Source organism: Mesobacillus harenae (assembly GCF_013343715.1).
GTDB lineage: Bacteria > Bacillota > Bacilli > Bacillales > Cytobacillaceae > Mesobacillus_A > Mesobacillus_A harenae.
In genome coordinates, this window is record NZ_JABUNR010000010.1 from 114,945 (window position 1) to 172,615 (window position 57,671).

Here is a 57,671-nt window from a genome sequence, read left to right on the forward strand (position 1 = left end):
GTTTCCCTTCCCACGCCAGCATCCCGCCTGTCATATTAATGACATCGAATCCTCTGCTTTCAAGGAATTTTGAGGCACGCCCGCTTCTTCCTCCAGAACGGCAAACCATTATATACTCTTTTGACTTATCCAGTTCATTCAGCCGAAATTCAACAAGCCCTAGTGGAATGTTGACAGCGCCAGATATCTTCCCTGCTGCTACTTCATCGGTTTCACGGACATCAATAATATTAAGGGTTTTTCCATCATTCAACAGTGTCTCCACTTCTTTTGGTGTGATCTCTTTCATGTGAATCCTCCTTAACGTGTAGTATTATGACCAGGCGCTCATACCGCCTTTTACATTCGTAATGTTTTTAAATCCTAATTTCTTTAATTGTTTTGCAGCTTTATTGCTTCTCATTCCGCTTTGGCAGATCACAACTACTTCTTTGTCTGTCGAAAGCCCGGTTGCTTTTTGAGAAAGCTGATTTAAAGGCATATTCCTGAACTCTTTTATATGCTTGCCAGCGAATTCTCCCGGAGTCCGAACGTCCACAAACTGAATGTTTTTGTCTTTTAACACATTTTTTAATTCGGCTGTTGTAATGTGGCGAACTCCTTTAGAAGGCAGGATACGCTGCAGTAAAAAGAATGCTAACAGTGCGGTTAAAATCCAGTTTAGATACTCCACTAAAATTCCTCCTTGAATAAGGACTATTGTTCAGTATTAGATAAATAGGTTAACATTACCGTCTTCGGCATCTGCCAGGTAAGCTGCAACACCTGCATATTCTATTTTCTCAAGAAGTTCCTCTTGTCTTAGTCCTAAAAGGTCCATTGTCATTGTACATGCAATTAACTTAACGTCCTGCTCCTGAGCCATATCAATCAGCTGTGGAAGTGTCATCGCATTATGTTTCTTCATAACATCCTTGATCATCTTAGGTCCCATACCCGCAAAGTGCATTTTGGAAAGACCCATTTTATCCGCGCCTCTTGGCATCATTTTTCCTAACATTTTTTCCATAAATGTTTTCTTTACCTCAATATTTTCATCTTTTCTTAAGGCATTTAATCCCCAAAATGTATGGAAGATAACTACCTCGTGATCATAAGCTGCTGCACCGTTTGCAATAATGTAAGCTGCCATTGCTTTATCATAATCTCCGCTAAACAGGATAATCGTCGTTTTTTTCTTTTCCAATTGTATTACCTCCATTTTTTCACTTTACCTCATAGGGTATATTTTAGTTTAAAAAAATTAACCTTTTTTAATCCAGAATTTTAAAACTCCATTTTCTTCTTCATGTTTAATTAGCTCATTACCTGTTGAAGCAGACCAAGCAATTAAATCGGCTTTTGCTCCTTTATCTGTTGCATGAATCTCAAGCACTTCGCCTGTTTCAAGTTCGTTTAAAGCTTTTTTTGTTTTAACGATCGGCATCGGGCAAGCTAAGCCTTTTGCATCGAGTACTTTATTTGAATTCATTAAAAATTCCCTCCCCGTTTATGTTTGATAATATTTTTATTACCATTACCCCTATGGGTATAATATTAACTAAAATAAAAATGGGTGTCAACCCTTTCTTTTCTTTATCACTATTACCCCCGCGGGTATGATGTTAACTGATATAAAAGTGAGTGTCAATCCTTTTCTTTTATCTGCTTTTTACTAATAAGTTTACTGCTTCTTTAATGAATTGGTCTGTCTCTTGTCCATCTTTGCCAGCTTCCAATACACACTCCACCAGATTGGAGCTCACTACCACCCCAATCGTGCGGTCAACAGCCGAGCGAACGGCAGAAAGCTGAGTGATGACTTCTTTACAATCCTTTTGTTCTTCCATCATACGCAATACCCCTCTTAATTGGCCTTCCATTCTTTTGATACGATTTTTCATTTGATCATCGTATTTCATGTTACCGCCTCCCATTCTTTTTTTAACATCCACAATCCGTTAACGTATAGCCCATTACTTTAAATCCCCGTTTACGCAGAAGCCGTATACCCATATTCTTTTCAAGATGATCGGAAGCAACGATGTAAATTTCCCTGCCTGGAATTTCTTTAAAGTATCTAGCCAGATAGGCTGTCGGTATGGTAAGTGCACCCTCTACAGGGGTTTTTGAAGAGATATTATAATCTCTGATATCCAATATTATATCTATATATTCTAGCTTTTCTTCGCGAATATCCTTACAAGGCACTCCTAAAACCGGGACATAACGCTTGTAAAGCAAAAAGACAATCCCCGTGATTAAAGCGATCAGTGTGTACATTTGTTTCGTTTCCCCCTAACCCACAAGTAAGGACCAAGTCCAACCTCACTTATGATATACCCTTATAGGTATAATGTCAACAATAAAAAAGATGGCATGGATCATTTTAACTCGCAAGTGCGATCAGTTGCTTTCTAGGGATGATCCGCGGAAGTTACACTCTCATTAGCGAAGTATGGACTAGAGCCAACACGAAGAGCTTAAGTGATTGGATGTGGACTTATCGCACGGAGAGGCAATTACACTAGTCGCTGGGTGCTGATGCTTGATGCAGATAATGGATAAAGATTTATCCACCTGTGCAAATCACCGATGTTGTTCTTAAACCACAAAAACAGGGGCAAAAAAAGCCCCTCTCCTGCTTTCTATTTTAGTAATAGCCCATAAATTTGTTCGTTTAAATTGTGACCCTCAGAAACAAAACCGTTCTTTTCAACTTGCTGTTTTAAATCTTCTAAAGGAATACGCTCATGTAGCGGCGGTCCCATTTCAGCTTCGACAGCCTGCCATTCGAGGATAAGTATTTTCCCTTCCGGCTTTTTCATTCGTTTAAGTTCATCCATTACCTTATCAATATCAGGGACTTCGTGGAGAACAAAAGCGATCAGAATTTTATCCGCGACACCATCCTCGATAGGAATCTGTTCCAATCCACTCTCAATAGACCTGATATTTTTAACATTCTTTTCTTCAGCGTGTTTTTTCAATAGTTTCAGCATTTCAGGCTGAATATCAACAGCAAGTATAGGCTCCTCTGTTTTCATAGCCATTGGAACGGTAAAGTATCCGTTTCCTGCTCCTAAGTCGGCAATAACATCCCTATTCTCAATTTGCAGCATGCTGATTACTTGCTCTGGTGTAATCACTTTTCTGCGGCTTGAATCAATCAGCTTTCCTGCCTTTTCAGGATTAAACCTGTGCCCTGCCATCAGTAAATTCCTCCTCTAGATAAATGTTTACCGAACTGCACAGCGGTTTGGTCCAATTTCCATTTCTCTTTGTTCTTCGATACCAGGATCCGCTTTTCCCATATTGGTTTTCCTGATATCCTCATAAGAATTAGGCTGTGGAGGGAGGTTTTCCGAGACCGTTTCTCTGAATTCATTTTCGCTTTTAATATTTAGTCCATGATTCTTAGAATACAGTACACCTAGCTTTTCGGAAACACTTCCATTTTCATTCATCTCTTCGATGCTCATAAAATGGGCTGGCAGGACAATTAGTTTATCGGCCAGTTCTTTATAACGCTGATACAATGTGTTTCGTAAATCCCCCACCCAATCCTGGGCTTTTCCTGCCAGATCGGGACGCCCAATTGAATCAATGAACAAAATATCCCCTGTCATGAGGTACTCATCATCAACAATGAAGGAAGTACTTCCTATTGTATGTCCTGGTGAATAAAACACCTTGATCACAGAACTACCAACGGTGATTTGATCGCCATCCTCTAATGGATTGTATTCAAATATAACCTCATCAGCATCCTTAGGCGGAAGATAATATTGAGCGCCCGCCTTATCGGCCAGCTTTTTCCCTCCAGAGATATGGTCCGCATGCAAATGTGTATCAAGAAGAATTTTAAGTGAGATGCTGCGCTCCTTGATAAAACTTTCATACTGGTCAATCATCCTGTTTGTATCAACGATCGCACCTTCGCCATTTGATTCAATCAGATAGGATAAACAGCCTTTTCCAATTCGAACAAATTGATAAATAGTTCCACCGTTTTTTAAATCGCCAATTTTAATTGGCTCAAGATGTTCACTCCATGCTTTCATTCCACCCTCTACCGAGTAGACATCCTTGAACCCCGCCTCTTCAATTTGTTCTGCGACAAATTCAGAGGAGGCGCCCTTTGCACAGATTACATAAATCGTTTTCTCCTTTGGAAGTTTTTCCTTAATCGGATCAATTCCTTCCAAGAGCTCAAAGTAAGGCGAATTAATAATCTCAATATTTCTGCCTTCGATCTTCCAATCATCAAAAGCGTCCGTATTTCTTGCATCGAGGATAAAAAGCTCTTCGTGATTGAACACCTTATTGGCCAGTTCCTTAACCGTTATGGTTTTTGCACTCATTTTAAAACCTCCTTACGTGGAAGTGTCCTTTTTTATTGTTAAGGACAATCTTTCATTGCTTAAGCATGGCTTGAAATATTCGAATAGTGAAGGAGACCATACGGAATCTTCTTATCCTAATGTCATGCATTAAATGACATTCTTAACAAAATAGAATGGGGTAGATAAGTAACGGTCTTGGTACCCTCTTTCCTGATACCTGATATCTTGTTTATTAAAGAAAAATAGTTTGGAAAGTGTACGTATCCTAGGACTGAGGTCTTCTTAACTTCAGGTTTTTTTATTTTCCCTTTAAACACTCTTATCCATGCATGTAATTAAGCGATCTTCTATATCTGCAGCCATTTCCTTTAATTGCAGATTATCGATCATGCTTATTAGTGCGGTCGGCTTTGGCATTCCAATTTTTGTTGCTCCATTTTCTTTGTAGACAACTATTTTACAAGGTAAAAAATACCCAACAAGCTTATTTTCTTTAATAACACGTTCTGCTTCCTTTGGATTGCACACTTCAAGTACGTAAAACTCTTCATCTAGACTAAAGCCCTTCTCCTCAAGCTTCTCTTTAATATTGAAGGTCCATAACACACCGAATGCTTCCTCTTTTAAATTAGCTTCCAGAATTTCAATAGCCTCATTGATTGTTTTGTTTGTTTCGACAGTATAATGAAAACTCATGTTCAACATCCTTTCTTTTTGAATTAGAATTACTCTCAGGGGTATAGTTCCCTTAATAAGCCTTCTCTAATCATGGAGATTATTTATTAAAGTGGACTGTTACGAAATTCGTCACAACCCTAATATTCCTATGTTGGAAACCGTGTTATTATACCCTTATAGGTATAAACAACATTCATATGGGGGTAATAATAATGAGCAAAAAAATCGTAATAATAGGCGGAGTGGCTGGCGGCGCTTCCGCTGCAGCAAGATTGCGCAGACTTGACGAAGCATCGACCATAGTTTTAATCGAACGCGGGGAACACATTTCGTTTGCAAATTGCGGTTTGCCTTATTATATTGGCGAAACCATCAAGGATCGAAATAAGCTTCTTGTCCAGACAGCTGAAGGCATGAGGAAAAAGTTCAATCTAGATGTAAGGCCGCTAAATGAAGTGGTCAAAATAAATCGCGAGGAAAAAACAGTAGCGATTCGAAATTTACAGTCAGATGAAATTTATGAAGAAGCCTATGATGTATTGATTATGTCACCGGGGGCTAAACCAATTGTTCCAAATATTCCAGGATTGTCCGAATCCCAAAATATATTTACCTTAAGAAACATTCCCGATACGGATAAAATCAAAGAATTCGTTGATGGTAAAAAACCTGAACGTGCCGTGGTAGTCGGTGGAGGCTTCATCGGACTGGAGATGGCGGAGAATCTGGCAGACAGGGGTATAGCTGTTACTCTCATTGAAGCAGCCAATCAGGTTATGGCTCCGTTGGATTATGAAATGGCGTCCGTCGTTCACAAGCACTTGAAAGAAAAAGGAATAATCCTTGTACTAAAAGATGGGGTCAAAGCTTTTAAAGAGCATGGGAATTTAGTCGAACTCACAAGCGGTAATGAAATTTCTACAGATATGGTCATTTTGTCAATCGGTGTAAGGCCTGAAAATCAGCTTGCCTTAGATGCAGGCTTGGCGGTTGGTGAACGTGGAGGAATCCAAGTAAATCAATACCTGCAAACTAATGACTGCAATATATTCGCTATCGGAGATGCGATAGAGGTAACAGATTATGTAAATAGAAATCCTGCAATGATTCCGCTTGCAGGTCCCGCAAATAAGCAAGGACGTATTGTCGCTAACAACATCTATGGGAAAAATGCTGCCTATAAAGGATCATTGGGTACATCTATTGCAAAGGTATTTGATTTAACTGTAGCTACGACAGGAAATAACGAAAAGCGTTTAAAACAGCTGAATATTGAATATCAGGCAATCCATGTTCATCCAGCCTCCCATGCCGGGTATTATCCAGGTGCGTCACCTATTGCCCTAAAGGTGCTGTTCAGTAAAGAGAACGGACAGATTCTTGGGGCCCAAGCCGTCGGGAAGGATGGAGTAGACAAACGAATCGATGTAATCGCTACAGCTATCCAAGCTAATCTTGATATGTATGATTTAGCTGAATTGGAATTAAGCTATGCACCTCCATTTTCATCAGCAAAGGATCCTGTTAATATGGCAGGATATGTGGCCTCCAACATCATGGAAGGAAAAGTTGAGACCGTTCAATGGCATGAAATCGATGAACTGGTCCAAAACGGAGCAATGCTCATCGATGTCCGGGAACCGGATGAAAGAGACAATGGGTATATTCCAGGTTCCGTTAATATCCCGCTGGGAGAACTGCGGAGTCGTGTCCACGAACTCCCACAGGACCAAACTATTTATGTTGCCTGCCAGGTGGGACTTAGAGGGTATCTGGGCTCTCGGATTCTAAAAGAAAATGGAATGGTTGTAAAGAACCTTGACGGCGGCTGGATGACTTATTCCAGCGTAAAATAAATTTCCCAATACAAAAGGTCACTCTTCTAGAAAGGGTGACCTTTTCATTTATGAACAAAACATTCTAGCTAGAGGGAACCATGGTATCTTGGCATCATCAGCGGGCCGCCATTAAGAAAGCTCATGATCGTTTGAAGTGAAAGGAGGGTTGGAAACACCATAGGCATCTCACCTTTTTGATAGGCAGCAAGCGCCTCATCAGGAGTAATCCAGATTGCTTCCGCTATTTCTCTGGAGTCTGGTTTTGGGTATTGTTCTTTTGGCAATTCCGCCAAGAAAAACCGGGTATCAAACCGAATTGGACTTTCTTTTGGTGTTATTTGATGCCCAAAATACTGTAAACATTTAAGATTTAAGTGGCAGCCCTCGTTTTTTAATAGCTCGATAAACGCCATTTCCCCTTTGACGAGCCGTTTACGATAGTCCATCTCTTTAGCCGGCTCAAATTGAACAGCAGAACCATCATCCTTCTCACCGAGAAATACTCCAGCTTCTTCAAATAGTTCCCTAGCAGCTGCTATATAATGACTAAGGCTGATTGGCTGATCGTTGTTTACATCTTTAATATACTCTGTGTCTGTAAGATCGTCTTCTCTTTCAACTGCACCACCTGGAAATACAAAGTATCCACCAAGAAATTTCATAGTCATCGGCCGCTTTGTCAAGTAGACTCTAGACATTTGATCCATTAAGATGACAGTGGATGCTGGTCTCGGGTTTACCATCACATCATCAACACCTTCTCTGTTATTTTCCATTGAGCAAATTATGAACTTACCAATAAGTATGTTGGTAAAGCATTAAAGTCATCTTACCAGCGAGAATAAATAGGGATTATTAAAGATCTGCAGTGTTGTTTTCACAACATGGTTAGAGAGGGTATTGTTGGTACTTGGAGTTTTAGCAATTTGTATTCATTCTGAGCCTTTAACTTATTCCCTGCTTTTCTATTCATATGTTTTACAATATAATAATAGTATTGGCCATCTTTCTAGTTGAGTGGATGTTAATCAATTTAACTAGCGAACAGAAAGAGTAAATAAGAAAGTCTTACTAAATATATAGTAAATGAGAAGTATTTTCCATATATAAGGAGTGTAATAATGAGCGTACGTAAGGAATTAGAACAGCATGCAGAAAAACAAAATAAAGTTTATCAACAGTTTTTAAAGCTTGATCAGCGTCGGGAGGATCTAATAAATGAAACTGTTGAGCTATGTAAACAGGGCAAACCTTTTTCAACAGATAGAATTAATGAAGTTACCAATAAGATCAACCAAATAAACCTAGGATTTACACCCGTTCGAAAAAACGTTACCACTGAAATGGTTAAGCAGTATGTAGATTCCCTGTAGATAAGCAAAGTCGTTGCGCCTTTTAAACAGCTATTTCGCTTTCCTTATGTGTACCAAAAAGCACTGGAGGAGAGTGTAGTAAATGACAAAATTGTTATATTATCTTAGAGCAAGAGAGCTAACGCCCATTCAGGGAGTAAACCGAGTGATATCTGGAAACAACGAGCGAAAGCGGTTTGATATTAACATGGTTCATGGGGCAAAATACCGGCTCATTCGGACAGCTCGAGCAGAATTTGGCTTCTTTCTGTCCGAATACTTAGCTCATTCGGACAGCTCGCACAGGTTTTGGCTCCTCTCTGTCCGAATACTTAGCTCATTCGGACAGCTCGAACAGGTTTTGGCTCCTCTCTGTCCGAATACTTGGCTCATTCGGACAGCTCGCACAGGTTTTTGCTCATCTCTGTCCGAATACTTGGCTCATTCGGACAGCTCGAGCAGGTTTTGGCTCCTCTCTGTCCGAATACTTGGCTCATTCGGACAGCTCGAGCAGAATTTGGCTTCTTTCTGTCCGAATACTTAGCTCATTCGGACAGCTCGCACAGGTTTTGGCTCCTCTCTGTCCGAATACTTGGCTCATTCGGACAGCTGGAGCAGAATTTGGCTCCTTTCTGTCCGAATACTTGGCTCATTCGGACAGCTGGAGCAGAATTTGGCTCCTCCGTTCGGAATATCATCGTATACATATTAACTAAGTATAGGTCATTATTTTTATAATGATTTATTTATCTGCTAATCTGAGCTTCCTCTGCAATTAATTGATAAGAACGAATTCTGTCCTCTGGAGAGTGAGTGATCGTCACAAGCATGAGTTCATCTGCATAATAATGTTTCTGAAGCTCCTCAAGCTTTCTCTTTACAGTTTGAGGGCAGCCAATTATCACTTTCTGTTTCATCTCTTCTAAAGCAATTTCTTCTTCATCATTTAACTTGTACGTCATGGCCTCCTGGATAGAAGGTACACCTTTCTCCCCTTCACCTTTTCCTCTTTGAAGTGCCCAAACCATCGAGCTTAATGCGATTTCCTCCGCTTTTTCAGTAGTTTCCGCACAAATAACTGATACGGTTAAAATAACCTTGGGCTCCTCGCCTCTTCTTCGCGGTTTATATTGTTCAAGATATTCGCGGATTATAGCAGCTCCGTCTCTGTCACTCATGAATTGGCCGAATGCATAAGCCATGCCATTTTCTGCCGCAAGCAATGCGCTTTTTTTGCTTGTCCCTAGCAGCCACGTTTCAGGCGGAGCATCCGGTAAAGGAGCAGCCGAGACCCTTGAAAATTCATGATCTTCTGGAAAGTCATTGTGGAGAAAATGAAGAAGACTGCCAACTAAGCTGGGCATATCCCATACCTTTTGTAAAAAATTCTCAGATAAAGCATTCGTTGCCTCAGCCGAACCCCCAGGTGCACGCCCGATACCTACATCAATTCTTCCCGGAAACAAAACTGCCAACATATTATATAATACCGCTACTTTATAAGGGCGATAATGAGGAAGTAATACAGCTCCACAGCCAATTCGAATGGTTTTTGTATTTGCTCCAATATAACTAAGCATTACTTCAGGAGCAGGGCATGCAAGCCCAGGCATGTCATGATGTTCTGCAATCCAGTAGCGCGAATATCCAAGCGTCTCCCCGGCTTGGGCTAGCTTCATGGATTCATTTAAGGCCTCCTGGGCCGATTGCCCAGCAGAAATTGGAGCTTGATCTAATATGCTTAGCTTCATATTTCATAGCCTGCCTTCCTAATTACTTACGCACTTCAACCAAACTAAGTGTAAAATCACCAACTTGCCCTTTTTTATATAAGTTGGTAAACGAAGTGGAGTATTGCTGAATCGTACCGGTAAATGTCAGGTCTTGATCGGGCACCTTCACTTCAAAAGTCCCTTTATAAAGCAGGGTCGTGATATCATGATACTCATCGCTTGAAACTTTAAACTCAACATTAATTTTATGTAGTCCATTATCTAATTCATCCGAGTACCTTGTTACTTTAATTACGGTTTGATCCAACAATATTTCTGTTACCAAAGGGCCCCCTCCTTTTCTATAAAAGACTAGTTTAGTTGGCCAATATGCATGTCCGCCCAAATCAAGCTTCAGCTTTTTTGTGCTTTTGTATGCACATGATAGCATTTGAAATCTTTCGGGGCAAATTTATTGTTCAGACAAAAAAACTCAAAAAAAAAAAGGATAAAAGTAGAATCTTTTATCCATTCATAACACTATTTTTCTCCTCAATATCAGCTAATTTCGTGTTTACTTCCTCGTCAGTTAACCCATGCTCATGCACATAACGGTTTCTCGGATGCACGCGGCATTCATGGCTGCAGCTGCGAAGGTAAAAGTGTTCGTTTTCCTCTGAGGAGAGGATTTTCTTATTGCATTCAGGATTCGCACAGTTCACATATCTTTCACAAGGCTCACCTGTGAAATGGTCTTTTCCTACCACAACATGCTCCTCAGCCCTGTTAACTGGAACACTGATTCTGTTGTCAAAAACATAACATTGCCCATTCCAATGACGTCCTTGGACTTCTGGATCTTGTCCGTATGTGACAATCCCGCCATGAAGCTGTGAAACATCTTCAAATCCCTCTTTTTTAAGCCACCCGGAAAACTTTTCACAGCGTACTCCGCCTGTACAGTATGTTAGGATCTTTTTGCCTTCAAGCAACGTCTTATTATTTCGGATCCATTCAGGCAGTTCACGGAACGTTTCAATTTCGGGTTTAATCGCACCTCTAAAATGCCCCAAATCGTATTCATAATCATTCCGTGCATCAATGACAACCGTATCCTCGGCTTGCATATGCTCGTAAAATTCCTTGGGGCTTAGGTAATCACCTGTAACTTCCAGTGGATTTATGTCATCCTCTAAGCGAAGTGTAACCAATTCAGACTTATGACGCACATGCATCTTTTTAAAAGCATGCTGATCGGCTTCATCAATTTTATAGATCATATCTGCAAAACGGGGGTCCTTCTTCATCTCTTCCATATACTGCTCTGTTTGCTCGTAAGTACCAGAAACAGTACCATTAATACCTTCTTGTGATATTAAAATACGACCCTTTAAACCTAATTCTTTACAAAAATTCAAATGTTCCGCGGTGAACTCTTCAGGGTTATCGATTGGAACATACTTATAGTAAAGTAAAACTCTATATGGTGCTGTTTCCATTTTTATATACCACCTAATCTATATGAATGTAATATTTATATTATGGACAACTATAATGACAATTACAATAAGACCATGAACGAATTTAGCTCAGGGCCCTGTTGCTGCAGGTTATGCAACCTATTGCATTATAATCCTGTTTGTATGTAACGTAAAGCAAAATGTTTTAGTATTAATGGAGCTGATTTCCATCCAAACAAAAATTATGAAATGGCTTTATATAAAAAACCCAAAAGATCGCTAAATCTCTTGGGTTCTTGATTCAGCTAGAGGCCTTTTACTGCCTATAGCCAAGGACTTCTCCTACGGCGGTCATCCCTGCGTTTGTCATCTCTATCGTCTCTTACATCTCTTACATCTCTGCGTTTGTGTTTTCTTCTGTCATCTCTGTCATCCTCTGCAGCAGCGACAAGATCATTGATTAAACAACGGCGAACTGCTTCGCAGAAATCTTCACTGTCAATAAAAGCTTCTAATTTCACTTTGAAATCATCATCATCTCTTCTGCGGTCAAACGCACCGGCAACATCATCATATTGTTTCATATAGCTCCCCTCCCTTCTGCTTGTTCACTATATTCTATGAAGAAAGGTACAAGCAGTAAGGGCGGTTGTCTTCATTAAGGTAAAAATGTGCGGTTTAAGCAAGGATATCCTGATATTTTTGATCTTCTTCCATTATCGTTCTGGCAAATGGACACTCAGGAACCACTTTAAGATTCTGTTCTCTGGCAAACTCAGCAACTTTTTCTATCAAAGCTTCTCCGAGGCCTTCCCCTCGTAAATCCTCCGAAACAAATGTATGATTGACAATAATTTGCTTCTCATTATCACCAGGAACAAACTCAATTATTGCCGCCATTTCTCCTGATTCTTCAATATAAAATTTGTTTTCTCCGCTTTTAATGGTTTCCATCATCATCCTCCTAAACGCTGGTCTGTTTTTTTGTTATTCCCTTAAAAGCGGCTAGTCAATCGTGTATGAAAACAACTATGGTTGAGGAATCTGAGAAGGCTTTTATGCTAAAATTTCAAGTATACCCCTATGTGAGTCTCGCTTCCTTTATAAAAGCAAAAAAACGGACTAGCTCTAGTCCGCTTTTCTTTAAAAGATTTTTTGCCGATCTCTCTCTTCTTTTAAAATTTCAACTGCTTCTCTAAAACGCTGGGAATGGACAACCTCCCTTTCTCTTAAAAAACGTAACCCGTCATTTAAGTCAGGGTCATCTGACATATCGATAATCCACTGGTACGTTGCCCTCGCTTTTTCTTCTGCTGCAATATCTTCGTACAGATCTGCAATAGGATCACCTTTTGCTTGTATATAGGCTGCAGTAAATGGCACTCCTGCAGCATTATGGTAAAACAATGCTCCATCATGGACAGCATAGTGCTCTCCAAGCCCTGCATCACGAAGTTGTTCGGGAGTGGCATCCTTCGTTAGCTTGTAGATCATTGTTGCAATCATTTCTAAATGGGCAAATTCTTCTGTTCCTATATCGGTTAGGAGGCCAATTACCTTTTCGGGGATCGTGTAACGCTGGTTTAAGTATCGTAAGGCTGCTGCTAATTCCCCGTCAGCACCTCCATATTGTTCCATTAAGTATTTGGCAAGTGTCGGGTTACAAGTACTCACTTTCACGGGGTACTGAAGTTTTTTTTCATATATCCACATGCATGTAACCTCCTTAGTTTAGACTTGCCATGGCCAGGGACTTTTTGCCCAGCTCCAATTTGCATCGGTGTAGCTGTTCCCATATTGCAGAAGCGGACCATACTTTGCTTCAAATTCCTGCTTAAGCTGTTTGCTGTATTGGGCATACTGATTAAACTGTTCCATCGCTTGAATATCATCCTGGTGAGTGTCGAGATACAAAGTCAGTTCAACAAGGACAAAATCAGCAGCTTGGATATTCGATAAGCATTGGTAATAGTCATCAGGCAGCTGTTTCACTCTGTTGTCCTCCTTTTCGACTCATAAGGGTTCTCATAATAATCATATAAAAATTCCCATAACGTTCCCCTTAGCAGTGCTTCTTGTGCTGGAAACTGCTTTAGTCCTGGTGGCTGAAACCCTAAATAAAGATGTGGAGGCGTTGAGTAATATTTTTTCCCAATAGGTCTGCAAGGATCGAATCGACTGTGGAACGGCTGGTATGTCTTCATAGGGGTAAAAGATTCGCCATGCTGTTTATACATGTTTTCCCACCTCACTTATGTTGATATGTCTGTTCATTATACTCACTGGCGGCTTGTCAGTATAACCAGAAATTCATCGAGAAATGGGATTACTCCGCACACGGTCCGGGAAGTAAATTCGTCCACGCTAAATTAGTTGAACCTTCCCTAATAGACCAGTCTCGTATCAAAAGTGCCTATTCTTAAATAACAAAGACAGTACCCCTTTATAAAAGGTACTGTCAGATAGTCGAAGGCAGCGAGAAGCTTTTCCTCTTTGCCTTTTGTCATTTTTTGTTGGAATGGTATGAAAAGAGCGATTTCCCCTCCAGAGTAATGATTTATGGATTAAGTGTTTAAAAGTGGATTGGAGCAAAGGGTGGCGATTCCTGGGGAAAAGCGGGACAGTCGATTCCCTGGACTGAGCGTAGCGAGGGAAGCGGCTCTGCCCCGCGAGCGCAAAGCGTCCACCCGAATCGGAAACTCTCCAGAATAGAAAGAACCCATCCATCAATCAGTCTTCTTCATCCATAACGTAAAAAAGTAGATAATCACGGTCGATCCAATGAATAGCCACCATTTCTCTTCGTGTTCAGCAATAAACGCAAGGTTCATTCCAAAAAAACCAGTTATAACGGTAATTGGCAGAAAAAGTGTCGTGATGTTTGTTATTTTGTTATTGAATTTTTCTGCCTGCTCACGCTTTGCCGTTTCTTCCAAATGATGCTGTCTCTGCTCAGCAACTTCAGTGATAGAAGAAATAGCGTCTAGTTCGTCGTGAAGTTCCCTGAAAAGGTCATTAATTTTTAAATTTTCGCGGATCACTTCGTATAGTTGTGAATAATGAGTATTGTTAGATACTTGTTTGTATGAACTTCTAAGCATAAACCTGATGATCTGCCCACGAAGCTGAATAATTAATTGGTTTTGCTCCGTGTAGTTATCTAGATTCACATCCAGTTCGTATGACAGTTTTGATGCTAAATTGGATAGTCTTAAAAGGGCATATCTTTGATGTAACGCTAAAATATATAAATAAAAGTACGAGTTTTCGATTTGGTGCAGGTACATAGAGTTAAAAAACTCCTCTGTCTTCTCATCATCCGTTTTGGTGACTATGTTAGCCAGGCCTTCAAGCGAAATGCCCCAATAGCTATTATGGAAAAGCGGCAGCAAACCCGGATTCCCCACCAAATCCTGCTCAATCATGCTAGGCTTATAGGTCGACTTAAAACTCCGGCGCAGCTGAAAAAGATAGGAGGAAAGCTGAGTATCCGCCTTAAAATCAGAATCTAATTTTGCTGAAGAGTAAACAAGTGCCTGGGTTGGAATCTCCTTCGTTCCTTCAAAAAATGAAGAAACTCGAAATCGAGCCGATAACTCCTTAATCATTTCGCCAATATGAACATTTTGCTTTATCGTTTCATCCTTAGAAATCTTTTTTGTGAAAAATAATTCATATTCATATTGTGTGATTTTCTTGGCATAATAGTTTGTTTCAATTAGTCTTTCGATGTTAATTCCTTTTGGATAACCAAGTTTTATAGACCAGAAGCCGACCTGAGTTTCAAATAGATACAGCTCAATTTTGGTTAAAGAGAATTGATATTGCTCAGTTTTCGTTTGGCACGTCAGCATCAAGTCATTCTTGTTTGGCAGGCCGTACTTTGATCGAGCTTTTTGTGTCATTACGAACTTTGCCCCAATGGTTTCAGGATTTTGGTCCCCAAGGGAAACTAATTTTTCAATATGGTCAAATAGCCTTTCAGATTTGCTGTCAATTTGCTCAAAATCCTGTCTGTCAAGCCAGCTGACCACATGTTTGTATTCCTTGTCATAGACAAACGGAATAATTAGGTATGTAATATGATTCACTGTATCTGGGTGGGTCATCTCATTCTCCTTTTTAAAAAAATAACGAAGGAAGCTGCATTAACAGCAGCTTCCTCCTGAATCTACAAACCGCACGATTGGATAATAAAACCTAGGATCACGATTCCAAGAATGAAACATCCTACACCACTGAGTATTTTTTTTATTTGCCGGGCTTTAAAATAATAAACGAAACCAGCGATAATACCCACGAATGGAGTTGCTGCGATAGATAGTATAATGCCAATAATGACTGACCAAAAGACAGATCCTTTATCTGATTCAGCATAAGCGGCTGCTGCCGTTTCCCGCTGGTGAACTGGAGCAGGGTTATAATTTCCTGATACAGGTGTGTCGTCACCATAATAATTCCGGTTAGGATCAAGCCGATCCTCTGCTGCTTCGACCCATTCGCTTACGTCCTGGTCACCGTCATTGAGATCATCAATAATGTAAACCAGTTCCCTGAACAGATAGTGATCTGTTTCAAGTGAGACAGCTAAATCAATCATCATATTTATTAATTTACTGTTCTCATCTGAATTTTTCGGCAGGGCTTTTATCCGGGAAACAATTCGCTCATGATAAGCATCATCTTCCATAACAATGGAAAGAAAGTATAATTCTGATAACAGTGGAAAATCATAAACGGTTTCCCGGCTTTTTCTAAGCTTTTTTTCGAGTACATCAGCTGCTTTTTGATGCTGCTCAAGATTAAAAAAGCAATTTGACAAGCGCAGATAATAATTATTTTCTAATGGATCTAACTCTATTAGCTTTTCAAAATGCCTGATTGCTTTTCCATAATGTTTATGAAAAGTATATAAAGAAGCAAGCTCGGAAATATATTGTTCTTCATTTGGATGCTCAACGATGAGCCTTTTAAGAATTTTTTCAGCCTCAAGATATTGATCAAGGTTGCTGTGGCAAAGCGCTTTTAAATATAAGATGGTTCGGTCCCTTGGATACTGCCCAAGATAATCATCCGCAGCATCAAGTGCTGCCTGATAAAGTTCCTGATTAACCAGTCTGTTAATGTGGTCAATTTGCTGCTGGTACATTCCATTATCCTGAATCGAATGATCATAACTTTTCCTGCTCTCAGCATCCATTAACGTGTTGTATGCCTTTGCAATCACTTTGAATTCTTCAGGATGATTTTCATTCGAATATTTACGGATCATCCGTACATACCCTCTTTTAATTTCGGTAGGGTTTGAATTCTGCTCAACCTGCAGAATTTCATAATAATTCCCTGTTATCACGTTCATTCCCCCGCTGCACTATAGCCCTATATTATTTTTTCAAGTCAGGCACAGATACCTGCTTTGCTGTAATAGGGCTATGGGTAATAGACCAATTTGTCAGTTCGTTAAGTTAGGTTGCGATTCTTGTCCAATTACTTTTTCTAAGCTTTTAGCCGCTTGAGATGTCCATTCATTAGGGAATTCCGTTTTAATGACTGAAACTACCTCAAGAGCCTTTTGATTATCCCCGGATTCTTTGTATGAATTCGCTCTAATTAGCAGTAAATCATCTTTATAGGGCGAACCCTTGAAATGTTCACTTGTTCCACCTGAAAACTGCCCGAACAGAGGATCTTCTGGATTAAGCGTGTTTAGCTCATATTTCGCCTTGGCTAAGTAATACAAAGCATCATCACTATAATATTGACTGCCGTTTAAGCTTAAGCTTAGTTCAAACTTTTCAATTGCTTTTTCAAGGTGTCCGCTTGTATATTCACTATAACCTTGGTTAAATGCTTGCCTGGCTTTCGTGATTTCAATGGTTTCAAGATTTATGTCGGCTTTACGATAGATCTCTTCTGTTTTTTCCTGTTCTCTGATTTTTTCACTTTCAGCGTCTAACTGCTCTGCTAAAAGCACTTTTTCTGATTCCAGTGAAGCAATTTTCGATTGTAGGCCTGAAATTTCATTTTTATGTTCAATCGTTAGTCTTTCTTCATTATTTGCTTCACCCGCCACTTCGCTGTTACGTTCGACCGCAGGTTCACTGTTGTCCTGGTAAAAGAAAAACAATCCTGCTGCAGCTAGTGCGACTGCTCCTGCCGCCAATGGACCCGTACGAAGTTTCCTTTTCGGTTCAGGAGGAACTCCCGCTGCGACCACACTTGTGGTCAAGGATGCCTTCTGCAATTGGTTGATTATCTTCAGAATACTAGGAGAACTTTGGATATACTTTGGTCCAGCCTCAATCAACTCCACAGCTTCCTCTAATTTTCCATTGGCAGCTTTCACGATCACAGTTAATTTATACAATTCTAGTGGCAGAGGGACAGGCAGATTTCGATCTAACAGTTGAGATAATACAAGATTCGCATCTTCGAAGTTTTTTTCCCTGGAAAGCATAAGGGCACGATTAAAAGCGGTCCGTATATCCTCATAAACATTCCTATTGGAAATAATGATCTCTCTCCTGCTCTCCAGTTGGGGAAAATCTTCCAGGTTAAGCCGCTCCCAGCGGCTTAATCCTGTAATTGGATCACCGAGCTGGGTTTCGACTAATCCCAATGCCCAGCTCGTTTGCGGATGCAAAGGTGCTGCAGCAAGAATCGATTCCAGCAGATGCTTTGCTTCTTCCAATTTCCCCTCTCTAATTAATGCAATGGCCTGATTATATTTTATGGTTAGCTGTTTCATGGTTTACTCACTACACCAATTCAATAAGCAAGTCGGTAAGTTCTTCTTCATACTTCTTCACCATTGCTTTATCGTTTCTGCTAAGAGCGATTTTTATATTTTGCAGCAGGGAAAACAATTTTTCTTGCTCAAGGCCAGTTGTTTCACCTAACATCCGTTCTCCCCTCGTAATAACACTCTTTACTTCATTGTAAAGCTCTGATTGATTCCACTCTTTGTCCAGTCTGTCCTTAGCAAAATTTACTTCTTCATCGCTCATAACTCCTGCTTGAGCTTTAATAACTGATGATGCTTTTTTGCCAGTACTTACGATTGTTGCCTCAACTTGTAACGTGCCATTAATGTCATACGAAAACTTTACCTCAATGGCCTCTTCTCCTTTAGGTGCAGCAGGAATGCCATCAAGCAAAAATTCTCCAAGGAAAATGTTTTGGTCGATATATTGGTTGTCGCCCTGGAAGACGTTTACATTCACTCTTGTTTGATTGTCATTGGCTGTATAGTAAACTTTGCTTTCACTAATCGGAATAGAACTGTTTCTTGGAATAATCGGATCAAAGAATCCAGGAACCACCTGTCCGCCAATGTTTTTGACAACTTCCGTACCTAATGTATAAGGACACACATCGATAACCATAATGCTTTGGGATGTATCGATCTCCCCGCTTTTAATTCCTCCCTGAATCGCCGCGCCAAGTGCAACTGCCTCGTCTGGGTTAATATCTTTTTTAGCCTTCTTGCCAAACTTTTCTTCTACGAGCTGCTGAATAAGTGGAATTCGTGTTGATCCCCCAACTAAAAGAACTTCATCTATCTCATCTACAGACAGCTTGGAATCGGATAATGCTTTTTCCACTTCTGTAATGGTTTTACGAGCCATATCCCCAATCATGGCTTCGAATTCTTCTCTTGTGATACTCGTATTAATACTAATTGGAGCATTATTGTGCATCGCAATAAACGGAAGATTAATAGCAACTGTTTTTTGAGAGGAAAGGCTTTTTTTAATATTTTCCGCCTCGAGTTTAATTCTTGCTTTTCGTTCGTTAATTTCCTTTTGTGAACCTATACTGAACAGGTCAATTCCTTCTTGTTTTTGAAAATTGGTACTAATCCATTCCGTTAAGGCATTATCAAAATCAACTCCGCCAAGGTGGTTGTCCCCAGCACTTGCTTTTACCTCGACAACGCCTTCAAAAATTTCAACCACTGAGACGTCAAATGTTCCGCCGCCCAGGTCATATACAAGGATATTCTGGTCCTTTTCAAGGTTTTCCATTCCGTAAGCAATCGCAGCAGCAGTCGGCTCATTAATGATCCGCTCTACTTTTAAACCAGCCAATTCTCCGGCTTTTTGCGTTGCTTTTCTCTGGGAGTCAGAGAAGTATGCGGGGACCGTTACAACTGCTTCAGTTACCGCTTCTCCGAGGAAATCCTCTGCGCTTTTTTTCAAATAACGCAGAATTTGTGCGGAAACTTCTTCGGGACGGTATTCCTGGTTTCCTGCCGTAACTGTTACATCTGTACCCATTGAGCGCTTAACTTCAGTAATTGTTCGGTCAGGGGCACCAGGCATTGAAGATTTTGCATCCTGGCCAATAATGATTTCATCGCCAATTGTTAATTGAAAAACAGACGGGGTTGTTCTCGCTCCATCAAGGTTAGGGATAATTTCCGGCTTGCCATTTTTCAAAAATGCTACTGCTGAATTCGTTGTTCCTAAATCGATTCCGATAATTGCCATATGTATTTCCTCCAATTATGTATTAATAGACTGTTGTTACTTTTGCTTTGCGAATAATCTTTCCAGTATCTTTCTCCATAAAACCACGCTGATGGACAGCATATACTTGATACTTTTGATAATTAGGCTGAATATCTTGTTCAGAAACAGTGCCGATCACTTCCATGATTTTGCCATCAAGCATCTTGTTCGCTACAGGAATTTCAATCATTCCGTTCTGATCCAGGATAGATAAAACCTTAAGGACCGCACCTTCGATTTCTTTGCTCCAAGTGGAATCATTAGTCTGCAAGGAAGCCTGGTAGACCAGATCAAGCATATCAAATATCTCAATTGAAACAGTTTTCAACTGACCCAATTTTTTAGCAGATTTCTCCACCACTTCAGCTATCTTGTCTTCCTGATCCGATTTAGCCTGCTGGCTGAACTCTTCCAGCTGATTTTGCAGCTCTTGAATTAGTTTAAACGTAACCCGATTACTATTTTTTAAGTCTCCTTGTATCTGAGATTGGAGTTCAGACAAGGAAGTTTGGATTCTGACTGGAACATTTTCCTCTGGATGATAATAGAATTCTTCTATTTCCTGAAGCTTGTTTAGTTCCTCTTCAAGCACAGGCATTAATTTTTCGTTCAAAATATGTGCTCCTTCCGATAGACACTCCATTACTTTAGTTTTGATTTGGTGTTCTATGTTCGTGAATTCTTTTTCCCATTTTGCTGTAATCGTTTCATCAAAGTTCTGCTTCCTTCCGAAGCTTGAGCGAAAATAATACAGAGATGCAATTGCAGTGTGATAATAAGCGAGAATATTGATTTTGTTAGCGACCTCTATAAATCCGGCCGCTTGATTGATAACCTGCTCAAAAGGAATCGCATTTGGTGCCTGAGGTAAACTGATTTTGTTTGGAATTAATTTCTTCTTTTGCTGAATCCAATCATGGTAACTATTTGAATGGACATGGCCCTTGCTGTCAATCACTATGACGGAGCGTGGTTCTGAAGATTCCAATAAACTTTCCATCTGCTGGACGAGTTTAGGGCTGTTGGAAGTCTCAACCAACTGCATAAGCTTTCCAATGTAGGCAAGTCCCTCATATTCATCACTCACTAAATCACTCCCTTCGGCTGCTGGACCTTATCTCTGATCTGGTCTTTTAATTCGTTTGAAGACAGCATATTAAAATCCACCATTCTCATAATGGTTTCATCAATGACATCCAGTTCTCCCTCGTGGATGCCCAGCTCCTGATTGGATACCACAAGGTTTGCTTTGCTTAAAATCGACTCTTCTATTAAATTTCGAACCAGTCTTGCGTTGCCATGATTATCAGGGTTCATTTGAACCCGGTCAGTCACTATCCTTCTAAAGATCTGCTCAGCACCGCCGGTTAGCCTAAATTGTCTCTGCTTAAGCATAAATTTGGCTATAGCCATTAGCTCGCCGATGGAATAATCTTCAAACAAGATTTGGTTTTTAAAGCGGGATTGAAGTCCAGGGTTAGAGAGGATAAAACGGTTCATCTCATTCGGATATCCTGCGAGAATAATAACCAGCTCTTCCCGCTTATCTTCCATTTCCTTGACTATGGTATCAATCGCCTCGATTCCAAAGTCGTTTCCTTCGCTCCGTACCAGAGAATAGGCTTCATCAATGAACAGCACCCCGTCTCTAGCTTCTTTAATTTTCCCCATCGTTTTAACAGCAGTTTGCCCCACGTATTCGGCGATCAAATCTGCTCTGCCTGCCTCGACCAAATGTCCTTTTTTTAGGACACCAAGTGCCTTAAGGACCCTAGCTACAATCCGGGCTATCGTTGTTTTCCCAGTGCCCGGATTTCCGGTAAAAATCATATGAAGGCTGAGAGGTTCTACTTTAAAGCCTTTTTCCTGGCGGAGTTTATTAAAAGCTACCAGATTGCAGATTTCTCTAACCTTCTGCTTTACTTTTACTAAACCTATGAATCCATCCAGCTCGAGAAGAATGTCATTAATATGGCCATCTGCCTCAGCAACGTCAACTAGTGTCAAATCTTCTCTCTCATCGATCGCTTTTTGGAGCTGATCAATCCAGCCAATCATGTAGTTAAGTGCATCTGTAAGTCCGTTATTGGCAGAAGCCGTTTTCAATGAAAACTTCGCTTTTCTTAACGAAAGCTGGACATCCCTTACGTTATGTTTCGATATATACGGCATAAGGTCCTTAATATCGCGGCTGACCTTTATATTTTGTGAAAGCAGTTCCGCATGAGCATACTGAATATGAGGTTCTGGATCTAAATCCTCTTTCAGAAATGAGATAGCCCCAAGCCACTCTCGTTTCGCCTCTTCATACTGCCCTGCTCCTTCATAATATTGGGCCGCCTGCTGGTGCCAGCTTTTCAGATATTGATAGAACTGGCTCTGAACATTCAGTTGATTATCACTTTGCTGATCGAGTTTTAATCCTGAAACCTTATTATTCAGCCGGTAAGCTCTCAAAAGATGGTAATGAAATAGCTCCATATCCTCAGCTAAAAGGGCCTCTCTGACTTCCTGGTCCAAAGCGCGCATTGATTCAAGCAGCCGTTCTTTTCGTTTATGATCCATGGTTAGTCACTCATTTCTATGACTGCATATCTTGAAAAAACTTCCTGTTAAGCTCAAATAAATCGGGATACTTTTTTTCAATCCTTTGTGAAGATTTTTTTAAAGAACCAGCACTTTCGTCAGAAAGCTCATCCCAAATCTCATCAAAGGCTGCCTCTTTTTCCTGTTCTGTTTCAAAATAAGTAAGGTAAAAAGCAACTAATTTAATGACAGGTAATGCAACGGACGAGTCCTTTAATACTAAATCAAATTGCTCGTCCCGCCTTAAGCTCACTTCACTCAAGCGGGAATAATTTTCAAACACTTCACTCCGGCATTCATAAAGCGCAGGATATTTATTTCTAAGCAACTTAATCGATTTAAGCGTAGCTTCTGGACTAAACTTGCTGTCATGATAAATGTCTTCAAACGCTCTTTCGCTGTATTGATCGAACTCTTCTTCGGTAAAGTCATCACCGAACAAGTAAACTAACAAAATATTTCTCACTGATTTTATAACCTGGCCCTCATCTGCCATCCTGTCATATTCACTATAAACCGCCGCTCTCTTTTCGGTTTCTGCTAACAGTTCTAGAAACTCTGCTTGTTTTTGTCGGTACGGTGCCAGGAACTTGAAAATAATTAGCGAAAACCTATAGAGCTTTTCTTTATAAAGCTGCAAGCCGACATCCATAAGCTCAGAATGGACTCGATCCTGCTCCTCTGGGTACCCTTTAGCATGCTGGGCTATTTGCTCGAGTGTTTTTTCGAGCTCCTGTTCATCCTTTAGTTTTATCGTTAAATCCATTCTTTTCATCAAGTAATAAAACAAAACAAATCCTGTTTCCTTCTGGCTTTTTATCGACTTATCCAGGAAGATCATTGCTTTTGGCAAATGCTGTTGGGAGACATATAAATCAATCAGTCCGAACAAAGCGTCCATATTAGCTGGATTTATCAAATACATTCTTTTATACTGGAGCATCGCTTCATCGAACTGATCATTTTCCTCTAATGCTTTTGCATAATTCATCTGGTAGGTAGAATTTTCAGGTTCAATGACCATCAAGCGCTTAAATTGATGAATGGCTTTATCTTCCTCGCCAATATACAAAAGAGAAAGGGCATAAAAGTTGCGTACTTCCGATAGACTTGGTTCAATAATTAATATTTTCTTAAAAAAATCGCATGCCTTTTCGTACTCTTCGTCTTCATAGGCTTCCATTCCTTGATCCTGAAGCTGCTTGATTTCGTCCCCATACAGGAGCATCGTATCGTATTCCCGTCTTGACTCTTTCACCTTCAGCGTGTTGTAAGCAGTCCTGATTTGATTAAATTTCTCAGGATGCTTTTCTACTGGGAATTTTCTTATTTGCAGGACATAAGCTCTTTTGACTTCTGTCTCAGTTGATGAGGAAGCGATGTTTAGTACTTCATAATAATTATCGGTCATCCCCTAACCTCCTTGCACCAGAAAATGTTATTTTTTTGAAAGGTCCTTCCACGGTGCTACTGGAGGCAGCTTGATTTCCTCCCCAGGCATTGACTCAGAGACCCGTTGAACACTTTCGCTTAGCCATGAGAAGAATTCGTTAAACTTTAACTCAGCAAGTACAAGAGGTGCCCGGTTAGGAGAAAAGCGTTTTAATACATCCATATCAGCATACTCGCCTACCGCGACGGGAAAAAAGTTAATTTTATTATTCTCGATAGCCCGGATCGTTTCCGCCACAGAGGATTCGATGCTGTCTGTCGGGGCCCCATCAGTCAATAGGACAACCCATGGCTTATGGTATTCAACGCCAGTCCCCTGGTATAAAGCTGTTCTTCTAGCGACAAGCTGATTCGCTAACCCGATCGCCTCGCCTAAAGGGGTCTTGCCACCTGCGGCAAATTCAATATCCAGACCTGGTTTTACATTTTGAAAGTCAGATAGCGTCAAAACCTTGCTGCCGAACGTAATCACAGCTAAATCCGTCGCAGCCTTCGAAACATCATTCTGAAGGATATCTGTTATAAAACTTTTCAAAGCTTTTCTTAATTTGACGATAGGTTCTCCTGACATTGAACCGCTGGTATCCAACACCAGGCATACAGGTATTCGCGTGGCAGGGTTAGCAATTAGTTCCCCGCTTGGAATGACAAGTTCCACCATGACTTCTCCTCCTGTCTCATATTTCATCCCGATAAGATGCAATCGCATTTAGAAAGGAAATATTCTCTTCCCATCCAGCTCGGCCAGGCTTTATTGCTGTCTTGCTGCCATCCTTCGTTCTGGGAACAGTCTCCTCTCGGATAAACTGCTTATAACAGCCTTCGCAAATGGTGTATTTGCTTAACTCTTTCAATCTTTCAAGCTCTCTTTTACGCATTAAGTGAAATGTTTTACAGGATTCGCACTTAACCTGAACATTTTTCTCATCGGAAAGAGCTAATCCATTTGGGAAAATTTCGCTTGGAAGCTCACCAGATTTCAGGCTATCTTTATAAAATCTTAGTGCTTTCTCCCATACTTCTAACGGGAATCGCTTTGAATTCGTAAAAGTTTCGTAGAATAGCTGCTGAAGATGATAAGGCAAGCCAGCCCACATACTGTTCCATGTACTTTTTTCATATCTTGGTATGTATCGAGGATTAAAGGTAAACTGAAACAGTTTTTCTGAAATGTGCTCTCCTCTTGACCCCGAACCTTGAAAGGCATATGGAAGCTTGCCTGGCAGCAAGATCTGGAATACTAATACCGCTATCCCATATAGATCATGTTGTATTGTGTGTAGTTGAGGCTCACTGTCCATCAGTTCAGGAGGAGTAAAATTGACTAAAAAGCGTTCTCCTTGAAAGGATCCAACCTGAAATCCATCGGTGTTAATAAAAGTTAGTTTCTTATCACTTTCAACTAAAATATTGTCCATATCTAAACTAGCAATAACAATTCCCTTGTCATGTAATTGTGCAACATGACGCACTATCGTGAGCGATAGTTCAATCAGGTTTTTACGTGTCCAATCAGGAAATCTTTTTAATAGATATAGTTTGGTTTTAATAATTCTCTGTAATGATTCTCCTCTTCCCTGCCTCATCATATAGCCAATAAATTCTTTCTGCTCATTAAAAACCAAATCCAGCGGCCAGCTAATCGCTTCGTCAGCGACTGGTGTCTTCAGCATTTCAGCGAGCTTCTGATAGGTCTGCTCGCTAATCTGCTCTGAGTTGAAAATCTTACAAGCATAGCCCTTGGCAGCTTTATAGACCGTCCCGTGTTCACCCTCTCCAATCCTATCCCCAAGATGAAAAATCCCGTGGTTCAAGGTAAAAACTTGGTCCAATGTTTTTTGTCCAAAAACTTTAGGAAGCTGTACTCTTTCAGGCAATTCAAATGAATTTTGTGCAAGAATAGCTTGTTTAGGTTTATTTTGATACTGAAAAATGACCTTTTTCTGTTGATCTTTCTCGTCAAATTCCCATTGGTAGGTACTTCCATCCGGCGCGACACCAAAAAGCAAAAAGTTTTTAAGACTGACAGCCTCTTGCTTTGAAAGATCATGAACACCATTTGCTAGTTTTCTATCACGTGTGAATAAACATAAATGATGCCTATCACTGTATTTCTGAAAAACATACAAAATAGTTTGATCTGTAAATGGATCATCGTCATCGCCAAGAACTTGTACAAGCCCAGACTTTATGTAAAGGCCAACCATTTTTGAAGCAAACTTGGCTCTTTTTCTTGTTTCTGTATCCGAATCTCCAAGTTTGCGGTTGATTTCCTCAATGACTCGATGCGGAAGTTTGACGGTTGCTTTCCTGACAAACAATGCTTCGGGAAGGATCTTTGTCAACAGCTCTTTAGACGGTGGATACATCCAGACACACGTATCAATGAAAATCAGATATTGATTCGTAATTTTCAGCAAATCGACTGGTTTGTTTCTCTTTTCGTTAGCTTGGTTCATAAGCTGTCCCAATCCCTTGCATTGGAATTTGGCCGTGTTTCGCTGCTTGCAGCTGTTTCTCTCCTGCTTCGGCTAGTAACTATACTCTTTTGTTTCTGGTTTAGCTTCTCTAAATAGGTAATTATTGAATTTAACAGTCCTTTGTTTTGAGCCAGCAGAATTCCTGTCAGTAGGAAAAGCCATAAGTAAGAAATGGCCTCCTTTATTCCATTTACAGTTAATACCGAGCTGAGTGCCTGATAAACACCCGCATCCGCAACCTTATAAATGGCGTAAATCTGGACCACCCAAAACGCCAAGAAAAATCCAACGAAGAATTGTGCACTAATTTTAAAATAATTAACGAGCAGCAGAACCAGCAACGGCACGATCAGTAAAAAATAAAAGTTTTCGATGGAATATTCCTGCCTTATAAAATAACAAGCGATAAAGGCTACAATTGCATAGGCGACAGAAGAAAGCAGGATCTTATCCTTTTTTAATGATGTATACGCAATCCATGTAAGTGCTAAATAAATAGCCGCACCTTGCAACTCAGCCAAATTGTCATTTTTATAGGCAATTATGAAAACTGGAATAGACATCCAAAACCAAGTACGTGCCAGTTTCATTGTTTTTGAAGCTGGACGGTACTGATTAGGCTTTGAAAATAAAAACAGCACCGCACCAATCATTAGTAAGAATTCGCTGTTTTCCATAATGTTTAGGAAGATAGGAAAACTAAAAGCATAGGTTAAATGGGGCATGCCAGAATTCATATTCTGGAAGGCCAAATAGAAGCACAGCATCCAGTAGCCAAGCAGGATACCGCTTAGAAAACTGCTTGGGAAATTCTTGAATAAAACGATAAAGAACAAGATAAACGGTGCGAAAAATAACAGCTTTGCCGGCCCGTCGAAACCTATGCTATAAAGCAGCAAAAAGAATGCTGTCAGGCTGTAGCCTAGAGCTGCAGCGAGTACATCGTTATACCGCTTAGACAAGTAATTCAGCAAGCTAATCGCGGCCATATACACGATTAAGTCAACAGGCATCATGAAACCGGTGTGATAATAAAAATAAATGAATCCAAAGCTTAGCAATAAAAGAATCCAGTCAAGGCGGATTAAAGCCTTCGGATCAATAAAGCGAATTTTTGTTAAACTTGCCATATATATACCCCCTTCATATAAAGGGAGTCCTTTCTTATTCGGAAGGAGCTCCATCTGCTATTTCTTGACCGAGTTCTGGATTTGACGGTTTCCTTTCATCAGGCAACCGTGAATGAGTGCCCATGAAGTCTCTCAGATACTCGTTATCTGCTGCCAATAAAACTTCAGGGTCTAAAGTAACAAGACTTGCAATAGCAATGCTGCAATCATCATGGGTTTGTTCCTTGATGACGGCATCCAGGTTATTGGCTAGCACGGCAGATATCTTTTGGCTGGGATGATCCCTAAGCCATTCAAACATTCTTGTAATTGCAGGAGCTAGCCGCTCTTCTTTTTTATTGAATAAAGATTCTGCCGTCCCGTCTGACATTAAAACGAACCCAGCTGCGGTACCTACTAACCCTTTGTAAAGGCGAAAGTGCTTCCAGGCATCCTCAGATGTGACAAAGAAAGTAGTATTGACAAACTGGCCATTTTCCGGAAACGAGAAGACCTTTAACTCACCGTCCTGCTCTTTTCCAATTAGGCCATCGCCAATATGGCCTGCAACATATTGATCTCCTTTTATAGCTATAAATAAGAGTGTCGAGGCATATTGCTTAATATCCCCTTCAAATCCCTCAATCATTTTAATCTCTTCATGAAGCTCACGGATTATCACTCTTTTAAGCTGATCGTCATCTTCTGCTGTAAAATACTCATCAAAGTGATCTGCAAGCAGGCTCGCGGTCTTTTTCACAACAGCTTCTGCCCCTTTATGGGAATGCTTTGCATACCCTGCACCGTCCGCAAGCAGCAGGATCGTCAAACCATTTTCCTGCATGGAATATGTATAGTCCTGGCAGGGTATATTGCTTTTCAAATGTCCCCGCCCGGCTGTTTGGGCGTTAGCGATTTTCCAATGTGTAATTGTCATTTCAAACTTCCTTTTTACTATAATTCTGCCCAGTCATCCACAGCTTCGGTCTTCACTTTTTCACCCGGTGTCGATTGTGATACAGCAGAAACACTTTTGCTTAACCATTCAAAGAATTCAACAAACCGCAAGCCCTTTAAGCGAAGTGGTCTCCGCTTTGGCGAAAACTGGTGCAGTGTCGTCATATCAGCATGAGGTCCGATTCCAATTGGGAATACGGTTAATTTTTTATTGCTGACTAATTCGCTAGTCCGCTGAGCCGCAATGGTAATATCATCCGTTGGCGCTCCATCTGTCATAATAACAATCCATGGCTGGAAATAGTCGACACCCGAATCTGAATACATAGATTTCCGTCTTTCAAGCAGATCTAAAGCATGATTAACAGCTGCTCCCATCGGGGTAACTCCCTCTACAGCCAAATGGGGAATCGTCTGGCGGTGGATGCTTCCAAAATCAAACAGCTGCTTAACCTCTCCTCCAAATGTAACTAATGAAAGCTCCGCTGAGGCACAGGCGATATCATCTCTGCGTATCGCTTCCATAAAAAGCTTTACACCATTATTTAACTCCTTAATAGGCTCCCCATTCATTGAATAACTAGTGTCTAGAACAAGGCATATGGGAACCCTTGATGAAGGATTCAGCTCTAGTTCTTGTTTTGAGATCATAAATTCTTCTGGCGAAAATGGTAGTGACATGGTCAATTCCTCCTGGTCTATTGAAACTTTTTCAATATATTGATAGCTCTGTCTAAAAAGGTTTTAGGCTGTGTTGATGCTCCAGGGTTTGTCCTTGCAGCAGGCTGCGGCCTCGCCTGGACAGGCCTTGGTTTTGTCGCTGTATTTGGCTTTGTTTGTGTACTGCCGGTATTTGAAGCCACAGGCTGCGGGCGGACCCATGTTGGTCTCGGATTATTCTGCCTTGGAGGCGGATATTGGCCTGAATTGCGTTGATTCGTTGTATGTGAAGTCCCAGGCATGCCCATTGTTCTCATTTGCTTTTCGTACTTTCTTCTGAGTTTGCAAGGATCGCAAACGAACCTTCCGCCTCGCTTCTCAACTTTTTCCTTAAAATCGATGTGGACGATTACAGTTGGACTCGTACAATTCCTGTCCGTACAAGTTACAATCGCTTCCTTATCTTTAGGAATTTTATGGCCGCTCGGGAATAATTCATCACCAAGCTTGCCGTTTGAAATTAACTGACGATACTCAACAAGCAGATCTCTCAGCTCCTCAGGGGTGGCTCTTTTTTCTCCTGTGAATGTATCGTATAAAGCTTCCTTCAATTTATAAGGCAGGTGACTCCATATGTACTTCCACGGCCCATCGGGTGCAGTGCCCTTCCCCTTCTCTCCACAAGGGTATGGGAACTCCATCTTTTTGATATTCTCTCCCGGTGATCCACCGCCAAGCTGGGAATAGGGTGGTTTTCCTGGGTGAAGGATCATAAAGACGAGTGTGCTGACTGCAAAATATTCATCCTCAAATGTTCGCAGAAAGGTTGAAAAATTCTTTCCCTGCAGGGTAGGAGCAGTGAAGTTTATTGTACCGACCGGACAAGGATAATTCTCAATTTGATAGCTGTCCGTATCAACAAAATAAACCTCTTTTTCATTTTTTATCAGAATATTTAACGGGTTAAGGTCTCCGATAATGATATTGCGTTCGTGTAAATAAGCTATTTTCCCAAGAATGCTAATGGCTAATTGAACGAGATCCTTCCGAGTCCATTTTGGGAAGTTCTTTTCCAGCACAGGTTTCTGGAACATGGCCGTCTGCATCGGTTTGCCGTCAGCTACCTCCATTATGTATCCAACGAACTCGCTGCTGCCGTTCGTAATGATATCTTTGGGCCAGCATATTCCGGGTTTATCAATCGGTACCTCTAGCATTCTTTTTAGCTTATGGTATCGTTCATGGGTAATCCGGTCTCGCTTGTATATCTTGCATACCATCCCGTTGTTGGAGACGAAAATTTTTCCCTCACCGCCGCTGCCCACTTCTTTTTGAAGATGAAGGGCCCCGTACACCTTGGAATAAACCGTTTCTCCAATATCAGGGACCTTCCCAATTTGCATAACTGTTTCTTTCTGAGTTATAACTCGAGTTCCTGGAGCAAACATTTCATTAGGCTTTGGTTTTTTGCCCGCTGTCGCAGGTCTCGTTCTCGTAACCTGGCTCCACGGTTTTGTCTCAGATTCAGGTTTATGTGAACCTGAAGTTCGTTTCTCATTTACAGGTGCCGTGGTGGCAATTGGCCTCGAAGGTGCATCATCTCTGCCTAACGAGACCTTAATGCGTTCAGGATTCCATTCTTCAATTGCCCCTGATTCATTGATTCTATATACGTAAATACGTTTTCCTTGCACAGCGTGCTGGTTGTTTAGGTTGAGCGTATCAAGCGCCAAGCCTCGATCCTGTGTAATCAATGCCAAATTGTATTTAACCCTGAACTGTTGAAATACATATAAGATCGTCTGATCAGCAAAGGGATCAGAACTGCTGCCAAACGCCCTGGCAATTTCGTGGTCAAAATAGGATTTCAAGAGGGCAGCTGCCTTTTTCGCTTTATGCCTGGTTTCCCGTTTTTCATGTGTCATCAACCGATTCACTTCTTCTATAATCCGAACTGGAACTTTAATCTGCTCCTTTGCTTCTAACAGAGCATGAGGGAGCTCGGTGGAAAGAAAGTTTTGTGAATCGGGAAACATCCAGGTACTTGTATCAATAAATAACTTGTAGTTTTTTACGAGGTTTTGAAGATTCATCTGTTTAAACCTCTTCTGCTTCCATAGAAGCCGAAATGCTTCTTTTTAGCTCACTCATATCTTCTTCAACATTTAAGATTAACCGGACTAATTTCTTAGAGCCTTGCTGCTTTGCTATTAATTGAATCGCTTCCTCGACACATTCCTCAATGTTTACTATGCTTTGATCTAATTGAGTTTCCAAAGTTTCGAGCAATTCATCCATCACTCGATAGCGGTCATCATCCTCAACTGAATGGCTGGTTTCAACAGTCCCTGCTGCAGCTGCTTGTTGGTGAAGCGTGTCGCTCTCTGGCCAACTATCATCCAAAGAATCGTCCTCTTGTTCATCAAATTCAGCCTGTGAGGCTTCTTCATAATCTTCGTCATCCTCGTAATCATCATCAAGATCTTCCCAACGCAGTTCTTTTATCCTCGCTTCATCTGAAGGCAGAAGCCCTACAGCATCAGAACCGAATGGGTATTCTACCTCTAACCCCCGGCTTTCCGGGAAAAGCGTATCCGCAAAGTCACTCACCCCTTTTTTACTCCACTTCCCACTAAAAGCAGTTAAGCGGCTTAAAGAAAACCCAGACCATAATTGCCCTTCCTGGTATAGGACTAGCAGCTCATCCCCTTCAAAATTCTCCGGATTAGGGATAGTAAAAATCTCAAGCTTCATATGCTGTGGAATCGTTTTGTTCTCCTGAGCATAGACGAACCATCTTTTTAACGCTTCTGGATCATTCGCATCAAGGTTTTCCGCTTTTTCCCAGACCGAAGAATTGTCATGCCTAATTTCTTCGTTCAACTCCAAACATAGCCAAGCTTCTGTTATAGCTGTCAATTGACCTGTCATTTTTATTCACCTCTGACGTTTAATAGGGTATTTTCTGAGATAAGTTGAATAATAGCTTGCTTTTCTCCTCATTCACTAGCTTGTCTATATTAGCTAGTTCAGCACTCCAGGCTTCGAAATAACCCCTCATTGCCTGGGGCATTTGTTCATTCATCCAATTTCTGTACATGTTTTCAGCATTCCTTACTGCGCTCTTGGCTTCCTTTTCCTCTTTTGCTCCCCCAGTCAAAAGCAGTGAAGCATATTCAAAAGCAATTCCAAGTCCGATTGACCGGATTGTAAGGCGGTTTTTATCGGAGTTGCATATCATAATCGCCTTTTGATAATATGGCTTCGCAGCATTAAAAGACTTTGAACAGGCTAAGTAAGTACCAATTTTCCAGTTAATAATCTGTTTTGGATGAAAAGATTCATCAGATAGTAAAAATTCGTGCTTATCAATTCCCCGTTTTATCAATGCTCGGAACATCGGATCTCCATAGGAACTATCTTTAGATAGGGCGGCCTGAGCCATCAAGCGGACGTAATGCATAATCCCGAACATAAAATCAGCTTTAGGCTCGGTCTCTATAGAGGCTAACAAAGTTTCAAAAGGTGCCTCTCCTCCAAGACTAAAGGAGCGGCTGAGCCAAAAATAAGATTCTTTAAAGTTCCCAGAATCACATTCAATTTGTGCCCGATATTGAAACTGCCTTCTTTGGTCATGCGAGTCTGTAAATTCCTTAATAGCTTGATTTGAATCTTCTCTGGCTTTTAAGTAGAAATCACGATCTTTTCTGGCAGCCATAAAAGACGCTTGCAATTTTGTCCCAAGAATTTTCCCCTTCAACTCTGAGCGCATTTCTTTTTCAAAATAATTGATGTCTCCTGCTAGAGGCAGAATCGACAATACCTCTCCCAGAAAGCCCTCTAATTTGTCCATATTATGTAAAACCTGATCATAATCATATTGGTTTAAATCGTGGATTGCTTCACGAATCATAAAATCAATAATAAAGTTAACGTTCTCCCAGGATTGTCCTGAATTTTCCAGCTCTTCTTTAATTCTGTTAACCTGCTGATCTGCCAAGTTCATATAGCCCTGATGGGTTGCGGTGGTAAATAAGCTTAGATAGGTTTCCAGGAAAAATTGGCTGGCATGGATTTTTCCACTTTTCATCCTGGGAATTAATACGTTTGTTACCTTTAGCAGTGTCTCCTGTGCATGTTTAAAATTACGGTCAACATGATTTAAGTTCTGAATATAAGTCGAAAAGATTAATAGCTGGGCTTTTAAAGCATATGAAGGCAGTTTTGCTAATCTTTTTAAAATCAATTCCAGAAATTCAGATTCATAAACCTCGTTACGCTTTTCATATGTTGTATACCGATCAGAAACTGCCCATTCAAATAGGGCTAATCCTGCCATCCCATCTGACAGGTGACGTTTAATCGAAACGGCTGTTTCATGTTCAAACACACTGTAAAGGAAATATGGAGAGAACAACTCTTGAAGTGTATCCTGCTGGTCTCCTGTAAATTTTCGGTCTTTTCTGAAATATGTATGGCATATGGCATCTGCAGCCTTTAAGGGATTATCCCGTCTGGCCGAACCAAGTGTAATCCTCCAGCGCCAATCCTTTGAAGCATGCGAAAGATTTTTCCGGGCAAGCCCAATTGTCAGCTTTTCCTGAAGCCTTGTCTTGTACTCAGCTGGCTCAATCTGTCTTAAATACTTTGAGCCTTCTTCAATTGGGGCCATTCTTAAGGCGGCTGTAATCTCAATCTCGAGGGTTTCATTTTCTGCAGCTAAGGTTTGAAAAAGCTGGATTAAACCCTCAGATAGAATATTCAAATAAGTTGTAGCGCCATCAACAATGCTCATCCGTTCCAGATTCTCGAACATGATAAGCTCCGCTCCCCGTCCCTTGAGAGTTTCTAATAAATCAATAGAAAATGAAGAAAATACCTCTTTACGCAGTTCTGTACTATGAAATTTTCCCGGATCAATTTCGTGCTTATTACACAAACCGACAAAGATTTCACCGATCTGTTTCTCGTCTAGCTTGTCAACAGAAAATAGCACTCCACCTACAACCGAAGGGACTTCTTTCCCAAGCGAATCCTTTAAGAAATCCCCGCTTTCGTCTAGCAACAACCCAAATTTCCCCATAAAATCACCTAAATGTTTAGTTTATAGAAATAATTTACCATATTTTCGACAACTTTTGGTTAAATATTAAGACTTTTGTCACATTTTTTACTATTTTTTAAAAAACCGCCTATGATTATTTGATTTTATTAATAGACCTCAGCTTCCCATTTAATCAACGGAACATATACAACTTATATAGTAAAGAAATAGACTAGAATGTCTATCTTATTAATATTTTATTGAATATTTAAATAATTAAAGATATGATTATCCTGGTTATCTTTAACTAGGAAGGGGATATTGATGAAAAATAGAATAAGAAAAATAGTTGCAGGCTTATTAACATTTTCAATCTTGGCCGCTCCTCCTGCCCAAGCAGGAATTCAACCTGCAGAGGTACAAAAGAAGTCTCTGCCCGCTGACTTTTATACACGCCTTCCCTCTCTTAATCAAAACCCTAATGCTCCTGAACTAGAAAATGTACGAGGATGGACCGCTCCACATCTCTTGGTGGGCGGCAGCGATGCCTACATAAACGGCGAATATTTATATCAAGACTTCCTTAATGATGACCATGGTGCCTCTAATGGTGCCTCGCTCCTTACTTCTCCTGCAAGATATCACTATTCAAGCGGCGGACTTACTTATCCGGCAGATGATGATAGATACGGTAACAACTCTGGGGATCTCTTCGAAATACGGGTGAGATCAGATAAAGAGTTCTTATATTATCGTGTTTCATTTACAACAATGCTCAAAGAAGATGCCAGTGTGGTCACAATCGGAATCGATACAGAAGAAAATAGATCCAATGATATTAACGAATGGCCATATCGAGCAAATTATAATCAGGATCTGGGAATTGATTCCTATATAACAGCCTGGGGATCCGGAGGGGCACTAACAACTGCTGATGGCAGCAAGGACCTGAACCAAACAGGTGGAAGTGTCAATGCGGACCTTACGCGAAATCAAATGGAAATTAAAATTCCTAAAACGCTGTTAAATCCTGAAAGAAAAGTATGGCGGCATTGGGTGGCTACTGGTGCATGGAATGGAACCAGCTGGGCGCAGGTTCTGCCCATTGCAACAAATACACAAATGGGGGGAGGAACCATTGAGACTCCTTCGATTATGAATCTTGCCTTCCGCTTTAATGAACCACTCATCAAAGGAGCAAATGGGACTGAGGCTGTTGGGTCAGGCTTTATGCGAGACCATAGCCAAGCGATGGCCCTGAACAATCGGGATATTGAACCTTTCCACCAAGATATTGATTTTGGCAAACTGAACGAAAGGGTCACTGAAATCATTAATAAACCGGAAAAAGGTGTGATAAACCGTATTTTCGCATCTCGTTACCGGCATGGTGAAGGTGTACAGGACTCGTTTCCAGAATACATGGGTGCTTTACAGCAGTATATGGTCTATATTCCTGAAAATCATAATGAAGCAGCACCAGCACCACTAGCACTTTGGCTGCATTCCCTTAGTTCTGGTGCTAATCAATATGCAGTCGGAAATCCAAACTTACTTAATATACTTGGTGAGAAGCACGGCTTTATTGTAGCGACGGCAATGGCTCGTGGCCATGATGGATGGTATTGGGATTCTGCAGAGCTTGACGTGTTAGAAATGTGGGAGGATATAGCAAACAATTATTTACTGGACCCAGATCGAACTATAATCGGAGGGTATTCGATGGGTGGGTATGCTGCATATAAATTCGGCGCCAGTTTCCCTGACTGGTTTGCACGAGCTATGTCCATTGTAGGACCGGCAGGAGTTACACCTGGAAATCCACCAATAGGTGAGGATCAAGAAAGCACCAGCACCTACCACCTAGTAGAAAACTATCGGAATCTTCCCTTCTATATTCAGCACGGGACGAATGACGAGCTTGTTCCAGTCTTAGGCGTTACTGCTCAATATCAACGGATAAAACAGCTTGGCTATAGAGTAAAATATGCATTGTTTCCCGGACAGGATCATTTCAGCTTTTCTGTACTTGATTCATGGAAGCTGATTGACCAAGAACTAGAGAAGGAAATGATTATTGATTCATCACCAAGACAAGTTACATTTAATTATTTTCCGGCCCATGATAACCCTGAATTTGACATAACACATAATACTGCCTACTGGCTTGACCAGATTGAGCTGGCTGATATCTCAACTGCCCTTCCAATGGGCAAAGCGGATGCTGTATCTCATGCTATTACAAAATCTAACCCACTAATAGTCCCTGTTTATGATACCGGCATTGATGGTACTGCGTATGTTTTGGACGGACAAGAATGGGCTGAAAGCTATCAGCCGCTAATCAAACGAAATCAACTGGATATTAACTTGCAAAATATCAAACAGGTGCGAATTGCCTCCAAGCAGGCAGGTATAAATCCGAATGCATCCACCCTGATTCGCTTTACCAGCGATCAGGCTGCCAAACTTATACTAACTGATTTCAAAAAAATTAAGGCTATATTAATTAATAATACGCCTGTAGAATACACTTACAGAAATTATAAAGAACTGGAAATCCCTCTTCCTGCAGGCTCTCATTCGGTTCAGATCATAGTAAAGTAGCGTCACCCGGGGTAATAATTCCGCGTTAAGATTGTTTGTATGGTTTTGTTCTCGGGATCCATTACCATTTATGTTCAGACTGCTTGCAGTTATAACTGCAGGCAGTTTTTTAGTTCCGTTTTCACATTAACCTATTAAAAGTCCTGATATTACCACCTCTCTTCTCTATCTTTTTTTGGTACAATTTTAAAGTCAAAGAAAGGTAGGGTGATAGAGCTGATGAGAATAAGGTATCTCTTCCTAGCAATGGTAATATCCATCGCCTTTACAGGAGGTTATTTCACAGGTGCAGTATCCGGGAATAATGACTCCTATAAAACTAAAAAAATAGCGCATTCAGCCCAATCGGCTAAAAACCCTGTTCAAAAAACAATTCCAAACTTAAAAGCAGAACCCTCAAAGGTACTGATCGGCTATGTACAGGATTTTCGTAACCCTGCAATTATTGATTATGAAAAATTAACACATGTCATTTTTTCGTTCGCACATCCTGGAAAAGATGGCAGCGTGATTATGAATGATGCTGCAATTAATAATTTAAGGGCAATCATCTTAAATGCCCAGAAATATGACACAAAAGTTATTCTAGCCATTGGAGGATGGTTTCATATTCAAGGCGGGGAATCCTATGATTATTTCAGAACCGCTATTGCTGACACTAATTCCCGCTCCCGTTTAGTTAAGGAGCTTCTTCATATCGTTGACCGTGAAAAGTTAGACGGTATCGATATTGATTTTGAACATCCTCGTAATCAGGAGGATGCACAAAGTCTCGCAGCCTTTGCAAAGGAATTGAGCGAACAGCTCCACCCTAAAGGCAAGGAACTTTCGATTGCCGTAAATGCCAAGGTTCATAGTGGTACAGGGACAGATATACACTCGGTAGTGTTTGAATCTTCGATGTTCCGCTATGTTGACTATGTCAATATTATGGCGTACGATGGCCATTGGGATGACGGCTACAATGCAGCCAATCTGTCTCCCTTTTCCTATACTGAAAACATTGTAGCCTACTGGACAAGCTTGTTTGAGTCCCTTAATCTTTCAAAAGAGAAACTGGTGCTGGGAGTGCCTTTCTACGCCCAGCCGGAAGATCCTGCCATTAAGCAGGTATCCTACGCAGCTCTCATTGATGAGAATCCAGAAAATGCCGGGCGCGATACGGCTAAAATGAATGGAACCACTTATCATTATAATGGTGATGAAACCATGCAGAGAAAAACGAAGCTGGCACTCGATCACGGGTTAGGCGGCATGATGATTTGGGAAGCCGGACATGACGCTGAAGGTCCATACAGCCTGGCAGGCACCATTTTAGAGGTCATAACGAAGCTTGAAGGGGAAGTCGCCCTTTAATTACGGCAGAAAAATCTATACTCCAAAACAAATAACAACAGGCATTGCCCTTTATACAAAGTGGCAATGCCTGTTTTCTTGCTTAATTCTTTAGCTCTCCGCAAACTTTTCGTACTTCGTTTTGGTATTAAAAACTCGACCTCTAGTTTTGTTACACTATATAATCTATGACAGGAATAATCGGGACAGGACACGGGAAGGGGCTTGGATTGAATCACTGGGGTGGCAGGAATTAGCTACCCTGTTCCGAATACAAGGCTCATTCAGACTGCTCTTCATGTATCAGCACACCTGAGTCGGAATACGAATATCATTCGGACTGTTCTCTATAGATTTGCCTCTTCCGATCCAAATAATTAATAAAAGAACCATGGTCTTAGAGTGGAATGTAACCAATTTTTTCAACAATCTCCTGTCCCTGTGGCCCTGTCATCCAGTTCAAGAATGGGTCGATCGTCGGGTTTGGATTATCTTTAAGAGTAATTGCGTATAGAGAGGCTGTAAAAGGATATTCTTCACTTTTTATGTTCCTTGGACTTGGTTCGATCCCCTCAACCGCTAACAGCTTAATGTTCTCGTTTTCCTGCATTCCTGTAGCGAAAAACCGGAACGAAAACCCAATCGAATTTTTGTAATTACGGTAATCAGCAACCTGTTCAATGATACCCCCCATCCCTGCAGGAACCTCTTCCTTTAGAGGTGCTGCTATTGGAGTATCTCCCATAATTTTCTCGAGCAGAGTCTGGCTCCCTGAATTTTTCGGGCGTTGAAAAGCAAGAATATTCTGATCTGCTCCGCCAATCTCGGACCAGTTTTTTATTTTGTCCGAATAGATTGCCTGTATCTCAGATACTTTCAAGCTAGCAATATTATTTTGCGGATTGATGAAAAAAACAAACGCTTCTTTTCCAATTGGAGTCATTACAAGTTCTTTGCCTTGAAACTCGGCCATTTGCCGCTGTTCTGCTGATGGTTCCGCCCCAAAATAAATATCCGCGTCTCCTGTAAGCAGTCTTTCATAAGCATAGATTGTATTCGTAAAGCTAACGACCTCTTTTTGTTCCATCATTACATCGCCTACATTTTCATATACAGCATTTGCAAACGCAGAGTATACGGGAAAAGCGGCCTCCGCTCCGTCCAATACAGGCATTTCACTGGCATGTGCAATTGTAAAGCTGGGCGGCTCGCTAAGCTTTGGCAGTTTATTTGCAGGATTAATAACTTCATAAGGAGTTAAGTCCGTACTGGAATAGCCACCGCCGTACGCAAAACCATAAGAAGGCAAAACGGTTTTCGCCCTATTCCATTTAACAGCTGCTCCTGTCCCTACGGCTAAACAGAAAACAGCTGCAATCACGATCAGTTGTTTAAATTTTAGAACTGGAAATTCCTTTCGTTTTAAAAATAAGATTGCTCCCCCCAGCAAAAAGGAAAGCTCGTACGCAAACGGAGCCCATAAAAATAATCTCCCATCTCCCATTAAGCTTGCGATCATATAAATGGGAGCATAAGGAAGGTGGAAGATCCCATAAAAAAGCCAAACATCATCCCCATTAAATCCTCCGCTAACAACTGTAAATACAGCCCATAGAACTGCTGTGTAAACTAATGGCAGGCTTAAGAACATACCTAAACTTTTCCCGGAGCTCCTCTTCGAAGCTCTTTTATAGCCGACCACTAGCCCCCCAACAGATAGGGTAATAACTGAAGCAAGAAGGATGTCATGAAAGCCAGCACTAATGATAATAAACGTTCCTAAAGCTAATATAAACGGAATAACGACAAAGAATAATATCCACTGCCATGTTAGTTTTCCCATATTCGCATCTTCCCCTTTTGTTATATTTAGTGTAATTTTACACTTTTATACTAAGAATAACAATGTCTATTTCAAAAATTCAAAAAAGAATTCTCCGCCCGAGCAGAGAATTCTCAAAGTGATTCATTTTTAATTTTTGATCTCCCGATACTTGCCTTCAAAGAAAAGCAATGGCTCGCCTTCCTGAACGATGATTTCATGCACTTCTCCAATAAACAGAGTATGATCTCCTGCGACATGCTTACTATGAACTGTACACAAAATGTTGGCTAAAGCCTGCCTAATAATTGGAATTCCATTTATCCTGACAAACTCAACATCACGCTTTTCTTTTATTTGCCCTGCAAAATACATGGAATATTCCTTCTGGTCTGCTGACAATATATTGACAGCAAACTTCCCTGTTTTCTTTATTTTATCAAGCATCCTGGCTTTCTCTCCGATTGAAACCAGAACCAATTTTGGATCGAGAGAAACAGACATAAATGCATTAGCTGTCATTCCATGTATTTCTCCGTCTTCAAGTGTGGTAATGATCGTAATTCCTGTGGCAAACTTACCCATTGCCTCTCTGAACACCCTATCATCCATCCAACTATACCTCCTCCAAATTCATATCGAACCGTGTTGTTAACCATCTAAACATTAAGTAGTAACTGGGTAATACATTGTGTTCATCTTGCTTAAATTCCATTGTAAAAAAATCATTTTCATACTATTCTACAAATTGAAAGGCCCAAATAGTACTAATAATGAAGGAGGATTCTTATGAAGAAGAAAGTCGCAGCGCTTGTTTTTATTGGTCTATTAGGCATGTCAGGCTCAGCATTCGCGGACTCGTATGAAATTCCAAACATAGGCAAACTGACAGTTGATCAGCAGGAAAATGGAGTATTCGTTCAAGCAGAGGATACGAGCGGATATCTTAATATTAAGTTAAGCTTTTTTGGCCAGTAATAAATTAGAACAGCGGCCCGAACAAAAAAATGGCACCTTCCTAAGAAGGTGCTTTAAAGACAATTGCTATTACTGTTCCGTGTCCTCTTCTTCTTCATCCATTACTTCTTCAAAAGCCGTTGAAACCTTTTCAAATTCTTCATCAGTCTCAATTGCAGCAAGATCTCCCTCATCGTCAACCTTTAAAAAGAAAATATCAATATCGCCTTCCTCTGCTTCCTGTAAATCTTCAACAAAAGAAACTGCTAAATAATCTGTGCCGTCAATTCCAAGTGTCGCAATTACTTCAACTTCTTGGTCCTGATTTTCCTCATCTGTAATAATAAATGTTTCGCCTACTTCAACTTTATCCATAATTATTCTCCTCTCAACTGGTAATAAGTCCTTTTTTAGTAAGGACTTCTATTCATTATTTTCCCACAGAGCACACATTTGATGCTCAGTATTTTTAAAATAACGCGAAGTCCCTTAAAAGTTCAAAAATTCAACCGGCTGTCTAGCTTAGTCAAGCGCTAGCGGCTAAACAATATTATCACTGTTTTCATCAAACAGCTAACAACTTTTATTTTGGACGCTCAATTTCAAACACTTCCCCAATTTTCCCGTAATAATTACCAGCTAAACGGCTAACTGCATTTAAGGAATTATGATCAATCTTTCCATTCTCATACAACTCCTGGCTAACGTGAAAATAAACAACTTTTCCAATGATAAGGTCAGTAGATGGAACTTCCTGTCCCCCTAGTTCCAATGCCGTTTCTAGCACACATTCCATTCTAATTTTGGACTCTCTTATCCCCTGAACACCAATACTTTTGCTCTCTATAGGAGTCAAGCCGGCCCATTCAACCTCACTTTGTTCTGAGGGGAGGCTTGCAGACGTAGCATTTATTTTCGTCACATTTTGCTCATCGACCATATGGACAACAAATTCCTTTCGGTCAATAATGTTTCGGGCTGTATCTTTTCGCATACCGTTGTTTCGCTGAATCGACAGCGAAATCATTGGCGGGTTAGAGGAGACGATATTAAAATAACTAAAAGGGGCCCCATTTAATACACCGCTTTGCGTTTCTGTTGTTACAAATCCAATGGGCCGCGGGATAATGCTGCCGATCATTAACTTATAATTTTCTCTTTCACTATTTCCAGATGGGTCAATTGCTAGCATTGAAATCCCTCCTGTTTAGTTTTATTTCTTCACTTTAATTGGAATTAAGCTATTTTCAATCTGAGCTCGATTAAATTCATATCGTGAGGGAAGCTTCAGCTCAGTTCCCAGTTTGTCTGCAGGCTCGTCGATAGCAAAACCGGGAGGGTCTGTGGCAATTTCAAAAAGGATCTCTCCATGCTCCCGAAAATAGATAGCATTAAAATAATTTCGATCCTGTACGGATGTGACCCTGTATCCTTGACTACTAATGAATTCCTGCCAGTCCAGCTGATCTTGATTGTCACTGGCGCGCCAGGCGATGTGATGGACCGTTCCCACACCCATTTTGCCGCGTCCGATCGATGTTAATTGCAGATCGATCACATTTCCTATTTCGCCAGATGAACGGAACCGAATAAAGTCATCCTCTACCCCTACCCTTTCGAATCCCATTACCTTTTCAATCAGTTCAGCCGTTTTGTCCGGTTGGGCTGACAATAGCGTAGCCCCTGCGAATCCTTTAATCGCCACCTCTGGAGTAAGTTCACCAAATGCCCATGTGTTTTTGTCCCCTTCGTCTCTTTCGACAATCTCGAGATGAAGACCATGAGGATCATCAAATACAAGGTAACCTTCTCCAAAACGCTCTTGTTTTTTATAAGGAATCGTAAAATTATCCAGCCTCATTTCCCAAAACTCCAAGGATCCTTTTGGAACAGCATAGGCGGTTACACCCACCTGTCCGTCGCCAACTTTCCCCTTGTAAGCGTTTGGCCATGGAAAAAAAGTAATTATGGTTCCGGGTTTCCCTTGTGTGTCCCCAAAGTAAAGATGGTAAGTTCCTGGATCATCAAAATTCACGGTTTGTTTGACTAATCGCAGCCCAAGTACTCCTGAATAAAAGTCTACATTTTCCTGAGGGTGTCCAACAATCGCCGTAATATGGTGAATTCCCATTATTTTTTTATGCAAGTCTTTCTCTCCTTTACCTATTATCATCATAGTATTTGCACTTAACCACTTTTTTTATAGACTTATAACAGCCAACTATCTCCACTTAAGTCTTTTACGTTTATTATCTCGAATTCGAGATAATTTTATCTTAGTTAAGATTAACGTGTCAAGGAATGCCCTACATTAGACAAACTTTTTTGTGAAAAATGTTGACCCCTTTGGAACAAGCAACAAACCAGCTTGTTCCTGAAAAAATTATTCTCTTAGCAGTTTCCTTATCAGCCCCGCCACACCCTTAATGTGAAGCCGACTGCTTTGCTTCGACAAGCGCTGGATGGCTTAAAGGTAAAGTCGTTCTTTGACTCCATACCAAGGCAGGCATCTACCTGAAAATGGCATTTATACAAAACACTCATGGAAGCTAGCTCTTGAGAAAACCGGCTAGAGGTTGGAGCTAGAAGGTGGTCGCTGTTTCAAATTTATACGCTTACCTTATAAAAAAAGACTGTAGAAGCTCAATTTACATCGAGTTTGTCTACAGTCTGAAAACTCCCAGCTGAACACTGGGTGCTTTACTTCCAACATTTATTGCTGTTCCATTACCTTGATAAATTCACGCAGGTAGTCAGGAAGATCTGGTGGGCGTCTGCTTGATACGAGGTGTCCGTCTACGACAACCGCTTCGTCCAGCCAGATAGCCCCAGCGTTTTCCATATCGTCTTTTATTCCAGGTGTGCTTGTTACCTGTTTTCCTTGTAAAATCTTTGCTGAAATCAATACCCATCCTGCATGGCAGATCTGGCCGATCGGCTTCTTGTTGTCTTCCATATGCTGAACAAGCGATAATACTTCAGGAAAGCGGCGGATTTTATCAGGTGCCCATCCGCCAGGTACAAGAATGGCATCATAATCCTCACCCTTAATATCGCTATATGAATAATCGGACACAGCAGGAACACCATATTTCCCAATATATTTTTCGTTTGCGTTTTCACCAGCAAGGTGGACAATGGCTCCTTCTTCCCGTAAACGAAGAATTGGATACCATAATTCTAAATCTTCAAAATCATGATGTACAAGACTGATAACCTTCATATCTTTTAACCGCATACAAACCCAACCTTTCTTTACTCTCTTACTGACCATTCCCTTGAATACTCTATCCTAACCTTGGTAGCATCATCTTCCAGCTTAAAGCTATTCCGACTTGATCATTCTTTGATTTTAAGTCCCAGCAGCATGGCAAATCCAATTGCTTGCTCTGGAGACACTTCACAGCCATCCAGATTCGCAAGAGCTACATTAATTCGTTCAAAGGTACAAGTACTAATATCGACTCCTTTCAACTGCGTTTGAGTAAAGTCGATGTCATTAATATCGCACTGATGAAGCTTTACTTTGCTAAGTTTACAGTCCGAAAAGTTAGCACTCTGTAATGATGTCTGATCAAATATCACTTGTTTTAACCGGGCTTCCACAAAGTCACTTAAATTAGCAATACAATTTTCAAAAGAAACATTCCCAAGGTTAGCTTCCGAGAAATCTAAACCCATTAATTTGCATTCTTTAAAAGTGACCCTGTGAATGTTGCCTTCACTGAAACTGGCATTAGACAGATCGCAATATTCAAAAACAACATCCGTCATATCAACTCTTTTAAAAGAAGCATTTAGGAACGTAACGTTTTTAAAGATTACCTGTGATAGAACGGCATGATAGACTTCCTCATTATCTGCTCTATTATTAACAATCATACAGGTACCAAGATAAGGATCTTCATCATAATATATATCTTGAAAATTTGCAGGTTCTAATCCTGCTGGGATTTTCGGAGGTTCAATTTTAAATTTTTGTGACAATATATACACCACCATCAATTAATAGATCATAGGAAACTATACCATAAAAGAAATTTATAGTAAGTCTATGATTTTTTTTGAAGTTATGTACAACAACATTGATATAAGCTGAGTCAAAGAATAAAGGGATGAACCTTATAGGTTTCATCCCTTTATTTATTTAATGCATGCAGATTACCTATAAAGAATTAACATCTATTGGCTGAACCATAACTCTCCAGCCAAATGGATCTTGCTTTGTGCCTTTTTGGATCCCGGTTAGCGTCTCATACAAATCTTTTGATAAAACACCAGTTACACCATTGTTAACAGTAATTTTCTTATCCTGCCAGAAGAATTCCCCGATTGGAGAGATAACAGCTGCAGTACCTGTTCCAAAGGCTTCCTCCAATAGGCCGTCCTTATGGGCCTGATAAATTTCATCCATTGATATCTGCCGCTCAACAACAGGAATGTTCCAGTGATTAAGAAGTTCAATGATTGACTTTCTCGTAATTCCTTCTAAAATACTTCCATTTAGTTCTGGTGTTACCACTTCTCCGTTAATCTTGAAAAAGACATTCATGCTGCCTACTTCTTCAATATAACGATTTTCTTTGCCATCAAGCCATAACACCTGGGAATAGCCTGCCGCTCCTGCCACTTCCTGAGCTTTCAGGCTGCCAGCATAATTACCGCCTGTTTTAGCATTTCCAGTCCCGCCTTTAACGGCACGAACAAACTCGTTTTGCACAGCTATTTTAACAGGATTGATGCCTTCCTTGTAATAAGCTCCTACAGGAGACAAAATGATCATAAATTGATATGTTTTTGATGGGGCAACACCTAAATATGGCTCTGTTGCAACAATAAACGGACGGATATAAAGAGATGTACCCTCAATATTTGGAATCCAGTCACGATCGATCACAATCAGCTGCTTTAAAGCGTCCAAGGCCAACTCCTCATCAAATTGGGGGATGCACAACCGAGTGTTTGAACGGTTTAGACGTTTCATATTTTGATCTGGACGGAATAATAAAATTTCCTCTTCGTCGGTAAGATACGCTTTCAGTCCTTCAAAAACGGTTTGCCCATAATGAAAAACCATTGCTGAAGGGTCCAGCATAATCGGCTGGTACGGGACAATTCTTGGATCATGCCAGCCAATTCCTTCTGTGTAGTCCCATACAAACATATGGTCCGTGAAATTTTTTCCGAATTCAAGCCGATCAAATGCCGGTTTAGGTTTTCTTGTTGAGGCTAACTGGATGTCAATTTTATGTTGTGTCATTTTTATCTCCCTGCCTATCCCTTTAATATTAGAATCTATTGTCTAACCTGGCCATTTCCATAAATGAAAAACTTACTGGAAGTAAGGGCCTGTAACCCCATTGGTCCTCTAGCATGAAGCTTTTGGGTACTAATCCCAATTTCAGCCCCATAACCAAATTCAAACCCATCTGTAAACCGGGTGGAAGCGTTGTGATAAACAGCAGCCGCATCTACCTTCGTTAAAAAGCTGTTGGCATTATTCAGATTGTTCGTGATAATTGCTTCTGAATGTTTTGTTCCATATTTGTTAATATGCATAATGGCTTCATTAACATCTGATACTAGTTTAACACTTACTGTTAAACCAAGGTATTCTGTAGACCAATCTTCTTCAGAAGCAAGTTTCGACGGTTGGAACATCTCACAAACCTTTTGATCGCCATAGATTTCTACTCCATTTTGGTGAAGTAGCTCCAATAATCTTATCCCATGCTCTTTTGCCCATTTTTCATGAATCAAAATGGATTCAATTGCATTACATACCGACGGTCTCTGTGTCTTTGCGTTTAAGGCGATTTGCTCAGCCATACTTTGGCCAGCCGTTTCATCAATAAAAATGTGGCAGTTTCCTGCTCCCGTTTCCAGCACAGGAACCGTGCTCTCACGGACAACTGTATCAATCAGATTCTTGCCGCCCCTAGGGATCAATACATCAAGGTATTCATTGAGGCTGAAAAGTTCCTTGGCTGTTTCCCGGCTAGTATCTTCAATGAGCTGCACTGCATCGGCCGGCAGCACACTGTTTTCCAGTGCTGCATGAATGCTTTTTACAAGAGCAATGTTTGAATAACGGGCAGAGGAGCTCCCTCTTAAAATAACAGCATTCCCAGTTTTTAAAGAGAGCGTTGCGGCATCAATGGTAACATTCGGCCTTGCCTCATAAATCATGCCAATAACACCGATTGGCACCCGGTTCTTTTTAATCAGCAATCCGTTTTCTTTTTGGATCGTTTCAAGTGTCTCCCCAATTGGGTCATCTAGCTCAATTAACAGCTTGATCGCTTCGGACATATCCACAATCCGCTTTTCATTTATCATAATTCGGTCAAGGATGCTTTCTGATAACCCTTTCTCCTTGCCGTCCTGTAAATCCCGTTCGTTTTCTGCCAGAATATAAGCTTGGTCATATACCAGCTGATCTGCAATTAAACGTAAAGCTTTGTTTTTATCACCGGTTGTAACACCAACTAATTGGTGGCTGGCCTTTTTGGCTAGTAGGCCTTTTTCCTTGACTTCGCTCATCTCTATACCCCCTGACTTTATATTTTCACCCATTTATCACGGTGGATTACTTCAACCGAAGGCACCTTAGATAGTTCCTTTCTCATTATGAATTGTTTTAATTCATCTGAAGAACAGGTGACCTCCCCTTTACCAAGCAAACCTTTATGACCAAATACTTCGACGACATCCCCTTTTAAAAAGGTGCCTTTCACCTCGTATACGCCTGTAGGCAAAAGACTCCTCCCATTAAATAACACAGCCTTTTCAGCACCTTCATCAATATACAATTTCCCGGCCGGTTCAGAATGGAATGCAATCCACTGCCTGCTCGTGTTGATGGACCCAAGTTCATTATGGCCTATGTAAGTTCCATCTCCATTTCCATCGATAATGTTAATTAATTTTTCAGGCCCGCTTCCTTTTCCTATAAAAACGGGGACACCGAGCGATAATGCTGTTTTGGCAGCAATGAGCTTGGATTTCATTCCACCCGTTCCTACCTTAGAGCCAGATCCTTCAGCACCTCTTAGCATTTCTTCTGTAATTTCTTCAAGTCGATCCAGCTTCACTGCAGCAGGATTCACGCGAGGATCAGCATTATAAAGGCCATTGATATCTGTTAAGATGATGAGCTGGTCGGCGTGGATCAGTCCGCTTACAAGCGCTGAAAGCATATCATTATCTCCGAAGGTTAATTCTTCTACAGATACAGTATCATTTTCATTGATAATAGGAAGAATTCGCCGTTCTAACAGTTCCATTAATGTTGCATATGCATTTTTATATCTGTCACGATTGGAAAAGTCACTTCTTGTCAGCAGGATTTGTGCAGGGACGATCCCGTATTCTCTGAACTGTTCTGTATAAGATTGGATTAACAGGCTTTGGCCTACTGCAGCTGCTGCCTGTTTACCCTTTAATGTAATCGGTCTGGATGGATAGCCTAATCCGGCAAACCCGGCCGCTACTGCCCCTGAGGACACGAGGAGAACTTCATGACCTTGTTTCCTGAGAGCCGCAACAGCCTGAATATGGTCCTGAAACTTCTCAAGGTCAATTACGCCTTTATCATTTGTTAAAGAGCTGCTGCCAATTTTAACAATTATCCTTTTTTTAGCCATTTTTGAATCTCCTATCAATGTTCCATACTCGCTCATATATAAAAAGCCCATTCATCCCATAATTTTAAGGACGAAAGGGCTTCGCTTCCGTGGTACCACCATAATTGGATGAAAAAACCATCCCACTCTCCCTTTTAACGCAAGGTAGACGCCCATGTTTTCCCCACGGGACTCGGGAGGAAGGTTCAGCGGCTTTCCGTGGCGAGATCTTCCAGCTTTAAATCCCGCTCTCTAGCACAGTCTTTCCGCTTACTGGCCCTCCGTTATCATTCACTAAGTTTTTATAATATTATGACCACGTATCGAAAAAAAGTCAAGATGAGATTTCTGTTCCTTATGAAAATCTTTTCTAAAATAGCAGGCAGATCTTGTTACAAAATCTAAGCTCTTTATAAAGTATCCAGGTAACCCGAGCAGTTTAATGGATTGTACCTTTATAAATGGTTAAAATAGAATAAAATTCAAGGGAGGTTTCTCTATGACCAAGCAACTTAAGGAGAACGATTTCGATGTTGCTGTTAAACAATCAGAAATACCTGTAGTCTTAAAATTCACCGCTGATTGGTGACCAGGATGTGTACAACTGGGTCCAGTTGTTAGTGAAGTATCCAGCCAGTTATCAGATCAAGTTACCTTTTATGATGTTGATGTTGATCAATCACCAAACCTTGCCAGACAGTTTGGCGTTATGAGCATTCCAACCATGATTTTATTCAAGAATGGTGAAGAAGTCGACCGCGCAGTTGGGTTTGCCCCAGAAGAAGCAGTTACTGAATTTGCAGCACAATAAATCTAGAAATCAGGCGGGCCAGTATAAGCTCGTCTTTTTTTATTTCACCAAAGGACCCTTTTCATTAATTAACACCATCGTAACGAACAGTCCGTTGAAGTACTCGCGTTTTTCAGCTAGCAGGAACCCGCTCTCCTGAACAAGTCGGACAGTCTCTCGATCGAGGCAGCATCCATCACAAATTCTGCTCCAATAGGGAGTTAATCTGTCCTGTAATTTAGCTAATAAAGGCTGCTTCATTTTCACATGCTCGAACAACAAGATCTTTCCCCCTGGTTTACACACGCGTTTCATTTCCTGAAAAGCTGAGGAAACGTCAGGAATAGTACAGTAAACCAGCGTGCCAACAACTGTATCAAAAGCATCATCGGCAAAGGGCAAAGCTTCTGCACCTGCTTCGAAAATCTCAATCGGAACCTTCGCTTGCTCCCTTTTAGGCAATGAACCCTCTATCATATAAGGACTTGGTTCAATTGCTTTTACCGTGACATGCCGGTACAGAGGAAAATTCACGCCTGTCCCCGAACCCAATTCAAGCACATTGCCCTCGGCCTTTTCAATCAATTGTTTTCGAATCGATTTAAACCTTCCCCGTTCAAGCGGGTTCATAAACCGGTCGTACCATTTTGCAAACGACTTCCCCACGTGCTTCACTCCAATTTGATGAACAATCCACGTTCAGTTCAAAGGGGCACATTAAATGCCCCTTATGTTCTCTATTCTACCACCTTGCAGTCAGCATTTTCCTCCTTGTGTAAAACTCGACTCCGTCTGGACCATTCGCATGCAGGTCACCGTAGAAGGAGTTTTTCCATCCCGAAAACGGGAAGAAAGCCATCGGAGCAGGTACACCGATATTAACACCAAGCATACCAACCTCAATATTTTCTCTGAAATATCGGACATGGCTGCCATTCTGGGTAAACAGGCAAGCGCCATTTCCAAAGTCAGATTGGTTGGTCAGCTCAATTGCCTCTTCCAGGCTGTCCACTCGTACAATGGATAATACTGGAGCAAAAATTTCTTCCTTCCATATTCTCATTGATGGCTGAACTTTATCAAAGATTGTAGGTCCGATAAAATAGCCCTCTTGTTTATAGCTTTCATCCTCACGGCCATCTCTGACCAGCACTGCTCCTTCATCAATCCCAACTTCAATATAATCAGCGGTTCTTTCTTTATGCTCTTTACGGATGACGGGGCCTAGAAAGACACCTTCATCAAGGCCATTGCCCATTTTAATCTCATCCGCTTTCTCAGAAAGCTTTTGAAGAAGTGGTTCTGCCACGTCGCCAACCGCTACAACGACTGAACAGGCCATGCACCTTTCTCCTGCTGAACCATAGGATGCAGCGATTATTTCTTTCACAGCTGCGTCTAACTCTGCATCAGGCATGACAATTGAGTGGTTCTTAGCCCCAGCTAACGCCTGAACCCGCTTGCCGTTGGAAGCTGCCGTTTTGTACACATATTCTGCAACAGGTTGTGAACCAACAAACGAAATGGCTGGAACATTTTTATGTTCCAGTAGTGAGTTAACCACTTCATGAGCGCCATGCACAATATTCAAAACACCCTCAGGAAGTCCTGCTTCTGTAAACAGCTCTGCCAATCGGTTGGCCAGAAGGGGCGTTCGCTCTGACGGCTTTAAAATAAAAGTGTTGCCGACTGCAATTGCTAGCGGGAACATCCAACAGGGCACCATCATTGGAAAATTAAACGGCGTAATCCCTCCGACAACACCAACCGGATAGCGGTACATACCTGATTCAATATTGGTGGCAATATCAGGCAGCTGCCTGCCCATCATTAATGATGGTGCTCCGGCTGCAAATTCGACACATTCAATTCCCCGCTGTACCTCCCCGTAAGCTTCGCTATAGCTTTTACCATTTTCCAGCGTAATTAATTTTGCCAGCTCATCCCAATTGTCAACTAACAGCTGCTGGTATTTAAACAAAACGCGGGCACGCTTGGGAACAGGAGTTTTACTCCATAGTTTAAAAGCTGCTTGTGCTGATTTAACAGCATCATTTACATCCTCTATTGTCGAAATAGGCACTTCCGCCAACGCTTCTCCAGTCGCTGGATTTGGTACAATCTCATATTTTTCAGTTTTAGCGTCAACCCATTTACCGTTTATGTAGTTTTTTAGTAATTTTACATATGTTGTTTTCATTATATAGTCTCCTTTAAAAAACATGGATATAAAGATTAGCTTTATAGCAGTCGCTTAGATTGCCGTCCCTGACTCTGTCAGGCTATAACTGTAGCAATACCGGTAGAGGTCCTCGATCTCCTGTTTGGAGGGAACGCGAGGATTGTTAGCAGGACTTCCGCTTGCAAGGGCATCTGCAGCCATTTTACTGATTGCTTTTTCAAATTCAGTTTTATCGATTCCCCAGTTTTGCAGGTTAGGAATCTTTAATTTATTGCACAGATTTTTAACGGCTTTAACCGCTAAATCAGCAGCCGCTGGATTAGATAGGTGCCCAGCGTTAGGATCAAAAATCCTCCCCAGATCTGCAAGGCGATCTACACATTCATTCTTGCTGAATTCCAGTACGGCTGGCAGCAACATGGCATTTGAGTAGCCATGCGGCACATGAAAGAGTGCGCCTATCGGGCGGGACATACCATGAACAAGGCATACTGAAGCATTTGTAAATGCCATTCCTGCTTGCAGCGAGCCAAGGCACATGGCTTCTCTAGCACCTACATTTCCACCATCTTCGTAAGAGTTTACTAGATTGTTTACGATTAGCTTCATTGCAGATAAAGCTAGCGTATCGGTCATTGGATGGGCTTTTTTCGAAAGATAAGCCTCAACTGCGTGGCTTAAAGCGTCCACTCCAGTGGCAGCTGTCACATGCTCTGGTGAGGAAATGGCCAATAATGGATCTACGATCGCAGCTGCAGGCATAAAAGCCGGCTGTTTAATCATCATTTTCACATGGCTGTCTGTGTTCGTAATGATCGTTGCATCAGTGGCTTCCGAACCAGTACCTGCCGTGGTGGGAATTGCAATATGGGGTACAGGTGTTTGAGACGCAACTTTAAGGGATCCAATGTAATCTCCAATATAACCGCCATTTGCTGCTAAAACGCTTACCGCTTTAGCTGTGTCAATACAGCTTCCGCCGCCAAGTGAGATAATCAAGTCACAGCTCTCTTTCTGAAAAAGGTCTAAAGCCTCAGCAACATAAAGATCCGTCGGTTCAGAGTCCACACCAAGGTACTGCGAGCTTTCTACCCCCTCCTGTTTGAGCAAAGCTGTACACTTACCAACATTGCCGAGCCGCTCCATTATTTTATCACTGATAATCAGAGCTTTTTTTCCAGCTAAACCTGCTTCTTTGCCAACCTTATCAAACGAATTCCGTCCATATATAATAGTCTGCGGCGTTCTAAAAAAAGCGTAGCTATCCACTTTAATTCCTCCATTCCTTTACGTGCAGCAAGAAATATTCTCAGAGGTTACATTACTATCTAAATAGTAACATTTTTCAGTATATTTTATCGACCTTTTCTTATTTCATTTTAATATTAATTCACGCAATCTATCAAAACAATGGGATTAGTTGCATAAGCAAAAGTAGTCTATGGAATCACCCTCAGCATGTGTACTTCAAACATCACTCGGGTAAAAGACCTCAATAGAAGGCAAACGATAAAATTTGATGCTATTTGTTCGCCTGAATTATACCAGCTAACACGCTTAGGTTGTTATGCGTCATCACTTAACGGCAAGGTGATCTGCCAAGAAAAATTCTGCATCATTAATGCCTTCCTCGTTCTTGAGTTCATTTCTGTAAGCTGAAAAAAAGGATGCTCACGATGAAACTGATAAAATGGTCCTATACAAAACGATATCATATAAAAGCATTATTTGAGGAATTTCCAAACTCACCCGTAATTTTCCGAGAGATTTTAGGCTATTACTTTATTTATACAGTGCACTGGTCTCCACAAGATCCGGTAGTGAGTAAAGTATGCTTGGAGAAAATGGAGGTGGCCCTTAATAAAGACCTTGGCTCACTATTTGAATATGAAAACAGGCGTCAGGCTAAAGATTGAGAGCACAACCATTTCTTGTGCAATAAGTCTAGCCTGACCGCCTGCTGAATTGAACTATTTGCGTTCGAAGTGAGCATTAATGCGGTTTAATAAACGCAAATTCATCGAACCCTAGTTTTATCTTTCCGAACAAAAACCCCTCATTACAGAAGGTAGCCTCCGTAATGAGGGTTTTTCATCTTTTATTACTTTTTTAACACAGGCTTTATGTTCCAGATTTCCTTCGCATATTCACGAATTGTCCGGTCGCTGGAAAAGAAGCCAGACTTGGCGATATTGATAAGGCTTTTTTGCAGCCAATTCGGGTAGTCGCTATACTGCTTGCCGACTTTTTCCTGGATCGCCGCGTACGACGCAAAATCTCGAAGAACAAAATACTGGTCATTCTGATTAAGCAATGAATCAAAAATAGCTGTAAACTCATGCTCGGTATCGGGAAAGAATCCGCTAATTAGCTGGTCCGTTACCTTCCGTATTCTTGGATCATGATGATAATATTCATGGGACTGGTAGCCGCCATTTTTATGATAGCTCAGTACTTCATCAGCATTCAGCCCGAACAGGAAGATATTCTCTGGTCCTACAAGCTCAGTAATCTCGACATTCGCTCCGTCAAGAGTCCCCACTGTCAGCGCACCATTCATCATAAACTTCATATTACCAGTTCCAGAAGCTTCTTTACTGGCCGTTGAGATCTGTTCACTCACATCTGCTGCCGGGAATATATCCTCAGCGAGCGAGACGCGGTAATTTTCAAGAAACACAACCTTAAGCCTGTCATTCACCTGCGGATCGTTATTTACCTTGTCCGCCACAGCATTAATCAGTTTAATTACCTTTTTGGCGAAATAATAACCAGGAGAAGCTTTGGCGCCAAAGATAAAGGTCCGCGGAAAAAGCTCGTATGCTGAATCCTCTTTCAATCGATTGTATAGGTGCATGATGTGGAGTACATTCAGAAGCTGACGCTTATAGGCATGCAAACGCTTGACTTGAATGTCAAAAATAGATTCGGGATCGACGGTCAGCCCAGCTTTTTCATGTATTATCCTTGCAAGCCTCTGTTTATTGCCAAGCTTAACCGATTCCAGCTGCGCCATAAAACCTGTATCATCTTTGTACGTAAGAAGCTTCTCGAGCTTTTGAGTGTCTGAAATCCACTCACTTCCAATCGATTCCGTAATTAGACTGGTAAGCCTTGGGTTTGCCTTCATCAGCCAGCGTCGATGGGTAATTCCATTTGTTTTATTATTGAACCGCTCCGGATAGAATTGATAGAACGAACTCATTTCCCGCTCTTTTAAAATTTCGGTGTGGAGCTGGGCCACCCCATTTACGCTATGGCTTCCTACAATAGCAAGCGGAGCCATCCGAACCTGGTCATCAGCAATAATCGCCATTTCCTCTATTTTTGACCACCCGCCCGGATATTTCTCCCACAGCTCACGGCAAAAACGTTCATTGATTTCTTCGACGATTAAGTAGATTCTAGGCAACAGTGGCTGGAAGACGCGGACTGGCCATTTTTCCAGGGCTTCTGAGAGAGTTGTATGGTTAGTATAAGAAAGAGTGTTTGTTGTGATTTTCCATGCCTCATTCCACCCAAGTCCCTCTTCATCCATTAACAGCCTCATTAGCTCAGGGACAGCAAGCGCAGGGTGCGTATCATTGATATGAATAGACACATGGTGATGAAAATCAGTCAGTCTTCGATTTTGCTTTTTGTAGGATCTGATAATGGATGCCAGGCTTGCAGACACTAGTAAATATTGCTGCTTTAAGCGAAGGATCTTCCCCTCATCATGAGTATCATCAGGATACAATAGTTCACAGATGGACTCGGTTTCCTTCTTATATTTCATAACATCGATGTTCGCAGTATAGCGTGAAGGCTCAGCACTCCAAAGCCGTAAAGTATTTACCGTATCGGTTTCATAGCCGATTACCGGCAAATCATGTGGAACAGCCGTGACGGTCTCTGCATTAAGGTGACGGAAAATAAGACGCCCGTTTTCCATAAAACTTTCAACCCGTCCCCAAAATGGTATTTCCACAGCATCATCTGCCTTGCGTACTTCCCACACATGGCCATGCCGCAGCCATTGCTCAGGGAGCTCGACCTGATAACCATCAATAATTTTTTGTTCAAACAAGCCATGCTTGTATCGGATTCCGCAGCCATGACCGGGAAGGTTTAAAGACGCGAGAGAGTCAAGGAAACAAGCAGCAAGACGCCCTAGCCCGCCGTTTCCTAGCGCTGCATCCGCTTCAATTTCTTCAAGCTCATCAAGCTTAATGCCCAGCTCCTGCAGCCCATCATTAACAACCTGTTCAATTCCAAGATTCATTAAATTATGGCGAAGCAGCCTTCCTAGCAAAAATTCAATCGATAAATAATAGACTTGCTTACCGCCAGAAGAACGGTAACCCTCATTGGTGGTAATCCAATCCGTACTGACATACTCGCGAATTAAATGCCCTAAAGTCTGAAATTGCTCACGGGACGTACTGTCCTTAAAGCTAATTCCATATGTCATCTCAAGCTTTTTTAAGAAGGATGACTTAAAATCTGCAACACTATCGAACATGCAATCCACTCCTAGAGACGAGTTTGGAATATAACTGGTGATAGGTTTTTGCAGATTGAGCCCAGCTGTTGTCCATCTGCATCACTTTACTCACTAGCTGGTCCCACTCTTGATTTTGCTTATATAATTCCAATGCTCTTTCAATCGTAAATAGCATGTCATGAGCATTAAAATTTTTAAATGTAAACCCATTTCCTAATTGATTAATCGGATTATAAGACTTAACCGTATCATTGAGGCCGCCAGTCTCCCGGACAACCGGAATCGCCCCATAGCGCATGGCAATTAACTGGCTCAGGCCGCACGGTTCAAACTTTGAAGGCATTAAAAACAGGTCGGCTCCAGCATAAATTCTATGAGCCAGGGCTTCATCAAATCCAATAAAAGCTCTGCATTGATCCGGATAATAGCTGCTCATTTCATTAAAGAAAGATTCAAATTCATGTTCACCGGTTCCAAGAACAATCAGTTGAACGCCAGTAGCCATGATTTCATGAAAAACAGCTTTGACCAGTTCAAGGCCTTTTTGCTTTGTTAGCCGTGTTACCATTACCATTAGCGGGATCTCATCATCCACAGGAAGCTCAAATTGTTTTTGAAGAGCGAGCTTGTTCCATAAGCGGCCCTCATGATCATCATAGGTATAGACAGACGCGAGACTTTTGTCCGCTTCAGGATTGTAGAGTTCAATATCAATTCCGTTCAAAATTCCTGCCAAATCAGCCTTTCGCTCACGCAGAATTCCATCAAGACGTTCTCCAAAATAGGTTGTTTGGATTTCTTCCATATAGGTAGGACTCACGGTTGTAATTTTATCTGCAGCAACAAGAGCTGCTTTCATGAAGTTTACGTCTCCATAAAACTCTAGCTGATCTTTAGTAAAATAATGCTCTTCAATTCCAAGCAAATCTCCGAGGATCTCCCTCGAAAAAATCCCTTGAAACTGAAGGTTATGAATCGTAAATACAGTTTTGATAGATTCGTAACCAGTTTTTTTCCCATATTTAGTTTTTAACAAAAATGGAATCATTCCCGTGTGCCAATCATGGCAGTGAAGAATATCTGGGTAGAATTCGAGCTGTTCGATGCTTTCTAGGACTGCCCTGTTAAAAAAGGAGAACTTCTCCCCTTCATCAAAATCCCCATACATCTGGCTTCGTTTAAAATAATATTCATTATCAAGAAAATAATAAACAATCCCATCCAGCTCTAGTTTTTCCGCTCCGCAGTATTGGTTTCTCCATCCAACCGGAACAATAAAGTCTGCAACTTTTTTCATCTGGGTTTTATACTCGTCTGGAATAAGTGTATATTTGGGCAGCATGACTCTTACATCATGGCCCAGCTTTTTTAACTCTTTTGGGAGCGAGCCCGCTACATCGGCAAGTCCGCCTGATTTTATAAAAGGAACACATTCTGAAACAGCAAATAATATCTTCACGTTGTCGCCCTCGCTCCTTTAATTGTCCCTTTTCGGATCACTTCAGGAGCTTCTGGGGAAGCGGTGACCTTTACGCCTGCCTCTATTTTTACTTCCTTATCCATGATCAGGTTCTCAACCACACAGTTTTCGCCAATTTGTGATTTTTGCATAATGATACAGTTTTTTACAACAGCCCCTTTGCCGATCTTCACACCCCGAGAAATAATGCTGTTTTCCACAGTACCTTCAATTTCTCCTCC

General features: G+C 41.1%; 57 protein-coding genes (2 of these 57 cut by a window edge). 8 read left to right on the top strand and 49 right to left on the bottom strand.

Annotated elements, in window-relative coordinates; genetic code table 11:
• The 9 genes from HRJ06_RS13600 to HRJ06_RS13640 all read right to left on the bottom strand — a co-directional run.
• Positions 1 to 289, bottom strand: partial view of a rhodanese-like domain-containing protein gene (locus tag HRJ06_RS13600; RefSeq protein ID WP_174733479.1) — the 5' portion only. 8 nt of this gene lie to the left of the window's left edge; only the first 289 of its 297 coding nucleotides appear in the window; the start codon lies at positions 287 to 289; the stop codon falls past the left edge of the window.
• Positions 290 to 313: 24 nt separating this feature from the next.
• Positions 314 to 673: a rhodanese-like domain-containing protein gene (locus HRJ06_RS13605; RefSeq protein WP_174733480.1), complete on the bottom strand. Its 360-nt coding sequence runs from the start codon at positions 671 to 673 to the stop codon at positions 314 to 316.
• Positions 674 to 709: 36 nt separating this feature from the next.
• Entirely contained in the window at positions 710 to 1,186 is a 477-nt protein-coding gene (locus tag HRJ06_RS13610) for a DsrE/DsrF/DrsH-like family protein (RefSeq protein WP_422392732.1), read from the bottom strand.
• A gap of 57 nt (positions 1,187 to 1,243) precedes the next feature.
• Positions 1,244 to 1,471 carry a sulfurtransferase TusA family protein gene (locus HRJ06_RS13615; protein WP_174733481.1) on the bottom strand — a complete coding sequence of 76 codons (228 nt, stop codon included), beginning with the start codon at positions 1,469 to 1,471 and terminating at the stop codon, positions 1,244 to 1,246.
• Positions 1,472 to 1,640: 169 nt separating this feature from the next.
• Entirely contained in the window at positions 1,641 to 1,901 is a 261-nt protein-coding gene (locus tag HRJ06_RS13620; protein ID WP_174733482.1) for a metal-sensitive transcriptional regulator, read from the bottom strand.
• Between the two features lie 22 nt (positions 1,902 to 1,923).
• Positions 1,924 to 2,262, bottom strand: coding sequence for a sulfurtransferase (locus HRJ06_RS13625; RefSeq protein ID WP_174733483.1), 339 nt, complete (start codon positions 2,260 to 2,262; stop codon positions 1,924 to 1,926).
• 365 nt (positions 2,263 to 2,627) lie between these two features.
• Positions 2,628 to 3,191, bottom strand: coding sequence for a class I SAM-dependent methyltransferase (locus HRJ06_RS13630; RefSeq protein ID WP_174733484.1), 564 nt, complete (start codon positions 3,189 to 3,191; stop codon positions 2,628 to 2,630).
• Positions 3,192 to 3,218: 27 nt separating this feature from the next.
• Positions 3,219 to 4,343 carry an MBL fold metallo-hydrolase gene (locus tag HRJ06_RS13635; protein ID WP_174733485.1) on the bottom strand — a complete coding sequence of 375 codons (1,125 nt, stop codon included), beginning with the start codon at positions 4,341 to 4,343 and terminating at the stop codon, positions 3,219 to 3,221.
• Between the two features lie 291 nt (positions 4,344 to 4,634).
• Positions 4,635 to 5,021 (bottom strand): DUF302 domain-containing protein, encoded by a 387-nt coding sequence (locus HRJ06_RS13640; protein WP_174733486.1) that lies wholly within the window; start codon positions 5,019 to 5,021, stop codon positions 4,635 to 4,637.
• A 194-nt stretch (positions 5,022 to 5,215) separates the two neighbouring features.
• On the opposite strand from HRJ06_RS13640, the gene HRJ06_RS13645 reads away from it, so the two are divergent.
• Positions 5,216 to 6,859 carry a CoA-disulfide reductase gene (locus tag HRJ06_RS13645; protein ID WP_174733487.1) on the top strand — a complete coding sequence of 548 codons (1,644 nt, stop codon included), beginning with the start codon at positions 5,216 to 5,218 and terminating at the stop codon, positions 6,857 to 6,859.
• A 68-nt stretch (positions 6,860 to 6,927) separates the two neighbouring features.
• Here HRJ06_RS13645 and HRJ06_RS13650 read toward each other — a convergent pair whose 3' ends face one another.
• Positions 6,928 to 7,587 carry an NUDIX hydrolase gene (locus tag HRJ06_RS13650; protein ID WP_174733488.1) on the bottom strand — a complete coding sequence of 220 codons (660 nt, stop codon included), beginning with the start codon at positions 7,585 to 7,587 and terminating at the stop codon, positions 6,928 to 6,930.
• A gap of 375 nt (positions 7,588 to 7,962) precedes the next feature.
• Here HRJ06_RS13650 and HRJ06_RS13655 point away from each other — a divergent pair, with 375 nt between their 5' ends.
• Both HRJ06_RS13655 and HRJ06_RS13660 read left to right on the top strand, forming a co-directional pair.
• Positions 7,963 to 8,214: a DUF2533 family protein gene (locus HRJ06_RS13655; RefSeq protein WP_174733489.1), complete on the top strand. Its 252-nt coding sequence runs from the start codon at positions 7,963 to 7,965 to the stop codon at positions 8,212 to 8,214.
• A gap of 82 nt (positions 8,215 to 8,296) precedes the next feature.
• Positions 8,297 to 8,737, top strand: a complete 441-nt coding sequence (locus HRJ06_RS13660; RefSeq protein ID WP_174733490.1) for a hypothetical protein — start codon at positions 8,297 to 8,299, stop codon at positions 8,735 to 8,737.
• Positions 8,738 to 8,939: 202 nt separating this feature from the next.
• On the opposite strand, the gene HRJ06_RS13665 is transcribed toward HRJ06_RS13660, so the two are convergent.
• The 23 genes from HRJ06_RS13665 to HRJ06_RS13775 form a co-directional block, all read right to left on the bottom strand.
• Entirely contained in the window at positions 8,940 to 9,944 is a 1,005-nt protein-coding gene (locus tag HRJ06_RS13665) for an LLM class flavin-dependent oxidoreductase (protein ID WP_174733491.1), read from the bottom strand.
• A gap of 22 nt (positions 9,945 to 9,966) precedes the next feature.
• Entirely contained in the window at positions 9,967 to 10,251 is a 285-nt protein-coding gene (locus HRJ06_RS13670; RefSeq protein WP_174733492.1) for a DUF3219 family protein, read from the bottom strand.
• A 178-nt stretch (positions 10,252 to 10,429) separates the two neighbouring features.
• Entirely contained in the window at positions 10,430 to 11,404 is a 975-nt protein-coding gene (gene trhO, locus HRJ06_RS13675; protein ID WP_174733493.1) for an oxygen-dependent tRNA uridine(34) hydroxylase TrhO, read from the bottom strand.
• A 284-nt stretch (positions 11,405 to 11,688) separates the two neighbouring features.
• Complete coding sequence (locus HRJ06_RS13680) at positions 11,689 to 11,949, bottom strand: hypothetical protein (protein WP_174733494.1); 261 nt, start codon at positions 11,947 to 11,949, stop codon at positions 11,689 to 11,691.
• A 94-nt stretch (positions 11,950 to 12,043) separates the two neighbouring features.
• Positions 12,044 to 12,319, bottom strand: a complete 276-nt coding sequence (locus HRJ06_RS13685) for a GNAT family N-acetyltransferase (protein ID WP_174733495.1) — start codon at positions 12,317 to 12,319, stop codon at positions 12,044 to 12,046.
• Between the two features lie 189 nt (positions 12,320 to 12,508).
• On the bottom strand, positions 12,509 to 13,078 hold the full coding sequence (gene cotJC, locus HRJ06_RS13690; RefSeq protein WP_174733496.1) for a spore coat protein CotJC: 570 nt from the start codon (positions 13,076 to 13,078) through the stop codon (positions 12,509 to 12,511).
• Between the two features lie 18 nt (positions 13,079 to 13,096).
• Entirely contained in the window at positions 13,097 to 13,357 is a 261-nt protein-coding gene (locus HRJ06_RS13695; protein WP_174733497.1) for a spore coat protein CotJB, read from the bottom strand.
• Complete coding sequence (locus HRJ06_RS13700) at positions 13,354 to 13,602, bottom strand: spore coat associated protein CotJA (RefSeq protein ID WP_174733498.1); 249 nt, start codon at positions 13,600 to 13,602, stop codon at positions 13,354 to 13,356. The genes HRJ06_RS13695 and HRJ06_RS13700 overlap by 4 nt, the downstream gene beginning before the upstream one ends.
• Before the next feature lie 489 nt (positions 13,603 to 14,091).
• A complete protein-coding gene (locus tag HRJ06_RS13705) occupies positions 14,092 to 15,474 on the bottom strand; it encodes a CorA family divalent cation transporter (protein ID WP_174733499.1) in 1,383 nt (460 codons plus the stop codon).
• A 62-nt stretch (positions 15,475 to 15,536) separates the two neighbouring features.
• Positions 15,537 to 16,718, bottom strand: a complete 1,182-nt coding sequence (locus HRJ06_RS13710) for a DnaJ domain-containing protein (RefSeq protein WP_174733500.1) — start codon at positions 16,716 to 16,718, stop codon at positions 15,537 to 15,539.
• Between the two features lie 99 nt (positions 16,719 to 16,817).
• Entirely contained in the window at positions 16,818 to 18,113 is a 1,296-nt protein-coding gene (locus tag HRJ06_RS13715) for a tetratricopeptide repeat protein (protein ID WP_174733501.1), read from the bottom strand.
• A gap of 10 nt (positions 18,114 to 18,123) precedes the next feature.
• Entirely contained in the window at positions 18,124 to 19,857 is a 1,734-nt protein-coding gene (locus HRJ06_RS13720; protein WP_174733502.1) for an Hsp70 family protein, read from the bottom strand.
• Between the two features lie 22 nt (positions 19,858 to 19,879).
• Entirely contained in the window at positions 19,880 to 20,965 is a 1,086-nt protein-coding gene (grpE, locus tag HRJ06_RS23605; protein ID WP_174733503.1) for a nucleotide exchange factor GrpE, read from the bottom strand.
• Positions 20,965 to 22,443: an AAA family ATPase gene (locus HRJ06_RS13730; RefSeq protein WP_174733504.1), complete on the bottom strand. Its 1,479-nt coding sequence runs from the start codon at positions 22,441 to 22,443 to the stop codon at positions 20,965 to 20,967. Before HRJ06_RS13730 ends, grpE begins: the two co-directional genes overlap by 1 nt.
• A 16-nt stretch (positions 22,444 to 22,459) precedes the next feature.
• Positions 22,460 to 23,875 carry a J domain-containing protein gene (locus HRJ06_RS13735; RefSeq protein WP_174733505.1) on the bottom strand — a complete coding sequence of 472 codons (1,416 nt, stop codon included), beginning with the start codon at positions 23,873 to 23,875 and terminating at the stop codon, positions 22,460 to 22,462.
• A 27-nt stretch (positions 23,876 to 23,902) separates the two neighbouring features.
• Entirely contained in the window at positions 23,903 to 24,577 is a 675-nt protein-coding gene (locus tag HRJ06_RS13740; protein WP_174733506.1) for a vWA domain-containing protein, read from the bottom strand.
• A gap of 16 nt (positions 24,578 to 24,593) precedes the next feature.
• Complete coding sequence (locus HRJ06_RS13745) at positions 24,594 to 26,375, bottom strand: protein kinase domain-containing protein (RefSeq protein WP_174733507.1); 1,782 nt, start codon at positions 26,373 to 26,375, stop codon at positions 24,594 to 24,596.
• On the bottom strand, positions 26,372 to 27,526 hold the full coding sequence (locus HRJ06_RS13750; RefSeq protein ID WP_174733508.1) for a hypothetical protein: 1,155 nt from the start codon (positions 27,524 to 27,526) through the stop codon (positions 26,372 to 26,374). Before HRJ06_RS13750 ends, HRJ06_RS13745 begins: the two co-directional genes overlap by 4 nt.
• Positions 27,527 to 27,560: 34 nt before the next feature.
• Entirely contained in the window at positions 27,561 to 28,442 is an 882-nt protein-coding gene (locus tag HRJ06_RS13755) for a PP2C family serine/threonine-protein phosphatase (protein ID WP_174733509.1), read from the bottom strand.
• 17 nt (positions 28,443 to 28,459) lie between these two features.
• On the bottom strand, positions 28,460 to 29,143 hold the full coding sequence (locus HRJ06_RS13760) for a vWA domain-containing protein (RefSeq protein WP_174733510.1): 684 nt from the start codon (positions 29,141 to 29,143) through the stop codon (positions 28,460 to 28,462).
• A 17-nt stretch (positions 29,144 to 29,160) separates the two neighbouring features.
• Entirely contained in the window at positions 29,161 to 31,215 is a 2,055-nt protein-coding gene (locus HRJ06_RS13765) for a hypothetical protein (protein WP_174733511.1), read from the bottom strand.
• 4 nt (positions 31,216 to 31,219) lie between these two features.
• Positions 31,220 to 32,053 (bottom strand): hypothetical protein, encoded by an 834-nt coding sequence (locus tag HRJ06_RS13770; RefSeq protein WP_174733512.1) that lies wholly within the window; start codon positions 32,051 to 32,053, stop codon positions 31,220 to 31,222.
• A gap of 19 nt (positions 32,054 to 32,072) precedes the next feature.
• Positions 32,073 to 34,205, bottom strand: coding sequence for a hypothetical protein (locus HRJ06_RS13775; RefSeq protein ID WP_174733513.1), 2,133 nt, complete (start codon positions 34,203 to 34,205; stop codon positions 32,073 to 32,075).
• Between the two features lie 285 nt (positions 34,206 to 34,490).
• On the opposite strand from HRJ06_RS13775, the gene HRJ06_RS13780 reads away from it, so the two are divergent.
• Positions 34,491 to 36,773, top strand: a complete 2,283-nt coding sequence (locus HRJ06_RS13780) for a carboxylesterase family protein (protein WP_174733514.1) — start codon at positions 34,491 to 34,493, stop codon at positions 36,771 to 36,773.
• A 219-nt stretch (positions 36,774 to 36,992) separates the two neighbouring features.
• Positions 36,993 to 38,129: a glycosyl hydrolase family 18 protein gene (locus HRJ06_RS13785; RefSeq protein ID WP_174733515.1), complete on the top strand. Its 1,137-nt coding sequence runs from the start codon at positions 36,993 to 36,995 to the stop codon at positions 38,127 to 38,129.
• 376 nt (positions 38,130 to 38,505) lie between these two features.
• Here the strand turns inward: HRJ06_RS13785 and HRJ06_RS13790 are convergent, their stop codons facing one another.
• Both HRJ06_RS13790 and HRJ06_RS13795 read right to left on the bottom strand, forming a co-directional pair.
• Positions 38,506 to 39,951 carry a PstS family phosphate ABC transporter substrate-binding protein gene (locus tag HRJ06_RS13790; RefSeq protein WP_174733516.1) on the bottom strand — a complete coding sequence of 482 codons (1,446 nt, stop codon included), beginning with the start codon at positions 39,949 to 39,951 and terminating at the stop codon, positions 38,506 to 38,508.
• A 129-nt stretch (positions 39,952 to 40,080) separates the two neighbouring features.
• On the bottom strand, positions 40,081 to 40,542 hold the full coding sequence (locus HRJ06_RS13795; protein ID WP_174733517.1) for a flavin reductase family protein: 462 nt from the start codon (positions 40,540 to 40,542) through the stop codon (positions 40,081 to 40,083).
• 177 nt (positions 40,543 to 40,719) lie between these two features.
• Between HRJ06_RS13795 and HRJ06_RS13800 the strand changes: the two genes are divergently transcribed.
• On the top strand, positions 40,720 to 40,908 hold the full coding sequence (locus tag HRJ06_RS13800) for a hypothetical protein (protein ID WP_174733518.1): 189 nt from the start codon (positions 40,720 to 40,722) through the stop codon (positions 40,906 to 40,908).
• Positions 40,909 to 40,977: 69 nt separating this feature from the next.
• Here the strand turns inward: HRJ06_RS13800 and HRJ06_RS13805 are convergent, their stop codons facing one another.
• The 8 genes from HRJ06_RS13805 to proB all read right to left on the bottom strand — a co-directional run bounded on the left by HRJ06_RS13805 (position 40,978) and on the right by proB (position 48,533).
• On the bottom strand, positions 40,978 to 41,262 hold the full coding sequence (locus HRJ06_RS13805; RefSeq protein WP_174733519.1) for a DUF1292 domain-containing protein: 285 nt from the start codon (positions 41,260 to 41,262) through the stop codon (positions 40,978 to 40,980).
• Positions 41,263 to 41,470: 208 nt separating this feature from the next.
• Positions 41,471 to 42,079: a flavin reductase family protein gene (locus HRJ06_RS13810; protein ID WP_174733520.1), complete on the bottom strand. Its 609-nt coding sequence runs from the start codon at positions 42,077 to 42,079 to the stop codon at positions 41,471 to 41,473.
• 21 nt (positions 42,080 to 42,100) lie between these two features.
• Entirely contained in the window at positions 42,101 to 43,033 is a 933-nt protein-coding gene (locus tag HRJ06_RS13815; RefSeq protein WP_174733521.1) for a ring-cleaving dioxygenase, read from the bottom strand.
• Between the two features lie 567 nt (positions 43,034 to 43,600).
• Positions 43,601 to 44,125 carry a type 1 glutamine amidotransferase domain-containing protein gene (locus tag HRJ06_RS13820; protein ID WP_174733522.1) on the bottom strand — a complete coding sequence of 175 codons (525 nt, stop codon included), beginning with the start codon at positions 44,123 to 44,125 and terminating at the stop codon, positions 43,601 to 43,603.
• A 101-nt stretch (positions 44,126 to 44,226) separates the two neighbouring features.
• Complete coding sequence (locus HRJ06_RS13825; RefSeq protein ID WP_174733523.1) at positions 44,227 to 44,874, bottom strand: pentapeptide repeat-containing protein; 648 nt, start codon at positions 44,872 to 44,874, stop codon at positions 44,227 to 44,229.
• Between the two features lie 178 nt (positions 44,875 to 45,052).
• The gene (locus HRJ06_RS13830; protein ID WP_174733524.1) at positions 45,053 to 46,147 is read right to left on the bottom strand and encodes a branched-chain amino acid aminotransferase; all 1,095 of its coding nucleotides are present in this window, start codon (positions 46,145 to 46,147) and stop codon (positions 45,053 to 45,055) included.
• Positions 46,148 to 46,182: 35 nt separating this feature from the next.
• The gene (locus HRJ06_RS13835; RefSeq protein ID WP_174733525.1) at positions 46,183 to 47,430 is read right to left on the bottom strand and encodes a glutamate-5-semialdehyde dehydrogenase; all 1,248 of its coding nucleotides are present in this window, start codon (positions 47,428 to 47,430) and stop codon (positions 46,183 to 46,185) included.
• A gap of 17 nt (positions 47,431 to 47,447) precedes the next feature.
• A complete protein-coding gene (gene proB, locus HRJ06_RS13840; RefSeq protein ID WP_174733526.1) occupies positions 47,448 to 48,533 on the bottom strand; it encodes a glutamate 5-kinase in 1,086 nt (361 codons plus the stop codon).
• A gap of 583 nt (positions 48,534 to 49,116) precedes the next feature.
• Here proB and HRJ06_RS13845 point away from each other — a divergent pair.
• Positions 49,117 to 49,323 (top strand): thioredoxin family protein, encoded by a 207-nt coding sequence (locus tag HRJ06_RS13845; protein ID WP_242035253.1) that lies wholly within the window; start codon positions 49,117 to 49,119, stop codon positions 49,321 to 49,323.
• 39 nt (positions 49,324 to 49,362) lie between these two features.
• Here HRJ06_RS13845 and HRJ06_RS13850 read toward each other — a convergent pair whose 3' ends face one another.
• From HRJ06_RS13850 to HRJ06_RS13860, 3 genes are all read right to left on the bottom strand, one after another.
• Complete coding sequence (locus tag HRJ06_RS13850; RefSeq protein WP_174733528.1) at positions 49,363 to 49,968, bottom strand: methyltransferase domain-containing protein; 606 nt, start codon at positions 49,966 to 49,968, stop codon at positions 49,363 to 49,365.
• Between the two features lie 76 nt (positions 49,969 to 50,044).
• Positions 50,045 to 51,502, bottom strand: coding sequence for a CoA-acylating methylmalonate-semialdehyde dehydrogenase (locus HRJ06_RS13855; RefSeq protein ID WP_174733529.1), 1,458 nt, complete (start codon positions 51,500 to 51,502; stop codon positions 50,045 to 50,047).
• Between the two features lie 54 nt (positions 51,503 to 51,556).
• Complete coding sequence (locus HRJ06_RS13860) at positions 51,557 to 52,753, bottom strand: iron-containing alcohol dehydrogenase (RefSeq protein ID WP_174733530.1); 1,197 nt, start codon at positions 52,751 to 52,753, stop codon at positions 51,557 to 51,559.
• 407 nt (positions 52,754 to 53,160) lie between these two features.
• On the opposite strand from HRJ06_RS13860, the gene HRJ06_RS13865 reads away from it, so the two are divergent.
• Complete coding sequence (locus HRJ06_RS13865) at positions 53,161 to 53,400, top strand: hypothetical protein (RefSeq protein ID WP_174733531.1); 240 nt, start codon at positions 53,161 to 53,163, stop codon at positions 53,398 to 53,400.
• Positions 53,401 to 53,585: 185 nt separating this feature from the next.
• On the opposite strand, the gene HRJ06_RS13870 is transcribed toward HRJ06_RS13865, so the two are convergent.
• The 3 genes in view from HRJ06_RS13870 to HRJ06_RS13880 are tightly spaced (each overlapping or abutting the next) and all read right to left on the bottom strand, a layout consistent with a single transcriptional unit that may run on beyond the window.
• Positions 53,586 to 55,988, bottom strand: a complete 2,403-nt coding sequence (locus HRJ06_RS13870) for a glycogen/starch/alpha-glucan phosphorylase (protein WP_174733532.1) — start codon at positions 55,986 to 55,988, stop codon at positions 53,586 to 53,588.
• Entirely contained in the window at positions 55,978 to 57,429 is a 1,452-nt protein-coding gene (glgA, locus tag HRJ06_RS13875) for a glycogen synthase GlgA (RefSeq protein ID WP_174733533.1), read from the bottom strand. The genes HRJ06_RS13870 and glgA overlap by 11 nt, the downstream gene beginning before the upstream one ends.
• Positions 57,426 to 57,671, bottom strand: the final stretch of a protein-coding gene (locus HRJ06_RS13880) for a GlgC family sugar phosphate nucleotidyltransferase (protein ID WP_174733534.1). It continues 783 nt past the right edge of the window; only the last 246 of its 1,029 coding nucleotides appear in the window; its start codon lies off the right edge, out of view; it ends in the stop codon at positions 57,426 to 57,428. Before HRJ06_RS13880 ends, glgA begins: the two co-directional genes overlap by 4 nt.

Excerpts from the sequence above, each read along its gene's own strand:
- HRJ06_RS13730 (WP_174733504.1), bottom strand. The coding sequence starts at position 22,443 with ATGGATCATAAACGAAAAGAACGGCTGCTTGAATCAATGCGCGCTTTG.
- HRJ06_RS13625 (WP_174733483.1), bottom strand. The coding sequence starts at position 2,262 with ATGTACACACTGATCGCTTTAATCACGGGGATTGTCTTTTTGCTTTAC.
- HRJ06_RS13715 (WP_174733501.1), bottom strand. The coding sequence starts at position 18,113 with ATGAAACAGCTAACCATAAAATATAATCAGGCCATTGCATTAATTAGA.
- HRJ06_RS13660 (WP_174733490.1), top strand. The coding sequence starts at position 8,297 with ATGACAAAATTGTTATATTATCTTAGAGCAAGAGAGCTAACGCCCATT.
- HRJ06_RS13705 (WP_174733499.1), bottom strand. The coding sequence starts at position 15,474 with ATGACCCACCCAGATACAGTGAATCATATTACATACCTAATTATTCCG.
- HRJ06_RS13870 (WP_174733532.1), bottom strand. The coding sequence starts at position 55,988 with ATGTTCGATAGTGTTGCAGATTTTAAGTCATCCTTCTTAAAAAAGCTT.
- HRJ06_RS13620 (WP_174733482.1), bottom strand. The coding sequence starts at position 1,901 with ATGAAATACGATGATCAAATGAAAAATCGTATCAAAAGAATGGAAGGC.
- HRJ06_RS13800 (WP_174733518.1), top strand. The coding sequence starts at position 40,720 with ATGAAGAAGAAAGTCGCAGCGCTTGTTTTTATTGGTCTATTAGGCATG.
- HRJ06_RS13855 (WP_174733529.1), bottom strand. The coding sequence starts at position 51,502 with ATGAAAACAACATATGTAAAATTACTAAAAAACTACATAAACGGTAAA.
- HRJ06_RS13630 (WP_174733484.1), bottom strand. The coding sequence starts at position 3,191 with ATGGCAGGGCACAGGTTTAATCCTGAAAAGGCAGGAAAGCTGATTGAT.
- HRJ06_RS13700 (WP_174733498.1), bottom strand. The coding sequence starts at position 13,602 with ATGTATAAACAGCATGGCGAATCTTTTACCCCTATGAAGACATACCAG.
- HRJ06_RS13745 (WP_174733507.1), bottom strand. The coding sequence starts at position 26,375 with ATGAACCAAGCTAACGAAAAGAGAAACAAACCAGTCGATTTGCTGAAA.
- HRJ06_RS13755 (WP_174733509.1), bottom strand. The coding sequence starts at position 28,442 with ATGACAATTACACATTGGAAAATCGCTAACGCCCAAACAGCCGGGCGG.
- HRJ06_RS13655 (WP_174733489.1), top strand. The coding sequence starts at position 7,963 with ATGAGCGTACGTAAGGAATTAGAACAGCATGCAGAAAAACAAAATAAA.
- HRJ06_RS13805 (WP_174733519.1), bottom strand. The coding sequence starts at position 41,262 with ATGGATAAAGTTGAAGTAGGCGAAACATTTATTATTACAGATGAGGAA.
- HRJ06_RS13865 (WP_174733531.1), top strand. The coding sequence starts at position 53,161 with ATGAAACTGATAAAATGGTCCTATACAAAACGATATCATATAAAAGCA.
- HRJ06_RS13830 (WP_174733524.1), bottom strand. The coding sequence starts at position 46,147 with ATGACACAACATAAAATTGACATCCAGTTAGCCTCAACAAGAAAACCT.
- HRJ06_RS13775 (WP_174733513.1), bottom strand. The coding sequence starts at position 34,205 with ATGGGGAAATTTGGGTTGTTGCTAGACGAAAGCGGGGATTTCTTAAAG.
- HRJ06_RS13770 (WP_174733512.1), bottom strand. The coding sequence starts at position 32,053 with ATGACAGGTCAATTGACAGCTATAACAGAAGCTTGGCTATGTTTGGAG.
- trhO (WP_174733493.1), bottom strand. The coding sequence starts at position 11,404 with ATGGAAACAGCACCATATAGAGTTTTACTTTACTATAAGTATGTTCCA.
- HRJ06_RS13780 (WP_174733514.1), top strand. The coding sequence starts at position 34,491 with ATGAAAAATAGAATAAGAAAAATAGTTGCAGGCTTATTAACATTTTCA.
- HRJ06_RS13765 (WP_174733511.1), bottom strand. The coding sequence starts at position 31,215 with ATGAATCTTCAAAACCTCGTAAAAAACTACAAGTTATTTATTGATACA.
- HRJ06_RS13615 (WP_174733481.1), bottom strand. The coding sequence starts at position 1,471 with ATGAATTCAAATAAAGTACTCGATGCAAAAGGCTTAGCTTGCCCGATG.
- HRJ06_RS13835 (WP_174733525.1), bottom strand. The coding sequence starts at position 47,430 with ATGAGCGAAGTCAAGGAAAAAGGCCTACTAGCCAAAAAGGCCAGCCAC.
- HRJ06_RS13795 (WP_174733517.1), bottom strand. The coding sequence starts at position 40,542 with ATGGATGATAGGGTGTTCAGAGAGGCAATGGGTAAGTTTGCCACAGGA.
- HRJ06_RS13645 (WP_174733487.1), top strand. The coding sequence starts at position 5,216 with ATGAGCAAAAAAATCGTAATAATAGGCGGAGTGGCTGGCGGCGCTTCC.
- HRJ06_RS13790 (WP_174733516.1), bottom strand. The coding sequence starts at position 39,951 with ATGGGAAAACTAACATGGCAGTGGATATTATTCTTTGTCGTTATTCCG.
- HRJ06_RS13785 (WP_174733515.1), top strand. The coding sequence starts at position 36,993 with ATGAGAATAAGGTATCTCTTCCTAGCAATGGTAATATCCATCGCCTTT.
- proB (WP_174733526.1), bottom strand. The coding sequence starts at position 48,533 with ATGGCTAAAAAAAGGATAATTGTTAAAATTGGCAGCAGCTCTTTAACA.
- HRJ06_RS13760 (WP_174733510.1), bottom strand. The coding sequence starts at position 29,143 with ATGTCACTACCATTTTCGCCAGAAGAATTTATGATCTCAAAACAAGAA.
- HRJ06_RS13750 (WP_174733508.1), bottom strand. The coding sequence starts at position 27,526 with ATGGCAAGTTTAACAAAAATTCGCTTTATTGATCCGAAGGCTTTAATC.
- HRJ06_RS13735 (WP_174733505.1), bottom strand. The coding sequence starts at position 23,875 with ATGACCGATAATTATTATGAAGTACTAAACATCGCTTCCTCATCAACT.
- HRJ06_RS13685 (WP_174733495.1), bottom strand. The coding sequence starts at position 12,319 with ATGGAAACCATTAAAAGCGGAGAAAACAAATTTTATATTGAAGAATCA.
- HRJ06_RS13635 (WP_174733485.1), bottom strand. The coding sequence starts at position 4,343 with ATGAGTGCAAAAACCATAACGGTTAAGGAACTGGCCAATAAGGTGTTC.
- HRJ06_RS13665 (WP_174733491.1), bottom strand. The coding sequence starts at position 9,944 with ATGAAGCTAAGCATATTAGATCAAGCTCCAATTTCTGCTGGGCAATCG.
- HRJ06_RS13810 (WP_174733520.1), bottom strand. The coding sequence starts at position 42,079 with ATGCTAGCAATTGACCCATCTGGAAATAGTGAAAGAGAAAATTATAAG.
- HRJ06_RS13640 (WP_174733486.1), bottom strand. The coding sequence starts at position 5,021 with ATGAGTTTTCATTATACTGTCGAAACAAACAAAACAATCAATGAGGCT.
- cotJC (WP_174733496.1), bottom strand. The coding sequence starts at position 13,078 with ATGTGGATATATGAAAAAAAACTTCAGTACCCCGTGAAAGTGAGTACT.
- HRJ06_RS13740 (WP_174733506.1), bottom strand. The coding sequence starts at position 24,577 with ATGGTGGAACTTGTCATTCCAAGCGGGGAACTAATTGCTAACCCTGCC.
- HRJ06_RS13820 (WP_174733522.1), bottom strand. The coding sequence starts at position 44,125 with ATGCGGTTAAAAGATATGAAGGTTATCAGTCTTGTACATCATGATTTT.
- HRJ06_RS13720 (WP_174733502.1), bottom strand. The coding sequence starts at position 19,857 with ATGGCAATTATCGGAATCGATTTAGGAACAACGAATTCAGCAGTAGCA.
- HRJ06_RS13680 (WP_174733494.1), bottom strand. The coding sequence starts at position 11,949 with ATGAAACAATATGATGATGTTGCCGGTGCGTTTGACCGCAGAAGAGAT.